The sequence below is a fragment of the Pseudonocardia aurantiaca genome (genome assembly GCF_039526725.1).
GTDB classification, from domain to species: Bacteria; Actinomycetota; Actinomycetes; order Mycobacteriales; family Pseudonocardiaceae; genus Pseudonocardia; species Pseudonocardia aurantiaca.
On the sequence record NZ_BAAAJG010000030.1, the window covers coordinates 1 to 43,711 of the forward strand.

Below are 43,711 nucleotides of genomic sequence, written 5' to 3' on the forward strand. Positions count from 1 at the left end.
ACGTCACATGATCATTCTCCCGTGCCCCTGCCCGACATCAGCCGGCGACACGCGAAAGACACCAGCCACCTAGCGTTCCTCGGCGTGCACCCGGACCGGCAGGGCGGTGGCCTCGGCGGGCGCCTGCTCGCCGAGCGCCTCGCCCGCGCCGACGCCGACGGCCTCCCCGCGTACCTCGAGGCCTCTTCGGCGCGGAGCGTGCCCCTCTACGAACGACACGGGTTCCGCCTGCTCGGCGACCCCGTCTCCCTTCCCGACGGCCCATCGGTCCAGCCGATGTGGCGTGAACCATCCACCTCACGAGGAGAACAGCGATGACCCCGATGACCCCCACCGTCCCGTCCGTCCACCGTGATGTCGTCGCCGGGAGCGCAGCCGACTTCATGCTCGTGCGCCGCGTCGTGGCGGCCGGTTCGCAGGTCGAGATCGGCCGGGCGCTCGCGGAGGAGGCGCGGGCGGCGTACGGCTGGGCTCCCGTGCCCGCCGATCGGACGCTCGCCCGCGCCAGGAGGCGGTGGTTCGAGCGGAACTGGCCACAGCACCACGCGCGGCTGCAGGGGGCAGCGCAGGCCTGCGGCGTCGACTTCGAGGCCGACGCGTTCCACCTGGACGGCCTGACGGGCGTGCCGGACGGTTCGGCGTGCTCGGCCGCCTACTGCCCGCCGCGACAGACCGCGGAGGGCCACGCGCTCCTCGGGCGCAACTACGACTTCTTCACCACGAGCCAGGCCGCGCTCTTCGCCATGATGAGCGGCCGGCAGGTGAAGGACTCGGCGCCGCCGATGGCGTCACGCCCGTACGTGCTGGAGAGCGCGCCGGACGACGGGCCGGCCACGACGCTGCTCACGATGAGCGAGCTCGACTCGGCCATGGAGGGGGTGAACGAGCACGGGCTCGCCGTCGCGCTGCTCGTGGCCGACGGCGAGAACGTGAAGCCGCCGGTCGACGCCGGGCCGCAGGTCGGACTCGCGAGCACCCAGCTCCCGCGGTTCCTGCTCGACACCTGCGCGTCCGTCGAGGAGGCGAAGGCAGCACTCCTCGACGCGAAGCAGTACGACCTCGGCGCCGCGCTGCACTACCTGGTCGGCGACGCGACCGGCGCCGCGTTCGTGTGGGAGCACGGCGCCGGGGGCGACGAGCACGTCACCGAGTCGGACGGCGCGCTCTGCGTGACCAACCACCTGCTGCACCGCCACCGCGACGTGGCCGCACTTCCGGAGGACAACCCGGAGACGATGCTCTCCTACGGGCGCTACCGCAGCCTCCATGCGAGCACCGGCGGCGCGATGTCGGCCGACCGGTTGCGGGAGTCCCTCGACGAGATCCGCTTCGACGCGGCGACCAGTGACCCGTACCCCGTGCGCACCCTCTGGCGCACCGTTTTCGATCTGCAGGAACGCATGATGTCGGCGCACTTCTACCTTGGTGACGGCGAGGACGGGCCGCGCTACAGCGAGGAGATGGTGTTCAGCGCGGCCCGCTGAGCTTATTGCCGTCCTCGGGAGCCGCGTACCGTGGCCGCCATCCGTCGACCCCCGAGGAGATCGCATGTCGCGTGTGGCCGCCATCGACTGCGGGACGAACTCCATCCGCCTGCTCGTCGCAGATGTGACGACTGGCTCCGACGGGGCTCCCGTGCTCCGGGACGTCCACCGCGAGACCAGGATCGTGCGGCTGGGCCAGGGCGTCGACGCCACCGGAATGCTCGCCCCGGAGGCCCTGGAACGCACGCGGGCCGCGCTCGTCGACTACGCGGCGGTGATCCGCCGCAAGGGCGCCGAGCGGGTGCGGATGGTCGCCACCAGCGCCATGCGCGACGCCCGCAACCGCGAGGAGTTCTTCGCCATGGTCCGCGAGACCCTCGGCGTCGACGCGGAGGTCATCTCCGGCGACGAGGAGGCGGCACTGGCGTTCACCGGCGCGGTCGGCGACCTCGACCCGGACGACGGCCCGTTCGTCGTGACGGACGTCGGCGGTGGCTCCACCGAGCTGGTCGTGGGCACGCTCGAGGGCGCCGAGGCGATCGTCAGGGCCGCCCGTTCGGTCGACGTGGGCAGCGTCCGCATCACCGAGCGCTGCCTCCTGAGCGACCCGCCCACGCCTGAGGAGGTGGCGCAGGCCTGTGAGGTGGCAGTCGGCATCCTCGACGAGGCGTTCGACGCCGTGCCGGTGGAGGGTGTGCGCACCTGGGTGGGGGTGGCCGGCACCATCACGACGCTCGCGGCGGTGGCGCTGGGGCTGCCCGAGTACGACCCGGAGGCGGTGCACCTGTCCCGGATCTCCCGCGAGCGCCTGCATGAGGTGGCCGAGGAGCTGCTGGGCATGTCCCGCGAGGAGCGCGCGGCGCACAAGGCCATCGATCCCGGCCGCATCGACGTGATCGGCGGCGGTGCCCTCATCGTCGATCTGCTCGCCCGCGAGCTGCACGATCGTGCGGGTGTCACCGAACTCGTGGTGAGCGAGCACGACATCCTGGATGGGATCGCGCGCTCGATCGCGTGACATGCGCTCTCAGAGGCCTGCAGCCATCGACGCGAGGTGCCGGTGCATCCCCCGGTAGGCCTGCACGGGCGGCAGCAGGTTCTTCGCGACCTTGACCACCGCCGTGAAGTTGGGGTCCACCATGTTCGCGATCGGCGACTGGCTGATCTGCGTCAAAAGCTGGTAGGCGTCCATCGTGCTCAGGCCAAGGAGCTCGCGCAGCCAGCCGACCATGTCGACCTGGCCCGCGCGCCACGCATCGTCGAGCGGCCTGCCGGAACCGACCGTCATGATGTGCGTGTCGTCCTCGATCCGCGGCCAGGCGGGCGCCCCGCCCTTGATCAGCTCCACGATCACCGTCACGTTCATCGCGGCCTCGACGGCCACGCCGCAGCTCTCGCCCTCGCCCTGCCGGGCGTGCCCGTCGCCGACGGAGAAGAGCGCGCCCTCGACGTTCACCCCGAGATAGCAGGTGGCTCCGGTGCGCATCTCCGGTGTGTCCATGTTGCCGCCGAAGGTGTCCGGGACGGCGGTGGAACGCACCTCGCCCCGGGCGGGTGCCACGCCGACGGTGCCGAGCATCGGGTCCAGCGGGAGCGGGAGCCGCAGGTCCGAGTCGTGCGCGGTGAACGTGGCGGTGCGGGCCGCCGCGTCGATCTCATACACCCACGTCAGCTCGGGGAGCGGTTCCTGCAGCGTGGCCGTCCGGTCGGTCCCGGTCAGGCCGCCGAACAGCGGGAGGGTGGTGGAGACGCCCCAGTCCCTGGCCGGCTCGATCGACACGAAGTGCAGCGCCAGCGTGTCGCCCGGTTCCGCGCCGTCGACGTAGAACGGGCCGGTCTGCGGGTTCGTGTACCGGATGTCGATCAGCGCACTGGCCCGATCCTCGGTGCGCCGGAGGCGGCCCGCGAACGCGTCATCGGTCCACAGCTTCAGCACCGACCCCGGCCGGACCTTCCGGATCGGTGCCGTCCCGCCGAAGTTCCACCCGTACTCCTCGAAGCTCGGCGTGAACGCGATGACGTCCATGGTCCTCCCTGGTCTCTCCGCCGCCCGGACGGGCGGGCAGCCTTCGAACGTCCGTCATGCCTCGATGCGCGCGTAGTGAGGTGCGAACTCCAGCAACTCCTCCAGCGACCGGGCGAGCCGCAGCAGCCGGGCGTCCGTTCCGCGGCGCGCGACCAGCTGGACCCCGAGGGGCAGACCGTGCTCGCCCAGCCGCACGGGCAGGCAGACCGCCGGAGTGCCGGCGAGGCTCCACCGGGTGCAGAAGCGCGGGTCACCGTTGTCTCCAGCGGGCGGGGCCGCGCCCGTCGCGGGAGCGGTGAGGACGGCGTCGACGCCCCCGAGCGCGGCGTCCAGCGCGGGCAGCAGCTCCGCCCGGCGCGCCAGCGCCCGCTGGTAGGCCTCGGTCGTGACGGTTCCGGCGTGGTCGAGGAGGTCGCGGACCTTCTCGCCGAGCAGGTCCGGCCGGCAGATGCCCAGTTTCGCGATGCCCGCCGCGCCCTCGAACTCGGAGATCGTGCGGTGCAGCGCGAGTCCCTCCTCGCCGCACAGCGGGGTGGTCAGCTCGTGCACGTCGGCACCCGCGCCGGCGAGCAGGTCGGCGGTGTCGTCGACGGCCGACCGCATCTCCGCGCTCGTCAGCGGCCAGTCCTGCGTGCGCACCACCGCAATCCGCAGGCCTGCGGGGTCGAGTGGCGCGGGGTCGCCGGCGAAGCCGAGGCGGCCCCCGGCCATCACGTCCGCCGCGGTGCCGGCCAGCTCGACCGTGCGGGCGAAGGCACCAGCAGTGTCGAAGCTCGGCGCGAACAGCCACAGCCCGTCGGTGGGGATCGTGCCGAACGTGGGCTTGACCCCGACCACCCCGCAGTAGGCGGCGGGCCGGATCACCGAGCCGTTGGTCTGCGTGCCGATCGCCAGCGCCACCTGGCCCGCTCCGACCGCCGCCGCGGACCCGATGGACGAGCCACCCGGGCTGTATCCGTCGTGCCAGGGGTTGCGGGTCGTGCTCGCGCCGAAGTAGGCGAACTCGCTCGTCACGGTCTTCCCGACGACAACGGCACGCCACTGCTGGAGCGCGGTGACCGCCGCGGCGGTGCAGACCGCCTGTCGGGGCGGCAGTGCGGCCGTGCCGAGCCCGGTCGGCAGGCCGGCGACGTCGAACAGGTCCTTGACGCCCAGGGTGAGCGCGTCCGGCCGCTCGTCCGCAGGCCCTGGGGAGGTGCCGACGCAGGCGAAGGCCCGGGCGCGCCGATCGGTCTCCGAAACGCATTCCAGCCGCTCTGCGACGGTCGGTGCCATATCACTCACCGGAGAGGGCGAGGAAGCGCCAGCGGAGGATGATGCGTTCCACCCGCCCGATCGCCGCCAGGAGCGCGAGCGAGAGCAGCCCGACCACGATGAGATTCGCCAGCACGGTGGGCACGTCGTAGAGGCTCCCCGCGATCAGGATCGCGTGACCGAGACCTGAGTCGGACGAGATGAACTCACCGATGATCGACCCGATCAGTGCGAGTCCCGCAGTCAGCCGCAGGCCACCGCAGATGTTCGTGACTGATGACGGCAGCACCAGCAACCGGAAGATCCGGTGGGTCGGCGCTCCCATCGACCGGAGCATCCTGATCTGCAGCGGATCGGTCCCGCGGGCCCCGTCGAAGGCCAGCACCAGCGCGGTCACCACCACCGAGGCCGCCGACATCACGACCTTCGACGAGACTCCCGTGCCCGCCCAGACGATGATGATCGGGGCCAGCGCCGCGATCGGGGTGGCTCCGAGGAACGCGATCGCGGGGCGCAGCATCTGCTCCACCAGCCGGGAGTACCACAACCCGACGCCGACCGTGGCGCCGATGACGTTGCCGATCACGAAGCCGGCCAGCGCCTCGAGCGCCGTGGTGATCGCGTCGCGGACCATCGAGCCGGATGCGACCCCCCTGGCGATGGTCCGCCAGATCATCTCCGGGCTCCCGTAGAGCAGGGAGCTGACCGACCCCGCGTCCACCGCGAGCTGCCATGCGGTGAGCGCGCCGGCCAGCAGCACGAGGTCAAGCACGATCGCCAGGGCGAGCGAACGGTGCCGCCGCCCGGCGGCGTCCTCCCGGCGCGCCCCGCGCGTCCCCAGTGGCTGGACCGCCGGGGCCGCGGGCCGCGAGAGCTCCTGCTCCGTCGTCATGACTCGATCTCCTGCCAGATCGTGCGCACCAGATGCCCGAAACCCTCCGCTTCGCGGACCTCGACCGGGGCTAGACCGGTGGCGGCGAACGGGATGTCGTGCACCGCCGCGATGCGCCCCGGCCGCCCGGACATGACGAGCACGACGTCCGACACCGCGACGGCCTCGTCGATGTCGTGCGTGACCATCACCGCGGTGCCGCCCGAGCAGCGGAACACCTGCAGGAGCTCACCCTCGAGCTTGAGTTTGGTCTGGTAGTCCAGGGCGGAGAACGGCTCGTCGAGCAGCAGTAGAGCGGGTTCGGTGCTCATCGTCCGGGCGAACGCGGCGCGCTGCCGCATGCCGCCGGAGAGCTGGCACGGGTAGAAGGACCCGAAGCGCTGCAGCCCGTAGACCGGGAGCAGGTCCGCGGCCTTGGCACGGGCCACCCTGCGCGGCTCGCCCTGCGCTTCCAGGCCGAGGGCGACATTCTGTGTGACCGTGCGCCAGTCCAGCAGGAGGTCGCGCTGGAACATGTACCCGACGCGCTGCCCGCCGTCGCGGATCGTGTTGTGGACTGTGCCGGTCGCCGGCCTGCCCAGCCCCGAGATCAGGTTCAGCAGCGTGGACTTCCCGCATCCGCTCGGCCCGACGATCGACACGAAGGCGCCTTCCGGCACCTCGAAGGAGACGTCCTCCACCGCTGTGTAGTCGCCGAACCGCACGCTCACGCCGTGGAGGGCGACGGCCGGGCTCGTCGTCGTGGTGCTCACGGGCGGACGCTCACCGCCCCTGCACGCTCGACGCGGCCTGTTGCGCGAACGAGTTGTCGACGATCTGGTTGAACGGCACGTCGCAGGAGCAGTTGCCGAGCTGGCGGCCCATCGTCATCAGCGCGTTCCAGCCCGTCTCGGACACCGCCGTGGTGCTGGCGGGGATGTGGTTGTCGATCTGGCGCTGGATGGCGGCGTCGACCACGTCCGGCGGCAGGTTCGGGAACTCCTGGCGGGCCACCGCCTTGGCGTCGTCCGGGTGCTGGTACACGTGCTGAGCACCCATCTCCAACGCGGTGACCATCTTCTGCGCCACCTGAGGGTTGGCCTTCACATAGCTCCCGAGGGTTTGCAGCCCCGTGTTCGTGAACTCGCCGATCGCGTCGGCCCAGCTGTAGACCACGTGCGCACCGCTCTGGTTGACGGCCATGTCGACGTTGGGCTCGTACGCGACCGCCACGTCGGCTTGGCCCGCAAGGACCGGCCCGATCTCGGTGCCGGGCGACACGGTGCTGATCTTCACGTCGGTCGTGGGGTCGAGCCCGGCCTGCTTGAGGCTGTTGGTGAGCACGCTGTGATTGGTGTTCGGCGGCGGTGAAGTGACGAAGGTGAGGCCTTTGAACTGCGCGGGATCGGTGAACGGAGTGCTGACGTTCTTCGATACCGCGAAGTACTGGGCGCGTGATACCAGTTCCGCCAGAACGACGCCGTCGCCGCCCTTTTCCCGGGAAATTTCCGCCAGAGTTGCGTCGCCGAGCGCGAACTGGGCAGATCCTCCCAGAACGGCAGCGAACGCCTGGGAGTCACCCCCCGCGGCCGACAGGTTCAGCGTGATCCCCTGCTGCTGGAAGTACCCCTCGTGCTGGGCGACGTACAGGTCGATGTAGCCGAGGTTGTGCACCGCTTCGGCGAGGTTGACCGTGGTCGTGCCGTCGGCCGAGGTCCCGGCCGGAGCCGGGCCGGATCCGCAGCCGGCCAGTGCGAGCGCCGGGATGAGCGCCGCTGCGGTCAGCCACACACGGCGGGCCGTGCCGCGGCGTGCGGCATCCGACATCCTCCACGAAGACAACGATTCCTCCTGGGCGTTGACAAAGGAGATCCGGCGGTTCTGCATCGTTGGCCGCCGCCGGGATTCGGAGTCGATCCTGCGCACCAGGGGTTACGCGTGTCCATGGATTGTCGTGTTAAGGTCGTGTGACCGACTTGTTTCCGAGCGGCATTTTCCTGCGTGTCTTCTGGCCGCCGACATCGCCGTGAGATGTAGGTCTCAGACAGCCGTGCAGCCGATTAGTTCGCAAAACGGTGAAATGAGAACAACCCGCACCTGCGGGTGCACGTCGCAGCTGATCGCGCGCTCGATCGGGTGAACTGCGGCCTCCCGGACAGGCAAGATCATTTTTGCAGTGTCGTGTGTGGCACTATCGCTGACCGGGCAAAACAGGGGCGAGCAAGGCCCGGCCGAGGAGACGCGTGACAGGGGACGGGCCGGCGGAGGGCGCTGGCAGGGACGACAGGCGAGCCGCGGACCTACCGCCGGGTGTGGACCTGGGCCGGCCGTCGATCGCTCGCGTTTACGACTACTTCCTCGGGGGCAAGGAGCATTTCGAGATCGACCGGATGGCGGTCGCGGCGGCGTACGAGGTCATCCCGGAGCTGAGCCGGCTCGCCCACGACAACCGCAACCATCTCCGTCGCGCCATCCGCTTCCTCGTGGCCGACGCCGGCGTCCGGCAGTTCCTGGACCTCGGCTCCGGCCTGCCCACCGTCGGCAACGTCCACGACATCGCCCGCAACGTCGACCCGGCCGTGCGCGTCGTCTACGTCGACAACGACCCGCTCGTGCTGGCCCATGGACGCGCGCTGCTCAGCGACGACACGACCACCTTGGTCCTCCTGGCCGACGTGCGGGACACGGAGGCGATCTTCGACGGCCCGGAGATCCGCGGGTTCGTCGACTTCGACAAGCCGTTCGCCGTGATCGCGACGAGCATCCTGCACCAGTTCGACGACCACGAGGCCTACGCGGTGGCGGACCGGATCAAGGCCCGGCTCACGCTCGGGTCGTACGTGGTCATCAGCAACTTCCTCGACGACGACGAGCCGCGCGCGAACGCGGCCGACCGCGCCTTCCTCGCAGGCGGTCTCGGCACCGGCCGCTTCCGCAGGTGGTCGGAGCAGCGGGAGTTCTTCGAGGGCCTGGAGATGGTCGAGCCGGGCTTCGTCTACGCCAACGACTGGCGCCCCGACGAGTACACGCCCACCGACAGCCCGGTACACACGCTCTACGCCGCCGGGGTCGCCCGGAAGCCGGTCTGACGCCCCGCGGCATGACACCCCGCGGCGCAGAGCGAGGTCAGCCGCCGTCCGCCGTCACGAACGCCGACAGGTCGGCCGACTGCGCGATCCGCGACGGCTCGTGCACGTACATCATGTGCCCGGCCTCGTAGTACTTGACCTCGATCCGGTTGCGCAGCTCGGCCGGGATCGGCAGCTGGGCGAGCACCTGCTCGGCCGCGAAGTACGGCGTGGCGCCGTCGTGGTAGCCGCAGGCGACGTGCACCCGCAAATGCGGGTTGGCCCGCATCGCGGCCGACAGCTTGCCGACGACGGACACCGCGCGGCCCTCGAACTCTCTGTACGACCACGGTTGCACGCGCCCGGTCAGCACCTCGTACGCGAGGTCGCTCTCGTAGTTCAGCACGGTGCGGACGTGCGAGTTGAACGCCGCCGTGTACGGGCCGGTGATCGCAGCGATCGAGGGGTCGTAGCTGATCGCCTCGCCGCCGCCGTCGTCCTCCCAGCCGGTGAACCGCCCGTCGATCCGCCCGACGGTGCGGCCGGTGTCGCGCAGCAGCTCCCGGAAGAACCGCTGGTGCTCGATGCGCAGCCGCACCCGGCGCACGTACGCCTCGTCCAGCCCGCTCAGCTGCGCCAGCCGGGAGGCGACGCGGTCGCGGTCGGCGTCCGGGAGCCGGTTGCCGCGCGCGAGGGCCCAGGAGTACTCGCCCGCCGCGAACTCTTCGGCATCGGCGAGGACGTCCGGGAGCGACCGGCCCTCGTGCCTGCCGTGGTGGTGGGCGATCGCGGCGTACGTGGGCAGGAAGAGCGGGTAGGGCCGGTCGTTGCCCTCGGTGAAGCGGATCGTGCCCATGTCCAGCACGCTGGAGATCAGCATCAAGCCGTTGAGGAACATCCCGTGGCGGTTCTGCAGGTGCTCCGCGAGCGCGGCGGCCCGCAGCGTGCCGTACGACTCGCCCGCGAGGAACTTCGGCGACAGCCAGCGCTCATTGCGTGTGACCCACAGCCGGATCACCTCGCCGATCGTCTCCACGTCGGGCCCGTAGCCGTGGAAGTCGGCGGGCTTCCCGCCGGTCACCGCCCGCGAGTAGCCCGTGGAGACGGGGTCGATGAACACCAGGTCGGAGTCCTTGAGCAGCGTCTCTGCGTTGTCGGTCAGCCCCACGGCGGCGGCGTGAGGGCGCCCGCGTCGCCCATCACCACGCGGCGCGGGCCGAGCAGCCCGAGGTGCAGCCAGACGCTCGAGGATCCCGGGCCGCCGTTGAACGCGATCGTGACGGGACGCGTGGCCGGGTCGGCGCCGTCGAGCGTGTACGCGACGAGGAACACTTCGGCGTGCGGCTCGTGGCCGTCGAACTTGCCGTCGGTGTGCTTCTCGGTGCGGAGCACGACCCGCCCGGCGTTCGCCGTGTAGGCGAGCTCGCCGGACGGCGTGCGTAGCGTGTGGGTCGTGGTGACCAGGTCGTCGGTCGGAGCGGGTTTCTCCGCGTCGGGGGGAGCGTCGTCATCGGCCACGTTCGCAACACTAAGTGATCTCGACGCGGCCCTCGTCGACTGCCGGTCCTGCTCCCGTCTCGTGGCCTGGCGGGAGCGGGTCGCTCGGGAGAAGCGCGCGGCGTTCCGGAACGAGGAGTACTGGGGCCGGCCGGTGCCGGGGCTCGGCCCGGTGGACGCGCCGCTGCTGATCGTGGGGCTCGCGCCGGCCGCCCACGGCGCGAACCGGACGGGTCGCATGTTCACCGGCGACCGCTCCGGGGATGTGCTCTTCGCGGCCATGCACGCCGTCGGGCTGGCGAACCAGCCGGTCGCATTGCACGCGGGGGACGGGCTGGAGCTGATCGGCGCTCGGATCACCGCGCCTGTGCGCTGCGCACCGCCGGACAACAAACCCACCCCGGCCGAGCGCGACACGTGCGGTGGCTGGCTGAGGGCCGAGCTCGCCCTGCTTCGACCGCGCGCGGTCGTGGTGCTCGGCGCGTTCGGTTGGCAGGCGCTGCTCCCCGCGCTGGCCCACGCGGGCTGGACGGTTCCCCGGCCGCGTCCCCGTTTCGGTCACGGCGTGCACGTCGAGCTGGCGGGCGAACGGGGACCCCTGCACCTGTTCGGCTGCTACCACGTCAGCCAGCAGAACACCTTCACCGGCCGCCTGACGCCGGCGATGCTGGAGGACGTGCTCGCCCGCGCGGCGTACGAGGCCGGAATCACCCCCAGGAGGTAGTGGGGGTCACGCCTGCGCGGGAGTTCATCGGCGGTTGAAGTGGGAACATGAAGGCATGGCGCGAAACACCCGAATCGTCGTGGTCGGCGGCGGTTATGTCGGCATGTACACCGCCCTGCGCTTGCAGAAGAAGCTGCGGCGTGGCGAGGCCGAGGTCACCGTGATCGACCCGCAGTCGCACATGACCTACCAGCCGTTCCTCCCGGAGGCCGCGGCCGGTTCCATCGAACCCCGGCATGTGGTGGTGCCGCTGCGGAAGGTGCTCCGCAACTGCCACCACCTCACAGGGCGCGTCACGAAGATCGAGCACGCCTCCCGCGAGATCACCGTCGAGCTGGCGGCGGGCCACGTCGGCACGCTCGGCTACGACGTGCTGATCGTGGCTCCCGGCTCGGTGGCGCGCGTGCTCCCCGTACCCGGCCTCGCTGAGCGCGGCATCGCGTTCAAGACCGTCGGCGAGGCCATCTACCTGCGCAACCACGTGCTCTCGCGGCTCGACGCCGCGTCCACCACGATCGACCCGGTGCTGCGGCGCCGCCTGCTCACGTTCCTGGTGGTCGGGGGCGGTTACGCCGGCATCGAGGCGCTCGCCGAGCTGCAGGACATGGCCCGCTACGCCACCCGCTACTACGAGCACGTCGAGCCCTCGGACCTGCACTGGGTGCTCGTCGAGGCCGCCGGGCGGATCATGCCCGAGGTCGGCCCGAAGATGGGGCTCTACACCGTCGAGCGGCTGATGGAGGCGGGCATCGAGATCTTCCTCGACACCCGCGTGAAGACGATGGAGGGCGGCCACGTCGTCCTCGACGACGGCACCGAGTTCGACACCGACACGATCGTCTGGACCGCCGGTGTGAAGCCGAACCCGATGCTCGACAACACCGACCTCCCGCGTGATGAGCGCGGCCGCATCGTCTGCACCGCCGAGCTGCAGGTCGTCGGGATGCCCGGCGTGTTCAGCGCGGGCGACTGCGCCTCGGTGCCGGACCTGTCGAAGGACGACCCGGAGGCCAAGACCAGCCCGTCGGCCCAGCACGCAGTGCGCCAGGCCAAGGTTCTCGGCGACAACATCGTCGCGTTCCTGCGCGGCCGGCAGCTCACGCCGTACAAGCACAGCTACGCCGGGTCGGTGGCGAGCCTTGGGCTCTACAAGGGCGTCGCGGAGATCTACGGCATCAAGCTCCGTGGTGTGGTCGCGTGGTTGATGCACCGCACCTACCACGTCAGCCGGATGCCCACGTGGAACCGCCGGATCCGGATCGTGATCGACTGGTCCACCGCACTGTTCTTCGGGCGCGAGGTCGTGGCCCTGGGCCAGATCAACGACCCGCACGCCGAGTTCAGCCGCGTGGTCGGCGGGCCGAGGCGGTCGGAGCAGAACGGCACCGATTCCGTACCGGTTGCCGAGCCCGTGCGCCGGGGCGCCTGACGGGGAGCTGCCCCGCTGCTCTACCTTCCCCGGGTGGTCGCGGAAGCGCAGGCGGAGCGTCGCGAGCAGCTCGTCGTCGCGGCGTTCCGGCGGGTGGCCGAGGTGGGGTTCGAGGGCCTGCGACTGCGGCAGGTGGCCGAGGACGTGGGCATCGACCACTCCACGCTGCACCACCACTTCGCCACGAAACAGGACCTGATCGGCGCGGTCGCCGAGTTCACCACCCGGCAGTTCTGGACCACGTCCCCGGCCGACCCCGACCCGGCCGCCGCACTCCGCGGGCACCTGAACGCCCTCCGCCGGATGATCGACGAGCAGCCCGACCTGTTCGCCGTCACCGCCGAGCTGGACCTGCGCGCCCGCCGCGACCCGGTTGTGGCCGCCGAGCTGGCGCGTCAGGAGTCGGGTTGGCGCACCGAGCTCACCCGGCTCCTCACGGCGGGCAACGCTTCAGGCGCGTGGGCCGTCGACGTCGCAGCGGGCGTGGAGCTGGTGATCGCGGCCGTGAAGGGTGTGCGGCTCACCCCCGCCGCGGCTGGGCCGGCCTTCGAGCAGCTGGAGTCCCTGCTGCTGGGTCGCTGACGTCACCCGGCGCGATCGGGCGTCCCACGGTGAGCGCGTCGCGCAGCGCGGGGTCGAGGCCGGCGAACGCGGGGTCGGCCTGGGCGCCGACGGCGTCGAGCACCTTGCTGAAGAAGCATCGCGCCGCAGCCGCCAGCACGACGTCGAGGATCTCCGGGTCCGACATACCCAGCTGCCGCAGGCCGTCGACGTCCGCCGCCGTGACCGATGTGGCGTCGTCGACGATCTTCTCCACCAGGTCCATCGCGGCGACCTCGGCCGCGTCCAGCCCCGCGTGATCATCGCCGGTGGCGATGCCGCGCACCGCGTCCGGCGGGAGGATGCGGCCGGCGAGGATCTCGCCGTGGGCGAGCATGCAGTAGCTCGACCGCAGTCGACGGGCCGCGGCGACGGTGACGAGCTCGTAGGCGCGTTCGTCCATGCTCTGCCTGATCGCGCTGCTGAGCTGCTGCCACGCCGCGTAGACGGCGGGCCGGTGCGCAAAGGCCCTCGTGTAGTTCGCGACGTACCCGAGCCGTTCCCGGTCGGCGTCGTACATCTGCGCGACCGGGCCGCTCGCGGTCGCCTCGGGGATCGACTCGATGAACATGCTGGTCCAACCTGTCGGCTGTGGGAGTGCTGATTGAACCGGATCGGAGGCCCGCTGGTCATGCCCGGACTGCCGACACCGGACTCGATGATCCGTAGGCTGTCCGGGCGCCCTCGTAGCCCAACCGGCAGAGGCAGGCCCCTTAAAAGGGTCCCAGTGTGGGTTCGAATCCCACCGAGGGCACCATCTGCTGATCTGCAGAATCGCCCCCTGACCAGCAGGTTTGCTGGGCGATCTTGTGGTGTCCGGTGGTGTGCGGTTGGGGCCGGTGTTTGGCGGGTGGCTGCGCTGAATACCCGCTGAAGTTAGGCGGGCGGTTCTCCGGCCCCGAGCGCCGTGGCGATCCGCTGCAGCGCCACGGCCTCCTGTCCCGCGATGCACTTCGCGTAGATCTGGAGCAGCGCGGGTCAGACCCTCGTCGTTGCGGCAGGTGCGCGGACTCGCCCGCGCTCGGCTCCGGACGTTCCTCGATGCGGGCAGCGGTGGATCTCCTCACGGAGTCTTCGTGAGTTCGCCGCTTACCTGCCACTCCCCATGCCACGGGAGTAACAGCCGTCAGAGTGAAAAAGATTGACTGAGTTTGAGCTGCCGCAGCTAATTATTCGCGTTATCCAGCTTTCGGTTGCGATACGCGGACTGTTTACACGCGTCAGAACAGTACTTCCGCCGGCGACCGTTCCCTGTCCCGCTCCCAAGGATGCACGGGCAATATCCACACGTCGGCGGGCGCCAGTCCGGCAGGATGCCGGGATCTGACCAACTGTCATGGATCGGGCAATACGCCAACGACGGTAACTGTGTTACCTTCGCGTCCGCTGGCCCGAAAGCTGAAAGAAGCCGCTGCCGGAGTTCCCGCACGTCAGGAAGGAGGTCCTCCGCGACGAGCCCCTCCGCATCAAGCGCCGCGTTCATCTTCGTCGTCATGGCATCGAGCAGCTGAATTACGCGCCCACGCGTGACGCCAAACACCTCGCCGATCTCATGGTAGGTCCTGGGTTGCCTGTCCTGGACCCCATACCGCAGGAGAAAGAGTGACTGCTCCCGCTTGCTGAAGCTGTTGACCAGCACCGACACGACTCGGTTGAGCGCATCCTCCGACATGCCCGAACGGGCTGTCGGGTCGCGGAACACATGCCGCCGCCCGCTCACACCGACTCCTCCTCCGCCCCGGGCTCGGCCAGGGCCTGTGGCTCGCCAACCACGTTGATCCCCGGCCACGGGAAGCGCACCCGGCGCGCGTAGGGCAGTTGCTCAACGAGCCGGCGGAAGACAGCCACTGACTCCTTCCACACGGTTGGGACATCCTCCGGCTTGGCCTGGCACAGCGCAACGATCACGACGGCCGCGAAGGCTGCCACCAGGAAGAAGAACGGTGATAGCAGCAGGAGCACAGTCGACGGGGACACGGACCGACCTCCGGGCATGACGAGCACCCCCGTCGCAGCGAGGCGGCGGAGGTGCATTGGGTGAGGGAACAAAAAAGCCCCCAGCCGAGCGGCTGAGGGCTTGAATGGACACACGACTGTCCGAACTCAACCACCCTAGCATGATCGGGACACGAGGCCAAATGCAGGTGTTTCCACAGGTCAGAGGCTCGGTGCGGAACTGTCAGGGGTTTCGTAACAGGCACGCATCGGGGGCGGGTGCGGCTCCCCTAGCGTTTAGAGGGCGATGTCCTTCAACTGTCGATCCATCTCCCCGTGCTAGTCGACGTAGGCACTCAGTCAGTCGTGAGCGGCTTCGCGCTCTCGGCCTGAGACTCGTCCGTAGTCTGTCGCAGGTTCAGGGCCTCATCGGCGCCGGTGGACTCGGCTGGGCGCGGTTGGGGGCCACGTTCGGGCAGGCGCACCGCGGCCGTGAGGCGGTCAACGGGCCGGCACCAGCGCGGCACCACGACCGGGCCGGGCCCGAGCAGGGCGCCCGACGCGTGCAGGCGGGCTAGGGTGCCATCCAACATCCGCAGCCGCCGCGGTGTCGGGTCGGTGGTGCACAACTCCCACAGCCCGGGGCGGTGCGGGCGCTGGGGAACGCCGACGATCAACACCCGGAACGCGGCGCCGTTGACCTCCTCTCGGGTGCTCCAGCGCGCGAGACGCGCCAGGTCGTACAGCTCGCGGCCAAAAGCACGGGCGGCGGCGCGGCGGGTGATCCACCGCCGCGCCGGGCCGAGGTCGTCAGCGGCGCGGGCCAGCTCGCCGAGCAGTTCGATGTCACCAGGGAGCCCATCCTCGGAGAGCTTGCGGACGCGCGGGAATGGACGCCACGGCTGCTGTCCACGGCTGGCGTCGATCGTCAGTCTGACGTGGCCGAGCAACGGGGCGATGATGCGCATGATCGTGTGACGCGCGTCCTCGCGGGTCTTGGCGCGTGCCTGCCGGACGCTGACTGCGCGGGCGACGATGAACGACGCGATCGTAGCGATGGTGGCCGACGTGGCGGCAGTGGCGAGGTTGACGTCGCCCAGGATCCTCACACGCGTGAGGATGGCGGACCGACTTCCGGTGTTTGCGCCGGGGCTTCTCCACGCAACCTTCCTCGGGGCGCAGCCACCTCCCAACCGTCGCATCTGCAGAACGCACGTGCTCGCTGCCGGGGCATCACGCATCGCGACCTGGGTTGCAGGCTGCGGCGTGCCGTCCTGATCGCGCGGTCGCCGACCTTGAAAGCGAGAGACGTTCGCGCGGGCTCGTGCCAAATGAGTGTCCAGAGCTGCCTCAGGGGCGTGATAGATGCGCTCCGCCGCTGGTCAGGGCATGTACGCCCCCTAGGGCGGCGCTCCACTGTAAATCCGGTGCCTCATGCCGTTCCGTTGCCGCATTTGCCTCTAGGTCCATCAAGAGCGCCGCCTCCGACGGCGCGCGGGCCGGGCGGCTACGGATCTTGCGGCCGACGTTCCTCGTTTACTCGTACACGGGGAAGGCACAGCTCGAGACGAGCGTTGTCTAGGAACTCCCAACGAAGCGTTCTATACTCAGTTTTCCATTCGCCGATCGTTTTGTCTGGATGGGTTCGGCCGGTTGGTGTCCCGCCACCGCGAACATGCCTCCAGATCTTCTCGGCATCTTGCATCGTGTGCCTGTCGACAGTCAGGCGCAGAGTATCGAGGGCAACTTGGCCTTCGGATGAAGAGATCGAACGTAATAGCTGTCGCCGTTGATCGGCATCGGCCTGATCTCGATAAGCGGTGCTTACGCCCTCGTAAACTTTGTGGACCGCGCCGAGAAACGTCGCGCATGCCTGCCGTTTCAGGCCCGCGGCGCGCTCTGACCGCTCGCGCATGTATGCAGCACGTTGAGTGAGAAATGTGACAACTGCGCCGATTATCGTACCGATTAGTGTTCCAGCTACGCCAATTATCGCCGCATCCACGCCGCAACGTTAGCGCAACAGGATGATCATCCCTCGTCCTACATCGTCCACGTCGTGCCGGCCGCATCAAGGGCGGTTACGCCGTCGCTGCGCGATGCCTGCGGCTCCCTTGACCCGACCGACACGACGAGGAACGCGGCATGGAGGAGGGAGCCGGAGGGGAGTAGGCACCTGGGGCGAGCGGACTGGCTGGATCGGCGGGGGAGCGTCAAGGTGGCGTTGACAGTGGATCGCCGGAGGCCAGACCGACCGCCCGCGTGCCAAATACGCGCCAAAGTTCGAGGCAGCGTGATCTTGGAGGACACGTAGCGGCAGGTCAGAGGCATGATCACGGCGGGAGAGCGGCTCCCCTTAAAAGGGTCCCAGTGTGGGTTCGAATCGTCGCCCTGCCGGGCGAGGCGGGGCCTTGTCAGCTGGCGAACTTCTCGATGGCAGCTGGGGTGACGGGGGTGAAGAAGTTGACGAGGTTGCCGTCGGGGTCGCGGAACAAGAGCGCGCGGTTGCCCCAGGGCATCGTGGTGGGTTCGTTGACGAATTCCTCCACGAAGCCGGTCAGGTTCTGGTGCACGGTGTCCACGTCGTCGACAAGGAACTCGATGATGACGCTGCGGTTGTCGGCCGGGTGGGCGGAGCCAGGCGCGAACAGAGGGACGGTGCGGGTGCTGGCGATCGCGAGGGTGGCGGAGGCGGTCCTGAGCTCAGCGAAGTCCTCGTTGGCCCAGCTCGCCCGCTCTGCGGTGGCGCGCTCGTAGAAGTCGACGAGGCGGGCGACGTCGCCGGTGATGATGCGGATCGAGACGAAGTCCATGGGTTCTCTCCTGGTCGGTTGGTGCTTGTGACCGCACGCTACGAGGTATACCGGGCAGAACCCGCCCGGTATCTGCGGAAGACTTCTGGGTATGTCCCGACCCATTGCTCGCGTGCTCACCCTGCTGGAGCTCCTGCAGTCGGGAGGTATCCGGACTGTGGCCGAACTTGCCGACCGGCTCGACGTGGACGAGCGCACGGTGCGGCGGTACGTCGACCACCTCATCGACCTCGACGTGCCCGTCGAGTCGGTGCGCGGCCGCTACGGCGGCTACCGGCTCGCCTCCGGATACCGCATGCCTCCGCTCATGCTGAGCGACGACGAAGCGCTCGCCGTGCTGCTCGGCCTGGTCGCAGGCCGCCGAGCCGGCTTGATGACGGCCACGGGCACGGCGAGCGAGACGGCAGCGGCGAAGATCCGGCGGGTGCTGCCCGAGCGGCTCGGCCGCAGACTCGACGCCGTGCTCGGCTCCATCGCCTTCACAGCTCCAGCCGGTGAGCCAACCGCCCCGGAGACCGCAGTCCTGCTCTCGATCGCCGACGCGGTGCGCCACCACCGGCCGGTCTCGATCCGGCACACCGCCGCCGACGGCCGGCACAGCGAACGCACGCTGCACCCGTACGGGCTCGTCGCCCACTCGGGCAGGTGGTACGTGACGGGTGCCGATCCCGCGATCGGCGAAGGCCGGACGTTCCGGCTGGATCGCATCGCCAGTGCGAGGACCCTGCCCGGCTCGTTCGAGCCGCCGGACGGACTCGACCCGGCGGACCGATTCCTGACGGGGCTCGCCACCACTCCGTACCGGCACGAGGTGACTCTGCGGGTCCAGGGGACTGCCGAGCAGATCCGCACCCGGCTTCCCGCCAGCATCGCGATCGTGGCGGAGTCGCCGTCGGCGAGCAGCGCAGACTCGGACACCAGGCACTGGTCCCGCGTCGAACTGCGGGCGGAACGGCTCGACTGGCTGCCCGCCGTGCTCGCGTCGCTGGACCTGCCGTTCGTCATCGAGCGACCGGACGAGCTCCGTGACCTCGTTGTGGCACTCGCCAGCCGGCTCACGCATTCGGCCCGACGAAGTTCACCCCGCGTAGGCCCAGGACTCGGTAGGTAGCGGCAAGGCCCCGTCTCGGTCAGCCCCGAACCCCTGCAGCAGTGATTCAGCCGGTCTGCCAGCAGCTGTCGCTTGAACAAGTGCATGACGGCTGTGACAGGCGTCGACGTCGCTGAAACGGCTTCGGGGCCGGCCTAGCCGGGCCGCGGGACGGTGGCCGGGCTGCCGGGCAGGACGCGGTCGAGCTGGCTGCGTGAGGTGATGCCGAGCTTGGCGAACACCTTGCGCAAGTGGTACTGGACGGTGTGTGCGCTGATGAAGAGGCGGGTGCCGATCTCCGGGTTCGACAGTCCGTCGCGGGCCAGCCGGGCGATCTGAGCCTCTTGGGCAGTAAGTTCCCCACGCCCGGCGGCCGGGGTGCGTTTGTGGGCGGTCTCGCCGGTGGCCCGCAGTTCGCGCCTGGCCCGCTCGGCGAACGCGCCTACGCCCATTGCCTCGAGCATGCCGTGGGCCGTGCGCAGTTGCTCGCGTGCCTCGCTGCGGCGGCGCTCCCGGCGCAGCCATTCCCCGTACAGCAGATGGGCGCGGGCGAGATCGACGCGGAGCCGGGTCTTGCCGAAGCGGGCGATCGACTCGCGGTAGAGACGCTCGGCTGCGTCGCCCTGGCTCATCAGCGCGTGCGACCGCGCCTCGGCCCCCAGCGCCCAATCGGTGCCGCCGGCACTGGTCATCTCGTTGAGCCGGCGGTAGGCCCTGGTCACGGTCTCGGTCATCCCGCAGCGTGCGGCGGCCTCGATCAGCTCGACCAACGACCAGCACAGCGCGGCAGGCTCCTTGTCGTAGGCGGTGGCACGCCGGCCCGCGGCCGCGGCCTTCTCGTAATGGCCGAGGCCGTTGTTGACCACGGCGTTCGCCCACTCGGCGAAGGTGATCCCGATTCCCTCCCCGCGCCTGGTCACGTCCTCGATGGTGGCGTCGACCAGGACAGCCGCCCCGGCCTCGTCGCCCCGCAACGCGGCCAGGCCCAGTGCGCCGTAGGGCGCGAGGCGGCTCCCGGTTGCTTCCTTGACCGCCTGCAGCTCGTCGGTCAGCGACGCCGCCGCGGTCAGGTCACCTGCGAACAGCAGCATGTACGTGCGCGCGGTGAGAGCCAGCGGAAGTTCACCGAGCGCACCGGTCTCTCGCGCGCGCTGGACGTATCGGGCGGAGAGCACGTCCCAACGATCGTCGTCCCAGGTGCGAATGGCCGTGATGCACGCCAGAAACATCCGGCGCAGCTCCTCTTCGACGGACATTCCGGCACCGAACTGGGCCAGGGCGCTGCGCAGTATCGGGACTCCCGCCGCATATCCCACATGAAGGCCCGCTGCCGTGCCATCGAGAAGGAGATCGGGGGCGCGCGGGGCGCGCCGCGGAGGCGGTGCCGCGCTGGCTGCGCGGGCCACCTCCATGACGTCATCGCCGGGGCCCGCCAGGCGTCCGGCGAAGATCGCGGCAAGCAGCGCGTCCAGGTAGGTCGCGCGGGAAAGATCAGCGTCGATGGGCTCGAGTCGCCTGGCTGCCTTCAGCAGCAGGGCCGCAGCATCACTGCCCCGGCTGGTGTTGAACGCGAGCCGGGCCCGCATCACGTCGACGCTTGCCTGCTGGACGTCGCTGAGCGGCCCGGATTCGGCCATGGCCAGCAGGTCCCGCGCCACGTCGAAGACGCCCGCCTGGATCTTCGCCTGCGCGGCGGCCAGCGCCCGCCCGGCCCGTTGCTCTGGGTCGAGCGTCAGCGTCGCGGCTTGCTTCAGGAATGCGGCTGCCGCGGCCAGACCGCCGCGCGCCTGTGCCCGCCCGGCCGAGCGTTCGAGCTCGGCGGCGATGTCCTTGTCCGGCCCTGGCGAGGCCTGTGCCCGGTGCCATGCACGCCGGTCGGGATCGAGCCGCTGATCGGTGACCTCGGCCAAGGCCCGGTGAGCCTCCTGTCTGTCCTGAACCGGCGCCGACCGGTAGGCCGCCGAGCGGGCCAGCGGATGCCGGAACCGCACTCGAGTGCCGAACTCCGCCAGGCCGGCGTCGGCCGCGGGTGCCGCTGCGTCGGCGCCGATCCCGAACCGCCCGACGGCTCGCCACACAAGCGCCGGGTCGCCGGTCGGGTCGGCCGCGGCAAGCAACAGCAGCCGCTGGGTCTGGTGCGGAAGCGCGCTGACTCGCCGCCGAAAGCTCTCCTCGATGCTGCCCTCGAGTGGTACCGCGCCGGGGAGTCCGAACCCGCCGGCCAGCTCCGCCAAGGTCAAGCCCTTCGGTAGCTCCAGCAGCGCCAAAGGGTTACCCCGCGTCTCGGCGACGATCTGGTCCCGGACGCGCCCATCGATCGGCCCGGTCAGCACCGAATCCAGCAGCGCCCGCGCATCGGCCTCTCGGAGACCGCGGACCACCAGATCCGGCAACCCCGCCAGGTCGCCACTCGGAACCCGGGCCGCGAAGACCAAGCCGACCGATTCCGCCCCCAGACGGCGGGCAGCGAAGGCGAGGCCCTGCGCCGAGGCGTGGTCGAGCCACTGCTCGTCATCGACCAGGCATACCAGCGGCTGCTGCTCGGCGACGTGGGACAGCAGGCTCAGCACGGCCAGTCCGATCAGGAAGCGGTCCGGCGCCTGCCCGGCACTCATGCCGAACGCCGTCCGCAGTGCATCACGCTGCGGCAGCGGCAGGGCCTCCAGCCGATCCAGCATCGGCGCACACAACTGATGCAGCCCGGCGAACGCCAGCTGCATCTCCGACTGGACGCCGGCGGCGCGCATCACCGTGCAGCCCGGCGCGTGCCCGGTCAGGTACTCCAGCAGCGCCGTCTTGCCCACGCCTGGCTCACCATGCAGCACCAAAGCCTGGCTTTCACCGGCGCGGACAGCGTCGACCAGCCGGTCGAGCGCCACGCACTCGGTGTGGCGACCGGCCAGCTCCGGGCTGCACCGCCACATCGGTGAGCTTCCGGACAGCTGCACGTCACCCACGTTATCCCTCTGGCCAGCGCACTACCCATGACGGCAAGCCACCAGGGGATACGACCACGGCGCGGCCGGCCGGAAGCTCCACCCCAGCGCCTGAAGCCCTTCAGCCGAAGGGCAACAGGGCGACTGTCCGTCACCGTTACGCCGCCAATGCACCCGCGGCCACACACCTACCCGCGCGAGAGCCCGCGGCTTCCTGGAAGGAACACCCTGATGACCGGACCCCTGCACGACCAGACCGTGCTGGTCATCGGACGGGGCAGCGGGTTGGCTCGCGCCGTCACCCTCGCCGCCCGTGACGCCGGAGCGCGCGTCATCGCCGCCGGCCGCAACCAGGAGACCCTGGCCGCCGCCTACGCCGGCGAGCCCTGCATCACCACCGAACGCGTCGACCTCACCGACGAGACCTCCATCGCTGCTCTCGGCGAACGGCTCAGCGTGGTCGACCACGTGGTGTCCACGGCGTCGGCGCGCGCCCGCGGCCGAGTCGCCGACCTGGAGCGGGACGCGATCCGGCGGTCGTTCGACACCAAGGTGATCGGCCCGCTCATGCTGGCCAAGCACCTGGCACCTCGGATGCCGGCCGACGGATCGATCGTGATCTTCTCCGGTGTCGCCGCCTCGAAGATCGCGGTCGGGACCCTGGGTGTTGCCATCACCAACGGCGCCGCCGACGTGCTGGCCCGCTCCCTGGCCCTGGAACTGGCCCCGATCCGGGTCAACGCCGTCTCCCCCGGCGTGATCGACACCGGCGCCTGGGACGGCTTCGGCGAGCAGGGCAAGGCGGACTACTTCGCCGACATCAGCGCCCGCAACCCCGCCCGGCGGATCGGGACCGTCGACGACATCGCGAACGGGGTCATGTTCGCCCTGACCAGCACCTTCCTCACCGGCCAGACCTTGCACATCGACGGCGGCGAGCCACTCACCTGACACCTCCGGACCCGCGCCGCGATCCGGTCCGGGCCTCACCAGAAAGGACAAGAACGATGGGTCTGTCCTGGCAGCAAGGACCACTCGCCCCCGGCGCGATCGGCCGGTTCCTCGTCCCCGATCCGCTGCCCGAACGGCTGTTGTTCGCCGAGCCGCTGCGCCGCCGCATGCGCGTCCGGTTCGGCGGCGTCTGGGTGGCCGACAGCGAGGAGGTCGTGCTGCTGCACGAGCCCGGCCGCTACCCGGTGGCCTACTTTCCGCTCGGTGACATCACCGATGGCGTGCTTCAACCCAGCGAGCGCACCACGCAGCACGCGGATCTGGGGGCGACAACCTGGTACACGGTCCAGGCCGGCGGGCAGAGCAGATCACGCGCCGCATGGCAGCACACGGAACTCGCTGCCCACGCGAGCGACCTGAAAGACCGGGTCGCGTTCGCGTGGAGAGCCATGGACGCCTTCTACGAAGAGGACGAGCGCATCGTCGGTCACGCCGCCGACAGCTACCACCGCATCGACATCCGCCAAACCAGCCGTCACCTCATCGTTCGCCACGACGGCCGTGTCATCGCCGACACCAACCGTCCTCTCGCCCTGTACGAGTCCGGCTTCGCGCCCCGCTGGTACGTCCCGCGCGCCGACGTCGACGAGTCCGCGCTCACCCCGAAACCGGGCCAGACGTTCTGCCCGTACAAGGGTCTGGCCAGCTACTACGACATCGCCGACGCCCACGGCGCGGCTTGGTCCTACCTCGACGCCTGGCCCGAGGTCGGACGCGTTTCCGGCCTGGTCTCGTTCGAGCCGGACAAGATCGAGGTGTACCTCGACGGCGCCCGACTACGACTCGAGCCCGGCCAGTCCGTGATCCCGCACGGCGCCGACCGCGACCTCACCACCGACGAGGTGGTCAACGGGCGGCAGCGATGACCATTCCACCCGCACCCACAGCGACGGCCGTGGAAGGACTCGGCCAGATGCCGGTGGTGCTATCGGTGAACGTCGGCATGCCGCGCGACGTGTCCTGGCAGGGCAAGACCGTCTACACCGGGGTGTGGAAGCAGCCGGTGGACGGCCCGGCGATGGTCCGGCGGCTCAACATCGACGGGGACGGCCAGGGCGACACCAACGGCCATGGCGGCGAGCAGCGGGCCGTGCTCGTCTACCAGATCCAGTCCTACCGGTACTGGCAGGAACACTTCGGACGGGACGACTTCAGCTTCGGCCAGTTCGGAGAGAACCTGACCGTTGACGGCCTGCCTGACGACGAGGTTTGTATCGGGGACCGGTATCGAATCGGCGAGGCCGAGTTCGAGGTCACGCAGCCTCGGGTCACCTGCTACCGGGTCGGCCTGCGCCTCGGCAAGCCTGACCTGCCCGCGCTGCTGGTCGGCCACCACCGTCCTGGCTTCTACATGCGCGTCCTCACCGAGGGACGGATCCAGGCCGGCGACCGGGTCGTCAGGACCAGGCGCGGTCCCGGCGCGCTGAGCGTGGCCGACACCGACGCGCTGCTCTACCTCCCCGGCCGCGACCCCGCCAAGCTGCGCCTCGCCGCGCAGATTGCCGCCCTGAGCCCCGGCTGGCAGGAATCATTCCGCGAGTTGCTGATCACCGACGGCGCCGACCCTGTCGCCGCGCCGCCCACGCATACCGGACCGGCCTGGGCGGGGTTCCGGGCGCTCCGCGTGACCCAGGTGGTTCCGGAGAGCACGAACGTGTCCTCTGTCTACCTCACCGCCACCGACGGGGCCCAACTCCCGGCCGCACAGGCCGGGCAGTACCTGACGCTGCGGATCCTCGGTGCCGGTCATCCCGCTCCGGTGCGCAACTACTCCTTGTCGTCCCCGCCCGATGCCGGCATGTACCGGATCAGCGTCAAGCACGAGCTACACGGCACCGCCAGCAGCTACCTGACCACCAGCCTGCGCCCGGGTGCGATCCTGGAGGCGGCCGCACCCCGCGGCGCCTTCGTCCTCGACGCCCGCACCGGGCCCGTTCTCCTCATCTCCGCCGGCATCGGCCTCACCCCGGTGCTGTCGATGCTGCACGAACTCGCGGCCGCAGGCAGCGAACGCGACGTCTGGTGGATCCATGGCGCCCGCGGACCGCGTGAACATCCGCTGGCCGCCGAAACGCATGCGCTGCTCGCTACCCTGCCGCACGCCCACGACCACGTCTTCTACAGCGCAGCGACACCCCGTGAACGTCACCGTGCGCACGCTGCGGCCGGGCGCCTCACCAAGGACAAGCTGATCGAGCTGGCCGTTCCGGCCACCGCGACTGCCTATGTCTGCGGGCCGGCCTCGTTCATGGCCGACATGCAACACGCCCTCACCGCACTCGGAATCGACCCCACCCGGGTCCACACCGAGCTGTTCGGGGCAATGCCCGCAATCACCCCCGGGCTCACCGACAAGACCCGCCGGCCATCACATCAGCCGCTTGGACCTGCCGGAACCGGGCCGCTGGTGACCTTCGCGCGCAGCGGCATCTCCGCACCGTTCGCCACCAGCCGCCGCAGCGTGCTCGAACTCGCCGACGCCTGCGACATCCCGGCGCGGTGGAGCTGCCGGTCCGGTGTATGCCACACCTGCACCACACCCCTGCTCTCCGGTGACGTCACGTACTCCCCGTCCCCACTGGAGCCCCCCGCAGACGGAGAGGTGCTCATATGCTGCGCCCAGCCCCGCACCGCCATCGTGGTGGACTTGTAAGGCCAGGGGAACTCAATGACAACACACCCCAGACCCCACGCACGCCCGATGCACGGCACGGCGACGAGATTCGCCGGTGATGGCAAGCCACGGTCCGGGCGGCACGCCGGGCAGGCAGCTGGGTCGGTCGCATTTCGCCACGTCGCCGCCCGGTGCCCCGGGCCAAAGTCCGGGGTCGAAAGCGCCGATATCACCGAACTTCCGACAAGGGGTCGCTAGCGTTGGCCATCGTGACGGAGTGCCAGGTCATCGTGCGACCAGCCACGCTTGAGGACGAACCCGTCGTCTACCAGCTGGCGGCGAACATGGCCACCAGCTTTGCCGTGGAACGCCGCGCCTTCCGAAACAGCTTCGTCAGCCTGATCGAGGCAGACGAGGCGTTCGTATTTGTCGCCGACGTCGGAGGACGAGTCGGCGGATACCTCCTCGGCTTCACCCACTTGACGTTCTACGCCAACGGCCCGGTGGCCTGGGTCGAGGAGATCGCCGTTCAGCCGCAGCTGCGACGACAGCGTCTTGGTGCACTACTGATGGCGGAGTTTGAGAGCCAGGCCACCGCGGCAGGCGCGGCGCTCATCGCACTCGCGACACGACGAGCCGCGAGCTTCTACGACGCGATCGGATACGAACCGAGCGCGACCTACTTCCGCAAGAAACTGTGAAGCCGTGGACTCCGCCCGATACCCGGCACCGCTCGGAGATCGAGGGGAGGTGGGCGCTGCGCACTCATCGGTGGTCCAGGCACCCGTCGGGGGTTCCCCGGGAGCCGGGAAAGCGGGACAGTCGTTTCCTCACGCAACCGAGGCAGGGCGCGGGGAGGCCGCAATGAGCACGACGGATGTCGGCAGCAACGACGCGAGCGGGACCGCGAGCGTCGAGACCGTCGACATGAAGCTCGAGGTGGTTGTCATCCCGGTGTCCGATGTCGACCGCGCGACGGAGTTCTACGGGCGCCTCGGGTGGAGACAGGACGTGACGCCGCCTGGCGTCGTCCAATTCACGCCGCACGGCTCCGCGTGCTCGGTCCAGTTCGGCGCGAACCTCACGTCAGCCGCGCCGGGTTCGGCCAGGGAGTACTTGATCGTCTCCGATATCGAGGCGGCCCGGGACGCGCTGGCCGCCGCCGGGATCGAGGTGAGCGAGGTCTTCCACCTCGGTCCGGACGGCCCGGTCAGCGGTCTGGATCCGGAGCGCCGCAGCTACTTCTCCCGTGCCTCGTTCAGCGACCCGGACGGCAACAGCTGGCTGCTGCAGGAGATCACGACCCGGCTTCCCGGGCGCATCGAGGCCGCCGAGACGTCGTTCGGCTCGGCAAGCGACCTGGCGGGTGCGATGCGTCGCGCGGAGGCCGCCCACGGCGAGCACGAGAAGCGCACCGGGAAGGCTGACCCGAACTGGCCCGACTGGTACGCGGAGTACATGGTGAGCGAGCAGTCAGGTGCGGAACCGCCCAAGTGAGGGCAGGCGGCGGGGTGGTTCGGCCGAGCACCTGGGCGTGCCGGCCGGACCCGCGATCCTGGCCCAGACCGGTGTCCTGGAGCGCCTCGCCTGATCGTGCCACCCACGAGATCGACGTCATGGGGGATCCCGCGGCCGTGAACCCCGCTCACGTCGATCTCGCCGGGTTCGAGGAGCGCCATGAACAACTCGGCCCTACTGCGCCGCTCGCTACGGGCGGAGTTGTGCAGGACTCCTGGGCGTCCGTGATCGCGTATCTGCTCGGCAGCCGGCGCCGGGCTGATAGCGTCGAATCTCCAGCACGGACGGACCGACCGAGGAGGTGAGCACCATTTCCGCTTGTTCAGGCCGGTGCTCCCTCGCCGCGCCGTCCGCCTGAGACGGTCCGCCCCGGGAGCGCCCGAAGGCATCTCGAAGGGCTTCCTATGTCGGCTTTCCTGTCATCGCAACCCGGCTCCGCCATCGTCACGACGCTCCGGGCCGCCGGCTGCGTCTTCGCGGAGGACGAGGCGCAGTTGCTCGTCGCCAGTGCCTGCACACCGGAGGAGCTCGCCGTCATGGTCGAGCGGCGGGTCGCCGGTGAACCGCTCGAACACGTTCTCGGCTGGGCCGAGTTCTGCGGGTTGCGCATCGCGGTCGACCCCGGGGTCTTCGTCCCCCGCCGCCGTACCGCGCTCCTCGTCGAGCAGGCCGCTCGGCTCGCCCGGAGGGGCTCGGTGGTCCTCGACCTGTGCTGCGGCTCGGGTGCCGTCGGGGTCGCGATCGCGGCTGCCGTCGACGGGGTCGAGCTGCACGCCGCCGAGCTGGAACCCGCGGCGGCGCGGTGCGCGGCGCGAAACGTCGGGGCGGTCGGCGGGCACGTCCACCAGGGTGACCTCTACGGCGCGCTGCCCGCTGCGCTGCGCGGGCGCGTCGACGTGCTCGTCGTGAACGCGCCGTACGTGCCCACCGAGGCGATCGCGCTGATGCCGCCCGAGGCCCGCGACCACGAGCCGCGGATCGCCCTCGACGGCGGCGCGGACGGGCTTGACGTGCAGCGGCGCGTCGCGGCAGGGGCAGGGGAATGGCTGGCGCCCGGCGGGCACCTGCTGATCGAGACGAGCCGGCGGCAGGCTCCGCTCACCGAGGCTGACTTCGCTTGCAACGGACTTGACCCGCGCACGGTCGGCTCGGCCGAGCTGGACGCGACCGTCGTCATCGGCGCGATGACGGGCCGGCCGCAGGGGGAGTGAGGCCATGCATTGGCAGAGCACGTGTGCGGATGCACGCGGCGTGGTCGCTCAGGACGCGCGGCTGCGCCTGATCCGCTCCGTCTCCTTGCCGATCTCGTAGAGGCGGCAGGGCCAGACCGGTGCGGCCGTGGTGGGGAACCGGCATCCGCGGCAGTGTCCGGTGGCGTCGGCCGTGTGCTCAACCAGGATCCGGCGCAGCGCGGTGGCCGAGCAGGAGACCGCGAGTATCTCGGCGATGCTGTGAATCTGGTCGGACGGCTCCTGCGCCATGGGGACGCCTCCTGTCAGGTCGCGTGCCAGCCGGTCAAGCCGTTCCTCACGTGCGACTGGAGCGGGTTGCGTTCCCATTGCCTGACATCCCCCTCGGTTCGCCCCACCGTGTCGCGCAGCGGCGTCGAACCCTGTGCCTGAGCCTCCGTCATGGTCCACTGGCGCCGCGGGTCGTTGCCGAGCCGGTGGCTGCCGCGGCGGAATCGGGCCCGTAGCCCATCGACGAGACGGGACGAGGCTCCCGTGACGTCCACCCTGTGCACACCGTCGGCGTCACCGGACGCGAGCGCTGCAAACAGTGTTGAGACGTGCACGGAGAGGAGTGTGCCGGTGGTCCCTTGCAGATGCAAGTCGGTCGTGCACGTGCACGCGTGCCGTACGAAATGCACGTGCATCTGCACGTGGCGTCGCGCGAGCGCTCCGGATTGAACGAATTCATCTCACTCGATCGAGCGGTTGACGTGCGCAGATCTCCCTGCTGTGTCCATTGCTGGATGGCATGTCGTGCCGTACAGGCGGCGGATGCATCCGTACGAGACATTTGCAATTGCATCTGCAACTGGTACTTTTTTGCCATGGACGGTGCGCCCACCCAGTGGATGGGGGAGTTCGACATGCATCATGAGGACCGCAACGGGCTGTCAGCGGCACTGCTTCCTGGCGCCGTCTGGCGGAAGAGCAGCTTCAGCGGTCACCAGGGCAACTGCGTCGAGGTGGCTGAACTGGAGAGCGGCGAGGTGGCCGTGCGCAACTCCCGCTTCCCGACCGGACCCGCACTCGTCTTCACCCCGGCCGAGTGGACGGCGTTCGTCGGTGGGGTCGAGCAGGGCGAGTTCCCGGCCTGACCCACGATCAAGAGCTGAGCGCCCGGCCGCCGCATCGGCCGGGCGCTCTCTTCTGTGGGGGCGAATAGTGGCCCGCCTGGGTAGTGGGCGCGAGGTTCAGAGATCGCCCGCGGTGACGTCTGCCAGCACCTTGGACATCAGCTGGCGGGACTGGTCGGGAGTCTCCGCGTCGACTGCGAGCCGGTCGAGCGCCCGCCCGTAGAGCTCGATGTCGTCGAGGCTGTCGAGGTAGATCGCGCCGCCGAGGTGCTCGATGTAGACGACGTCCGGCAGCTCGGGCTCGGCGAACCGCAGGATCGTGAACGACCCCTCGGCTGCGTAGCCGCTCAGGTGCTTCGGCACGACCTGGATGGTGATGTTGGGCCGGCGCGAGGCCTCGAGCAGGTGCTCGATCTGCTCGCGGAGCACCCGCCGCCCGCCGAGGGGCCTGCGGAGCACCGACTCGTCGATCACGACCCACAGCTTCGTCGGGTTGACACCCGTGAGGATGCTCTGGCGCTGCATCCGCAGGTGGATCCGCCGCTCAGTGTCCGGCGGCGCGAAGTCGGGGCGGCCGCGGGTGGCGATGGAGCGGGCGTAGGCCTCAGTCTGCAGCAGGCCCGGCACGAACTGGAGCTCGTAGGCCTGGATGCGGGAGGCGGACTCCTCCAGCCCGACGAAGTCCTGGAACCAGTTGGGCATCACGTCGCTGTAGCGGCGCCACCAGCCTGGCTGGTTGGCCTGCCGCACCATCTCCAGGAACGTCTCGCGCTCCCCGCCATCGGTGATGCCGTACATCGTGAGAAGGTCGGCGACATCGCGCTCCTTGAACGCGACGCGGCCGAGCTCGAGGCGGGACACCTTGGAATCCGACGAGCGGATCGCGTAGCCGGCGTCGGCGCGGGAAATGTTCGCCCGCTCCCGCAGCCGCCGCAGGGCGGTGCCGAGCACAATGCGCCGGGCAGTGGAACCCCGCGCGAACGCGCTTCCCTGAGGGTCCGGCGTGGATTGGCTGCTCGTGGCCATCGGCTCCTCCCCGTGTGGGCTTCCGACCCGTCGTACCGGCCGGTGTGCTCACAGCAGTAGAAGGGCACCGGCGTCTGCCGAGCCTGAACCGTACACGCCGGGGGCCCGCGTGTGAGAGGTTGTGGCTACGACTTCAACCGGATCGTTTGCTGCCCTAGACTTCGGCGCTCGTCGCGAAGCTCGCTTTGAAGATCAACGGGGTTGGGGGATGAGTATGCCGGCTGCCGAGACTGCCGCTTCCGAAGAGGTCGTCCCGTCCTATATCGATGTGTCGAAGGCGAGCGTCGCGAGGGTGTACAACGCTTTCCTGAACGGCAAGGACAACTACGAGATCGACCGGGAGGTCCTGCGCCGGATCCAGCAGGTCGCCCCGGAGGCAACGCAGCTCGGTTGGGACAACCGTGAGTTCCTGATCCGCGCAACCCGATTCATTGCGAGCCAGACCGGGATCACGCAATACCTGGACTGCGGCGCCGGCCTGCCGACGGCCGAGAACACCCACGAGGTCGTGCAGCGGATCGAACCGGACGCCCGTGTGATCTACGTCGACAACGACCCGGTGGTGCTGGCCCACGGCCGGGCTCTGCTGGAGGAGAACGACCGCACCCACCTGGTCGATGCGGACATCTTCCGGCCGCGGCAGGTGCTGGAGAACGAGGTGGTGCGGAAGTACCTCGACTTCACCGAGCCGATGGCGCTGTACCAGTGCGGCACGATGCACCACTACACCGGCGATCGCTACGCCGAGATCATGCAGGAGTACATCGACGCGCTGCCGTCCGGCTCGTATGTCGCGCTGAGCCATTTCTACGACCCGGAGAGCGACGAATTCAGCGCTCTGGCGAGAAGGCTCGAAGAGGTGTTCCTGCACAGCACGATGGGCAGCGGGTCGTTCCGCACGCGAGAGCAGATCGAGAGCATGCTGCCCGGCCTCGAGATCGTTTCGCCAGGATTGGTGCTTTGTGCCGAATGGTGGCCGGACGGGCCGCGGGTCAAGCCGCTGGCGCCGATCCAGAGATGCATCGTTGGTGCCGTGGGTCGGAAACCCTGAGCGCGGGACGGGGATTTGGCGACGATCACCCTTTCGGGCCAGTCGCGTTGACGCCGCGTGACCACATCCACTCCATTCGAGGGGTGGGGTTCCGCGGCGTCGGCGCCTGCCGCTGAAACGAACGGTCAGCGCGCGGCCCCGAGACGCGCGTGGAGCTCGGCGTCGTCGGCGACGAACCACAGATGGCGGCCGCGGTTGGCCTCGTCGACGAACGCGCGGAACGCCGAGCTGTGCTCCATGTGTTCGGAGATGTCGCCCACGATCGCGAGCTGCATCCCGTAGCCGGTGAACTTCTGCACGATTTCGCCCGCGACGCCGGTGGCGAGGGTGAAGAAGCCCGGGGTTAGCCGCTCGACCGGAAGCACGATCAGCGCCACGTCCTGCCCGTAGGTCTCGCCGATGACGTCCACGGCGTCCTGGTAACCCTGCAGCACCGGACCGTCCGGCGCGCAGACGAGTGCGCGCAGATGGCGCAGGGTGGTGACGTGGTCGGTCATGGCGGCTCCTCGTGATCGACCCCAGTGTCGTCCACCGGTTTCGGGCGATCAGGTAGTTTTCCGACCGTCTTCCGTTGCGCGGCAATCCGACTGGTCCATCCCTCCCGACCTGGATGGACTGCGCCGCACGCGTGACTCCCGCGCTCTCTGGAGGTCCCGATGCCCGCCACGGCGACGGTTCTGCTCGTCCACGGTGCATGGCACGGGCCATGGATGTGGGGTGCTCTCCTCCGCGAGATGCCGGACGTGGACGTGCGCACCGTCGCGCTCCCGTCGGCTGGGCGTGACCCCGCCGCACTCGGCGACCTGCATGCCGACGCGGCGGCGATCCGTTCCGCCGTGGCCGCGATCCACGGGCCGGTCGTGGTGTGTGCCCACTCCTACGGCGGCGTGCCGACCACGGAAGGCGTCGCAGACCTGCCGAACGTGGTGGGGATCGTCTACCTCTGTGCGTTCCAGCTCGACATCGGCGAGTCGCTGGCAAGCGCCGCAGGCGGGACCCTGCCCGACTGGTGGGACGTGCACGCGGCCGAGGGCTACGTCGACGCGCAGCGGCCGCTGGAGGTCTTCTACAGCGACGTGGACGAGGCGGTCGCCCGCGACGCGATCATGCGGCTCGGCCACCAGTCGCTCGTGGCGTTCGGCCAGCAGGTGAGCAAGGCCGCGTGGCGGACGATCCCCAGCACGTACATCGTGTGCGAGCACGACAGGGCGGTGCCGGTGGAGGCTCAGGAGGCCATGGCGCGACGCGCGACGCGCGTGTTGCGCATGCCCGCCTCGCACTCGCCGTTCCTGTCGCGGCCCGCGCAGCTGGCGGGGATCCTGCGTGCCGAGCTGGCGGCGTCGAGGCAGCTCGCCGGCTAGTGATCCTCTAGGAGGATCCCTAGAGCAGGCCCAGGCTCTCGACGGCGACGAAGGCGCCGACGAGCCCGAGCAGCACGCCGAACGCCCTGGTGAGCAGGGTGCTCGACAGCCGGTCGGAGATGGACTTCCCCGCGAGCGTACCGAGCACGGCCGCGAGGGCGAACGGAAGCACAACCGGCCAGTCGAGCCCCGCGAGCCCGGCCCTGGACGCGAGCGCCGCCACGGCGTTGACGGAGAGGATCACCAGCGACGTGCCGATGGCGGCGACCATCGGCAGCCGAAGCACGAGGACCAGCGCGGGCACCACGAGGAAGCCGCCGCCGACGCCCAGGAAGCCGGTCAGGAAGCCCACCGCGGCGCCGCACCCGACCACCCGGACGGCCGTGCCGGTCCTGGGGCGGGTGAGTAGGGCTCCCGAACCTGCGGAAGAGGCGGTGGTGTCCTCGGCAGGTTCGGGGTCGCCGCCGCTCAACAGCATGGCCGCCGCGGCGACGAGGGTGACACCGGCGAACGCGAGCAGCACCACCGGCCCGGCGACGTGCTGGTTGAGAACACTGCCCAGGTAGGCAGCGGGGATGCCGGCGGCGCCGAACGCGAGGCCGATGCGCCAGGCGATCGTGCCGGCCCGGAGGCGGGCCAGCACTCCGACGACGGCCGTGCAGCCGACGATGACGACGCTGCTCGCGGTGGCGGCCTGCGCCGACTGACCGAGGAGATACACGAGCACGGGCACCGTCAGGACGCCGCCGCCCCCGCCGAACGCCCCCACGACGAGCCCGATGACGAGGCCGATCGCGGCCGTCCCCCACATGGTGAGCATCTCGGCTCGAAATGTACGGTCATTAGGAATGCGCAGCAAGTCGCCTGTGACGGTCGCGACCCGGGTGTGATCGGGAGATCAGACGGCAGATCAGAAGTGCACGGATGCGCCGTGCGCGGCCCTGCTGGCCGCCGCCGCACGCGCGATGGCCCTGCGGATCCGCTCGCGACGGGAGGCGCCCTGCGCATGCGGGTACGGCGGCTCGGCGCGAGAGGGCTCGAAGGCCTCGGGCTGCTTGGCAGGTTGGGGCTTGGCAGGTTGGGGCTCGGCAGGCCGGGGCTCGGCGGGGCGGGTGCCTGGGCTGGTCATGGTTTCCCTCGGGCCGGTGGGGCGGGCGGCAACGCGGCCCCGGCCTCGTATCAGGGAGAGGTCAGCGGGGCGGCGCGGCCCGGCGACAGCGGCGGTCATCGACCGAGAGCTGGTCCATCGCCAGCAGGCACACGCAGAATGCGTGCGCGGGCGAGGAGCAGGTGGTCACGGTGCCAGTGCAGCACGCGGGGCCGTGACGGCGCAACGACACGCGGAACTCACTGCGTCCTGGCGATATGGCGTCGCGCCAGACGACCGAGCGCGGCCGCCCCTGCCGTGACCGCCGTGAGCACGGGGGCGAAGAACAGCGCCCCGGCCACCCACATGTTCGCCCCGATCACGTCCGCCGTCGCGCTGTGGATGCAGAACAGCGCGAACGCGGGCAGCGTGACGCCGACCAGTGCCGTGAGCACCCCACGGGCGTAGCCGCCTGCCGCTGCGAGCACGGCGAGCCCGATGGCGGCCGACGTCCAGTGCTGGCTCGTGATCGGCGAGGCGTACGCGAACGGGTCGCCTGGCTCGGGCTCCACGCTCCAGTCGGGCGGGAACACGAGCCACCAGAGCGCCACCGTCGCGACGCCCAGCACGACGGCGAGGGCGACCGTCCGCAGCGGCCTCATCCGGCCTCCACGAAGGCGATGAGCGGCTCGACGCGCACGGGGGTGGCAAGGCTGTTCGCGATGAAGCACTCCCGGTGGGCCACGTCCACCAGGTGCCGGACGCGCTCCTCGCTCGGCCCCGTGACCAGCGTGATCCGCGGCCGGAGCACGATCTCGGCGAGCCGCACCGGCTTGTCCCCTTCGGGCATCGTGGCGGTGGCGTCGTCGCGGTAGTCGCGCACGTCGAGCCGGGCCCGGGCGGCCACGGCGAGGAACGACAGCAGCTGGCAGGACGCGGCGGCGAGCACCACGAGCTGCTCGGGGTTGAGCCGGCTGGGATCGCCGCCGAAGGCCGGGTCGGAGGTGAGCGTGAGCTCGGCCTCGGCGGGTGGGGCGGAGCCCCGGTGTGACCGGTCGTAGTGCTGGTAGCCGACGGCGGTGGACCCGGACCACGAGCACTGGGCCCGGTAGTGATGCACGCGCGGTTCGGTCATGTTCGGGACGGTAGCCGCTGCGGCGGCGCCGATGATCTCCTGGCGTTCGGGTCAGCGGGCCGGTGCGCCGCCGTCCTCCACGCTTGTCGGGTCGGCTTTGCGTCTGGGCGCCAGTGGGCCGCGGGAGCGGTGGCTCAGCCAGCGCCTGCCCGTCTGCAGGACGCGGCTGAGCGCGTTGGGTCCGCGCCTGGCCTCGATCAGGTCACCGATCCTGCCGAGGAGCCAGCTCACCAGGGGAGCGACCACCGCCAGGATCAGCCACATCCGGAACCGCGCGGACAGGAAGGCCCACATGCCCCAAGAGGGTAGGTGCGATCGCCGGATGCCGCACGACGCAGACGGGGCTTTCTACATCTTCGCCGCGGCGCTCTTGATCGCCTCACGGATGCGGAAGTAGGTGCCGCACCGGCAGACGTTCTCGATCTCGTCGATCTCGGCGTCGGTGGGGTTCTTGGTGCGCCGCAGCAGCGCCACTGCGGCCATGATCTGGCCGGGCTGGCAGTAGCCGCATTGGGCGACGTCCTGCTCCAGCCATGCCTCCTGCACCGGGTGCAGGTTGTCGCCGTCGGCCAGGCCCTCGATCGTCGTGACGTCGTGGCCTTCGAGGTCGGCGACCGGGGTGACGCAGGGGTTGAAGGCCTTGCCGTCGATGTGGCTGGTGCAGGCCTTGCACACGTCGATCCCGCAGCCGTACTTCGGCCCGGTGACGCCCAGCTTGTCCCGCAGCGCCCAGAGCGCGGGAAGGTCGGCAGGGGCGTCGACGGTGACCTCGCGCCCGTTGACCGTGAAGGTGTAGTTCGGCATGTCCGTCTCCTCTCGGTTCAGCGGGTCTCAGCGGGGGAAGGGGTCGAAATCGACCGGGAAGTGGATCGGGAAGCTGCGTGGCTTCTTCCCGGTCGCGCGCGCGTAGGCGTTCGCGATCGCTCCCGTCGCGGCGGGGAGACCCAGTTCGCCGGCCCCACCCGGTTCGCCGTCGCCGGGGAGGATGAAGATCTGCACGTCCGTGGGGCTGTCCTTCTGCCGCGCGTAGTGGAAGTGCGAGTAGCTGCCCTCGAGCGGGAGGCCCTTCTCGATGTGCAGGCCCGCCCGCAGCGTCACGGAGATCGCGTCGGTCAGTCCGCCGAGCAGCTGCGCCTTGAGCCCACGGGGGTTGATCGGCAGCCCGTAGTCGCCCGCGATCACGGCCTTCGTGACGCGCGGGTCCTCCGGGTCGGAGGCGTCGAGCTCGACCAGCACGGCGGTGCGCGACCCATACTCCTCGTGGAAGGCGATGCCCTGCGCGCACATGTCGTCCATCGAGCGGCCCCAGTCGCCCTCCTCGGCCACCTTGTCCAGCACGGCGCGCTGGGCATCGGACTTGAGGAAGGAGCGGCGGAACTCGTAGGGGTCCTGGTCCATCATCGCCGCGAGCTCGTCGACGACGATCTCCTCGGTGCCGCGGGAGCTGACCGAGTACACCGAGCGCCACGCCCCGGTGTGCATGTTGAGCGGCACCTCGTTGAGGATCTGCTCCACCACACCGAAGTTGTAGGGGCTCTTCACGGTGAGCAGGAAGACCGTCTGGGCGAAGCCGAAGTTGCCGCCGGGCAGCCCGGCCGAGGTCGCGGTGAGGATCTCGCCGAGTCCGTGCGTCCAGTCGGTCTCGACGAACGCGGTGTGGTGCTCCATCCGAAGCACCGTCCCCGCAGCGGCGGTCACCCGGTAGCGGTGGTGGGCCGCCGGGCGGGCCCTGCCGTGGCGCATGTCGTCGGTGCGCGTCCACATCAGCTTGATGACGCGGCCGGTGGCCTGCGAGATGCGTGCGGCCTCCAGCGGCCCGTCCCAGAAGAGCCTGCGCCCGAAGGACCCGCCGCTCTGCACGACGTGGCAGGTCACGCTCTTCTGCGGGAGCCCGAGCTCCTTCGCGATCTGCTGCTGCGCCACGATCGGCGACTTCATGCCCGCCCAGATGTCCGCGCCGTCGTCACGGACGTCCGCGACCGCCGAGTTCGTCTCCATCGGGGCGTGGGGGAGGAACGCCCAGTCGAACTCGAACTCGTGCTGGCCGGGCAGCGTCACCGGCGGGATGAACGGGATCGTCGCCTGGCGGAGCTCCTTGCGGATGTCCTCGTCCGACAGGTCGTCGATCGGGCCGGGACCCCAGGTGACGTCCAGGGCGTCCTTGGCGTCCAATGCCTGGCCGAACGTCTCCGCGACAACCGCGACGCCGGTCTTGATCACCGCGACGTCGAGGACGCCGGGCATGGCCCGCACCTTGTCGAGGTTGTTGACCTTCTTGACCGTGCCGTTGATCGTCGGCGGGCGCCGCACCATCGCCGGGGTGGCGCCCTTGATGTCGAGGTCGAGGGTGTACTTGAAGGAGCCCGTCACCATCTCGCGGGCGTCCACGCGCCGCTGTGACGTGCCGACCAGGGTGAACTCGGACGGCGACTTCGCGCGCACCACGAGGTCGGCCATCGGCAGCCGCGCGGCGAGCGCGGTGAGCTCGCCGTAGCCGAGGCTGCGCCCGTCGTCGGCGTGGACCCGGCCGCCCTCCGTACGCAGGCCGTCCGCGGGCAGTCCCCAGCGGTCGGCCGCAGCCCCCCGCAGTCGCGAGCGGGCCGCGGCGGCGGCGGCGCGCACCGGCCCGTACACCGAGCGGATCGAGTTGGAACCGCCCGTGAGCTGGTTGAACATCAGCTCCGGGCGGGCCGGCGCCAGTGGCATGTCGACGGCGTCGAGGGGGAGATCGAGCTCCTCGGCCACCAGCATCGCCACGGCCGTGGTGAGGCCCTGGCCCACCTCCATGCGCGGCAGCGCGACACGCACCCGGCCGTTCTCGAGGATCTCGACCGTGAACAAGAGGCCCTCGGTGGGGCGGCCCGCGAGGATCAGGACGTCGCCGAGGTCCTGGATGTCGGCAGGCTGGGGCAGGCTGGGCGTGGGGAACGCGGTGGCCTCGCCTGGGGCGAAGGCGTCGATGCCGAGTTTTGTCGCCACGGTGAGGGTCGAGCCCGCCACGAGGTAGGTCAGGAACTTCCGGCGCCCGACCAGTTGGTCGCGGAGCCTGGTCGGGGCCGCCTGGTGGCGTCCGCTGGCGGGCCGGTCGGTGGTGGGGGTGGCCATCCGGGCTCCTCCTCGGGGCACGTCTTCGTGCCCGTCATCCGGGTCAGGGATCGGTGGTTGCGCCTCTCGCGGACGCGCGATGACCCGGCTCGGGAAGATCCGTGTCACTTGCTACCAAAACGAGGACGGGGCGCACCGGAAACGTCGAAGATCGGCGGAATACGTGGGAGGGACGCTTTTCGCTCGTGTGGGTGAACGCCGGTACATTGCTGGCCGTGTGTGATCAAGTGGGGGTGCACTCTCCGCTCACGGGGCCGTCGGGCGCGACCGCGCGTTCACCCGGTTGCAGACCGAAGCGGCGTTGGAAGATGCCGGAATCGTGATCGACCCGCCGGTCGGTGGGGCTGCCGCAGCATGACCGGACCGCAGTAAAGTCGTCTTTACCGAACGGGGAACGCCCGAGCGCGCTCCTGCGTTGTACGGCATGGAGCACTACACGCTTCCGAGGAGGATCCAGGTGCGCACCAGCAGCAACCCGGCGTTCCGCAACCTGCCAGGAGGGCAGGGCGGCGGCTACGCCACGTTCGACCGCCAGGGTGGTGCGATGGGCGGAGCCGCCTACGCCGATGCCCAGGCGGCGCAGGTCGGCTACGGCCGGGCCGGCGGGGGCGAGCGGGCGCTCACCATCGACGACGTCGTCACGAAGACCGCGATCAGCGCGGGTTCCGCCCTCGTGGCCGGTGTACTCACAGCGGTCAGCGGGCTCACCTTCCTCGTGCTGCCGGCGTTCATCGTCGGCCTCGTCGTGTCGCTCGTGCTGATCTTCAAGCCGCACCTCGCGAAGGCCCCGCTCGTCCTGACGTACTCGATCGCGATGGGTGTCGTCCTCGGCGGCATCACCCAGGTGTTCGAGTCGATCTACCCGGGCATCGCGACGCAGGCGATCATCGGCACGGCGGGTGTCTTCGTCGGCATGCTGGTCGTCTACAAGACCGGCGCCGTGAAGGTCACCCCGCGGTTCACCAAGTGGCTGATGGGCGCGCTCATCGGCGTCACGGTGCTGATGCTCGCCAACCTCGTCGCCGGGCTGTTCGGAGCGAACCTCGGTCTGCGTGACGGCAGTTGGCTCGCCATCCTGTTCAGCATCGTCGTGATCGGTGTGGCGGCGTTCAGCCTGCTGCTCGACTTCGACCAGGCCGACCAGGCCATCCGCAGCGGTGCCCCGGCGCACTTCGCGTGGTACATCGCTTTCGGCCTCATGACCACCCTGGTCTGGCTGTACATCGAGATCCTGCGCCTGCTGAGCTACCTGCGCCAGGATTGATCGCTTGGCCCGCCGCGAGGTGAGCCGAACAGAAGCGGCCCGGCACCCTCCGTGGGTGCCGGGCCGCTGTCGTTCGCGGTAGGGGCTCAGGCCATCTCGGGAACCCGAAGGTGGGCCAGGGCCAGGTCGAACTCGGCCACGTCGAGGAACTCGATGCCCATGGTCTGGCTGGTCCGCTCGCGCATCGCCTCGCCCGGCTCGCGGCTACGGTCCATCGCCTCGCGGCTGTCGAACGTCATTGACGACACCGAGCGCCCGGAGTCGCGCTCCACGAGCAAGCTGGCGCTGCAGAACCCGTCGAGCTCCTCGCTGGCCGGCAGGACCGTCGACTTCCAGTAGTCGACCGCCCGGTCGAGCTCCTGCGGTTCCGTGCGCACCCAGGTGACTCGTACGCACGCTCCCGGCTCCGAGGTGTGGGCGCGGTGCAGAACGGCGATCTCCCACTCCTCGACCTGCGGGCGGTCGGCGCCCATCATCTCGGCCGCACGCTGCCGGGACGGCCCCAGCTGCTGGTCACTGGCCCGCATCGCGGCCTCGTCCCGCCAGGCGCTGGTGGTGATGGTGCGCCCCGTCGAGCGGTCCGCCAGCATCGACAGCCCGACGAAGCCGTCCAAGGCCTGGAGCATCGGCATGACCTCGTCGCGGACGAACCCGACCCCCGTGTCGATCGATCCCGGGTCCGCCATGATCGTAATGGAGCGTGCGTACACGGCCCACCGCCTTCCGGACGGGGCAGCGCCCCGGCGGCGCCGCCGGTCGCGCCACACCCTCCTCTCGACGGGGGCTGGTGGCAACGCCGGTACGCTCGCGCTCCTAGCTGAGGCGCTCGACCACCATCGCCATGCCCTGGCCACCGCCGACGCACATCGTCTCCAGGCCGATCGCCTTGTCGCGCGACCGCAGCCCGTTGAGCAGGGTGGCGGTGATGCGGGCACCGGTCATACCGAACGGGTGCCCGAGCGCGATCGCGCCGCCGTTGACGTTGAGCTTGTCGGGGTCGAACGGGTCGATGCCCAGGTCGCGCGCCGACGGCAGGACCTGCGCGGCGAACGCCTCGTTGATCTCGACCAGGTCGACGTCGTCGATCGTCATGCCGGCGCGGGCCAGCGCCTGCCGGGACGCCTCCACCGGGCCGAGCCCCATGATCTCCGGCGAGAGCCCGGAGACGCCGGTGGCGACCACCCGCGCGAGGGGCGTGATGCCAAGCTCGGCGGCCTTGGTGTCGGACATGACGACCAGCGCGGCCGCGCCGTCGTTCAGCGGGCAGCAGTTGCCTGCCGTGACCCGCCCGTCCGGCCGGAAGACCGGCTTGAGCTGGCTGACCGCCTCGTAGGTGACGCCTGCGCGCGGCCCGTCGTCCTTCTCGACGACCGTGCCGTCGGGGAGGGTCACCGGCGTGATCTCCCGGGCGAAGAACCCGTTGGCGATCGACTTCTCGGCGAGGTTCTGCGAGCGCACCCCGAAGTGGTCCATGTCCTCTCGCGTGACGCCCTTGAACCGCGCGAGGTTCTCGGCGGTCTGGCCCATCGGGATGTAGACGTCGGGGAGGTGCTCGTCCTCGCGCGGGTCGTTCCAGTCGTCGGCGCCATCCTCGGCGATGTGCCTGGTGCGGTCCTCCGCGTCGCCGAACACCGGGTTGTGGGTGTCGGGCCACGAGTCGGAGCTGCCGCGCTCGAACCGCGAGACGGTCTCGACGCCCGCGGAGATGAAGACGTCGCCCTCGCCGGCGCGGATGGCGTGCATGGCCATCCGGGTGGTCTGCAGCGACGACGAGCAGTAGCGCGTGACCGTGGTGCCCGGGAGCGTGTCGTAGCCGAGCAGCACCGCGACCACCCGGGCCATGTTGAAGCCCTGCTCCCCGCCGGGCAGGCCACAGCCGAGCATGAGGTCGTCGATGTCGGCTGGGTCGAGCTGCGGCACCTGGCCGAGCGCTGCCCGCACGACCTGAGTCGTCAGGTCGTCGGGACGGATGGACGCCAGGGACCCCTTGCGCGCGCGGCCGATCGGGGATCGGGCCGCCGCGACGATCACGGCTTCGGGCATCGTCATCTCTCCTCGGCGCTGGGTGGTTACCGGAGCGTACGTGTGAGTAACTCGGTGCGACCCCGGTCGGTTCATCCTGACCGGAGTTGTCAGGTTTCCCCGTCATCCTCAGGGCATGGCCACCTGGAAGGACATCGAGAACGCCGAACCGGGGTTCGCAGCCCGGGTCCGCGCGATCTTCGACGCACACAAGCACAAGACGATCGCCACGCTGCGGGCCGACGGGTCGCCGCGCATCTCCGGCATCGAGGCGGGGTTCGACGGCGGGGAGCTGACGTTCGGGTCGATGCCGCGCGCCCGCAAGGGCGACGACCTGCACCGCGACCCCCGGTTCGCGCTGCACAGCGCGAGCGTCGACCCGCCGGAGGGCGACGAGGCCGGCTGGCCGGGCGACGCGAAGGTCGCGGGCCGGGCGGTGCCGGCCGGGCCGGTGGACGGGATGCCCGGGGAGATGTTCCGGGCCGAGATCGACGAGGTGGTGGTCACCGGCCTCAACGCGGCGGCCACGGCGCTCGTCATCGAGACCTGGACGCCCGGGCGGGGGCTGCGGCGGGTCGAACGCTAGTAGCCCGGATCGGGGCTGTCGATTCCTGTCGTGCCCGTTCGTCATCATGCTGGTGGCACCCCGGCCACCGTGTGACCGTACGAGATGACGAGGAGCACGAGATGAAGTACATGCTGCTGATCTACGGGGCCCAGCCGTCCGAGCCGCAGTCGGAGGAGTCCATCCAGGCGGAGATGAACGAGTACTGGGCCTACGAGAAGGCCGTGGCCGACGCCGGGGTCAAGCTGGGCAGCGACGCCCTCCAGGGCACCGAGACGGCCACCACCGTGCAGGTCCGCGACGACGGCGAACGGGTGATCACCGACGGCCCGTTCGCCGAGACGCGCGAGATCCTGGGCGGCTACTACCTGCTCGACGTGCCCGACCTCGACGCCGCGCTGGAGTGGGCGGCCCGCTGCCCGGGCGCGCTCCACGGCAACAAGATCGAAGTGCGCCCGGTCCTGGAGTTCGAGGCGCCGTGACCACGGGGGCGGCCGGGTCCGTCCGCGCGGCCAGGGGGGATGCGACAGGCCGCGGCGGACGGACCCGGCCGCTCGCCACCATCGGGTCGACGGCGCGGTGAGCGCGGGGGCGGCTGGTTCGGTCGAGGCCGTCTTCCGGGAGGAACGCGGTCGGCTGCTCGCCGTGCTCGTCCGCCAGTTCGGAGATCTCGACCTAGCCGAAGAGGTAGCTTCCGAGGCCATCACGGCCGCGCTGGAGCACTGGCCCGTCGACGGGGTGCCGGGCAAGCCGGCCGCCTGGCTGCTCACCACTGCCCGCCGCAAGGCGGTCGACCGGCTGCGCCGCGACCGCGCCTACGCAGCGAGGCTCGCGCTGCTGCAGGCCGAGGCCGACCGCTTGGGGCCTGTCGTCGCCGAGGACAGCGACGACGTGCCCGACGAGCGGCTCCGGCTGTTCTTCACCTGCTGCCACCCGGCGTTGCCGCTCGAGGCGCAGACGGCCCTGACGCTGCGGTGCCTCGCCGGCCTGTCGACGCCCGAGGTGGCGCGGGCGTTCCTGGTGCCGCCGGCGACGATGGCGCAGCGCATCGTCCGTGCCAAACGCAAGATCCGGGGCGCCCGCATCCCGTTCCGGGTGCCGGAGGGGCCGGAGCTTCCCGACCGGCTCCCCGGCGTGCTCGGCGTCGTTTACCTGATCTTCACCGAGGGGTACGCCGCGAGCGCGGGTGACCGGCTGGTGCGGGGCGATCTGGCCGACGAGGCGATCCGGCTGGCGCGCATCCTGCACCGGCTGCTGCCCGGCGAGCGGGAGGTCGCGGGTCTGCTCGCCCTGCTGCTGCTCGTCGACGCCCGGCGCGAGGCCCGCACCGGCCCGGACGGGGAGTTGGTGCTGCTGGAGGCGCAGGACCGCTCGCTGTGGGACCAGGACCGGATCGTCGAGGGCCGCAGGCTCGTCGTCGAGGCGCTGAGCGGCCCGCGGCCTGGCCCGTACGGCCTGCAGGCCGCCATCGCGGCCCTGCACGACGAGGCCGCCGACGTCGCCACCACCGACTGGCCGCAGGTCGTCGCCCTCTACGACGTACTCGCGGAGGTGGCGCCGTCGCCATTGGTACGGCTCAACCGGGCCGTGGCCGTGGCGATGCGGGACGGCCCGGCAGCCGGGCTCGCGCATCTGGACGAGCTGGCCGCCGACGACCGCCTGCGCGGCTACCACCTCTTTCCGGCCGCACGAGCCGATCTGCTGCGCCGTCTGGGCCGGGCCGCCGACGCGGCGGTCGCCTACCGGGAGGCGCTGGAGCTGGTGGGCAACGAGCCGGAGCGCGCGTACCTGCGCAGGCGCCTGGCCGAGGTGGAAGGGACCTGAACGGGCCGGGTGCGGGGGGCCGGCTAGCTGGCTGTAGGTCTTGTCAAGTCGGTCGGTGCGCATGCTGACGGGCCTCGTGTTGAACGAGGCTGTGTC

The 43,711-nt window shown here is 70.3% G+C and carries 44 protein-coding genes, 1 tRNA gene and 1 pseudogene; 22 read left to right on the forward strand and 24 right to left on the reverse strand.

The features are described from left to right. Positions 1-84 precede the first annotated feature (84 nt). The 3 genes from ABD143_RS37800 to ABD143_RS37810 all read left to right on the forward strand — a co-directional run bounded on the left by ABD143_RS37800 (position 85) and on the right by ABD143_RS37810 (position 2,502). Positions 85-318, forward strand: a complete 234-nt coding sequence (locus tag ABD143_RS37800; protein WP_343988729.1) for a GNAT family N-acetyltransferase — start codon at positions 85-87, stop codon at positions 316-318. Next, the gene (locus ABD143_RS37805) at positions 315-1,484 is read left to right on the forward strand and encodes a C45 family autoproteolytic acyltransferase/hydrolase (protein WP_343988611.1); all 1,170 of its coding nucleotides are present in this window, start codon (positions 315-317) and stop codon (positions 1,482-1,484) included. The genes ABD143_RS37800 and ABD143_RS37805 overlap by 4 nt, the downstream gene beginning before the upstream one ends. A gap of 64 nt (positions 1,485-1,548) precedes the next feature. Further along, complete coding sequence (locus ABD143_RS37810) at positions 1,549-2,502, forward strand: Ppx/GppA phosphatase family protein (RefSeq protein WP_343988614.1); 954 nt, start codon at positions 1,549-1,551, stop codon at positions 2,500-2,502. 9 nt (positions 2,503-2,511) lie between these two features. Here the strand turns inward: ABD143_RS37810 and ABD143_RS37815 are convergent, their stop codons facing one another. Genes ABD143_RS37815 through ABD143_RS37835 form a run of 5 tightly spaced genes read right to left on the reverse strand, consistent with a single transcriptional unit; the run spans position 2,512 to position 7,309 of the window. Then, positions 2,512-3,510, reverse strand: a complete 999-nt coding sequence (locus ABD143_RS37815; RefSeq protein WP_343988617.1) for an acetamidase/formamidase family protein — start codon at positions 3,508-3,510, stop codon at positions 2,512-2,514. A gap of 54 nt (positions 3,511-3,564) precedes the next feature. Then, entirely contained in the window at positions 3,565-4,785 is a 1,221-nt protein-coding gene (locus tag ABD143_RS37820) for an amidase (RefSeq protein ID WP_343988620.1), read from the reverse strand. A 1-nt stretch (position 4,786) separates the two neighbouring features. Continuing rightward, positions 4,787-5,656: an ABC transporter permease gene (locus tag ABD143_RS37825; RefSeq protein WP_343988623.1), complete on the reverse strand. Its 870-nt coding sequence runs from the start codon at positions 5,654-5,656 to the stop codon at positions 4,787-4,789. Further along, the gene (locus ABD143_RS37830; protein WP_343988626.1) at positions 5,653-6,408 is read right to left on the reverse strand and encodes an ABC transporter ATP-binding protein; all 756 of its coding nucleotides are present in this window, start codon (positions 6,406-6,408) and stop codon (positions 5,653-5,655) included. Before ABD143_RS37830 ends, ABD143_RS37825 begins: the two co-directional genes overlap by 4 nt. A 10-nt stretch (positions 6,409-6,418) precedes the next feature. After that, positions 6,419-7,309, reverse strand: coding sequence for an ABC transporter substrate-binding protein (locus ABD143_RS37835; protein WP_343988629.1), 891 nt, complete (start codon positions 7,307-7,309; stop codon positions 6,419-6,421). Between the two features lie 569 nt (positions 7,310-7,878). Between ABD143_RS37835 and ABD143_RS37840 the strand changes: the two genes are divergently transcribed. Beyond that, on the forward strand, positions 7,879-8,724 hold the full coding sequence (locus tag ABD143_RS37840; RefSeq protein WP_343988632.1) for an SAM-dependent methyltransferase: 846 nt from the start codon (positions 7,879-7,881) through the stop codon (positions 8,722-8,724). A 37-nt stretch (positions 8,725-8,761) separates the two neighbouring features. Here the strand turns inward: ABD143_RS37840 and ABD143_RS37845 are convergent. Then, positions 8,762-10,221, reverse strand: a pseudogene (locus ABD143_RS37845) (S10 family peptidase). Positions 10,222-10,282: 61 nt separating this feature from the next. On the opposite strand from ABD143_RS37845, the gene ABD143_RS37850 reads away from it, so the two are divergent. Genes ABD143_RS37850 through ABD143_RS37860 form a run of 3 tightly spaced genes read left to right on the forward strand, consistent with a single transcriptional unit; the run spans position 10,283 to position 12,935 of the window. Next, positions 10,283-10,924: a uracil-DNA glycosylase gene (locus ABD143_RS37850; protein ID WP_343988635.1), complete on the forward strand. Its 642-nt coding sequence runs from the start codon at positions 10,283-10,285 to the stop codon at positions 10,922-10,924. Between the two features lie 55 nt (positions 10,925-10,979). Then, positions 10,980-12,353 carry an NAD(P)/FAD-dependent oxidoreductase gene (locus tag ABD143_RS37855; RefSeq protein WP_343988638.1) on the forward strand — a complete coding sequence of 458 codons (1,374 nt, stop codon included), beginning with the start codon at positions 10,980-10,982 and terminating at the stop codon, positions 12,351-12,353. Between the two features lie 33 nt (positions 12,354-12,386). Further along, entirely contained in the window at positions 12,387-12,935 is a 549-nt protein-coding gene (locus tag ABD143_RS37860) for a TetR/AcrR family transcriptional regulator (RefSeq protein ID WP_343988641.1), read from the forward strand. Here the strand turns inward: ABD143_RS37860 and ABD143_RS37865 are convergent. Then, positions 12,874-13,524 (reverse strand): carboxymuconolactone decarboxylase family protein, encoded by a 651-nt coding sequence (locus ABD143_RS37865; RefSeq protein WP_343988643.1) that lies wholly within the window; start codon positions 13,522-13,524, stop codon positions 12,874-12,876. The two genes, ABD143_RS37860 and ABD143_RS37865, sit on opposite strands and share 62 nt — an antisense overlap. Positions 13,525-13,633: 109 nt before the next feature. Here ABD143_RS37865 and ABD143_RS37870 point away from each other — a divergent pair. Then, positions 13,634-13,710 (forward strand) — tRNA-Leu (locus ABD143_RS37870). A 408-nt stretch (positions 13,711-14,118) separates the two neighbouring features. On the opposite strand, the gene ABD143_RS37875 is transcribed toward ABD143_RS37870, so the two are convergent. The 4 genes from ABD143_RS37875 to ABD143_RS37890 all read right to left on the reverse strand — a co-directional run bounded on the left by ABD143_RS37875 (position 14,119) and on the right by ABD143_RS37890 (position 17,701). Next, the gene (locus ABD143_RS37875; protein ID WP_343988645.1) at positions 14,119-14,673 is read right to left on the reverse strand and encodes a sigma factor-like helix-turn-helix DNA-binding protein; all 555 of its coding nucleotides are present in this window, start codon (positions 14,671-14,673) and stop codon (positions 14,119-14,121) included. Next, positions 14,670-14,930, reverse strand: coding sequence for a hypothetical protein (locus ABD143_RS37880; RefSeq protein ID WP_343988648.1), 261 nt, complete (start codon positions 14,928-14,930; stop codon positions 14,670-14,672). The genes ABD143_RS37875 and ABD143_RS37880 overlap by 4 nt, the downstream gene beginning before the upstream one ends. A gap of 314 nt (positions 14,931-15,244) precedes the next feature. Beyond that, a complete protein-coding gene (locus ABD143_RS37885; RefSeq protein WP_343988651.1) occupies positions 15,245-15,997 on the reverse strand; it encodes a hypothetical protein in 753 nt (250 codons plus the stop codon). A 1,305-nt stretch (positions 15,998-17,302) separates the two neighbouring features. Then, positions 17,303-17,701: a VOC family protein gene (locus ABD143_RS37890; RefSeq protein ID WP_343988654.1), complete on the reverse strand. Its 399-nt coding sequence runs from the start codon at positions 17,699-17,701 to the stop codon at positions 17,303-17,305. Positions 17,702-17,792: 91 nt separating this feature from the next. Here ABD143_RS37890 and ABD143_RS37895 point away from each other — a divergent pair, with 91 nt between their 5' ends. Next, complete coding sequence (locus ABD143_RS37895; RefSeq protein ID WP_343988658.1) at positions 17,793-18,812, forward strand: helix-turn-helix transcriptional regulator; 1,020 nt, start codon at positions 17,793-17,795, stop codon at positions 18,810-18,812. Positions 18,813-18,946: 134 nt separating this feature from the next. On the opposite strand, the gene ABD143_RS37900 is transcribed toward ABD143_RS37895, so the two are convergent. Next, the gene (locus ABD143_RS37900) at positions 18,947-21,739 is read right to left on the reverse strand and encodes an ATP-binding protein (protein ID WP_343988661.1); all 2,793 of its coding nucleotides are present in this window, start codon (positions 21,737-21,739) and stop codon (positions 18,947-18,949) included. Positions 21,740-21,958: 219 nt separating this feature from the next. On the opposite strand from ABD143_RS37900, the gene ABD143_RS37905 reads away from it, so the two are divergent. The 6 genes from ABD143_RS37905 (at position 21,959) to ABD143_RS37930 (ending at position 28,081) form a co-directional block, all read left to right on the forward strand. Then, positions 21,959-22,678 (forward strand): SDR family oxidoreductase, encoded by a 720-nt coding sequence (locus ABD143_RS37905; protein WP_343988664.1) that lies wholly within the window; start codon positions 21,959-21,961, stop codon positions 22,676-22,678. A gap of 56 nt (positions 22,679-22,734) precedes the next feature. Next, positions 22,735-23,604: a DUF427 domain-containing protein gene (locus ABD143_RS37910; RefSeq protein ID WP_343988667.1), complete on the forward strand. Its 870-nt coding sequence runs from the start codon at positions 22,735-22,737 to the stop codon at positions 23,602-23,604. Between the two features lie 47 nt (positions 23,605-23,651). Beyond that, a complete protein-coding gene (locus ABD143_RS37915; RefSeq protein ID WP_343988670.1) occupies positions 23,652-25,391 on the forward strand; it encodes an MOSC domain-containing protein in 1,740 nt (579 codons plus the stop codon). Between the two features lie 230 nt (positions 25,392-25,621). Beyond that, entirely contained in the window at positions 25,622-26,053 is a 432-nt protein-coding gene (locus tag ABD143_RS37920) for a GNAT family N-acetyltransferase (RefSeq protein WP_343988673.1), read from the forward strand. A gap of 163 nt (positions 26,054-26,216) precedes the next feature. After that, on the forward strand, positions 26,217-26,849 hold the full coding sequence (locus ABD143_RS37925; protein ID WP_343988676.1) for a VOC family protein: 633 nt from the start codon (positions 26,217-26,219) through the stop codon (positions 26,847-26,849). Between the two features lie 425 nt (positions 26,850-27,274). Continuing rightward, complete coding sequence (locus ABD143_RS37930) at positions 27,275-28,081, forward strand: putative protein N(5)-glutamine methyltransferase (RefSeq protein WP_343988679.1); 807 nt, start codon at positions 27,275-27,277, stop codon at positions 28,079-28,081. 48 nt (positions 28,082-28,129) lie between these two features. Here ABD143_RS37930 and ABD143_RS37935 read toward each other — a convergent pair whose 3' ends face one another. Beyond that, the gene (locus ABD143_RS37935) at positions 28,130-28,351 is read right to left on the reverse strand and encodes a hypothetical protein (protein ID WP_343988682.1); all 222 of its coding nucleotides are present in this window, start codon (positions 28,349-28,351) and stop codon (positions 28,130-28,132) included. A 575-nt stretch (positions 28,352-28,926) separates the two neighbouring features. On the opposite strand from ABD143_RS37935, the gene ABD143_RS37940 reads away from it, so the two are divergent. Next, on the forward strand, positions 28,927-29,196 hold the full coding sequence (locus tag ABD143_RS37940) for a DUF397 domain-containing protein (protein WP_343988685.1): 270 nt from the start codon (positions 28,927-28,929) through the stop codon (positions 29,194-29,196). Between the two features lie 96 nt (positions 29,197-29,292). On the opposite strand, the gene ABD143_RS37945 is transcribed toward ABD143_RS37940, so the two are convergent. Continuing rightward, positions 29,293-30,201, reverse strand: coding sequence for a helix-turn-helix domain-containing protein (locus tag ABD143_RS37945; RefSeq protein ID WP_343988688.1), 909 nt, complete (start codon positions 30,199-30,201; stop codon positions 29,293-29,295). A 214-nt stretch (positions 30,202-30,415) separates the two neighbouring features. Between ABD143_RS37945 and ABD143_RS37950 the strand changes: the two genes are divergently transcribed. Further along, a complete protein-coding gene (locus ABD143_RS37950; protein WP_343988731.1) occupies positions 30,416-31,252 on the forward strand; it encodes an SAM-dependent methyltransferase in 837 nt (278 codons plus the stop codon). A 125-nt stretch (positions 31,253-31,377) separates the two neighbouring features. Here the strand turns inward: ABD143_RS37950 and ABD143_RS37955 are convergent, their stop codons facing one another. Beyond that, the gene (locus tag ABD143_RS37955) at positions 31,378-31,749 is read right to left on the reverse strand and encodes a DUF4180 domain-containing protein (RefSeq protein ID WP_343988691.1); all 372 of its coding nucleotides are present in this window, start codon (positions 31,747-31,749) and stop codon (positions 31,378-31,380) included. A gap of 159 nt (positions 31,750-31,908) precedes the next feature. Between ABD143_RS37955 and ABD143_RS37960 the strand changes: the two genes are divergently transcribed. Then, positions 31,909-32,613 (forward strand): alpha/beta hydrolase, encoded by a 705-nt coding sequence (locus tag ABD143_RS37960; RefSeq protein ID WP_343988693.1) that lies wholly within the window; start codon positions 31,909-31,911, stop codon positions 32,611-32,613. A 19-nt stretch (positions 32,614-32,632) separates the two neighbouring features. Here ABD143_RS37960 and ABD143_RS37965 read toward each other — a convergent pair whose 3' ends face one another. The 7 genes from ABD143_RS37965 to ABD143_RS37995 all read right to left on the reverse strand — a co-directional run bounded on the left by ABD143_RS37965 (position 32,633) and on the right by ABD143_RS37995 (position 37,940). Further along, positions 32,633-33,433 carry a sulfite exporter TauE/SafE family protein gene (locus tag ABD143_RS37965; protein WP_343988695.1) on the reverse strand — a complete coding sequence of 267 codons (801 nt, stop codon included), beginning with the start codon at positions 33,431-33,433 and terminating at the stop codon, positions 32,633-32,635. A 90-nt stretch (positions 33,434-33,523) separates the two neighbouring features. Beyond that, positions 33,524-33,742, reverse strand: a complete 219-nt coding sequence (locus ABD143_RS37970; RefSeq protein WP_343988697.1) for a hypothetical protein — start codon at positions 33,740-33,742, stop codon at positions 33,524-33,526. Between the two features lie 218 nt (positions 33,743-33,960). Beyond that, positions 33,961-34,362: a hypothetical protein gene (locus tag ABD143_RS37975; protein ID WP_343988700.1), complete on the reverse strand. Its 402-nt coding sequence runs from the start codon at positions 34,360-34,362 to the stop codon at positions 33,961-33,963. Next, positions 34,359-34,835 carry an OsmC family protein gene (locus tag ABD143_RS37980; RefSeq protein ID WP_343988703.1) on the reverse strand — a complete coding sequence of 159 codons (477 nt, stop codon included), beginning with the start codon at positions 34,833-34,835 and terminating at the stop codon, positions 34,359-34,361. Before ABD143_RS37980 ends, ABD143_RS37975 begins: the two co-directional genes overlap by 4 nt. Positions 34,836-34,886: 51 nt before the next feature. Then, the gene (locus ABD143_RS37985) at positions 34,887-35,129 is read right to left on the reverse strand and encodes a hypothetical protein (RefSeq protein ID WP_343988706.1); all 243 of its coding nucleotides are present in this window, start codon (positions 35,127-35,129) and stop codon (positions 34,887-34,889) included. 54 nt (positions 35,130-35,183) lie between these two features. Continuing rightward, a complete protein-coding gene (locus ABD143_RS37990) occupies positions 35,184-35,639 on the reverse strand; it encodes a (2Fe-2S)-binding protein (protein ID WP_343988709.1) in 456 nt (151 codons plus the stop codon). 27 nt (positions 35,640-35,666) lie between these two features. Continuing rightward, the gene (locus ABD143_RS37995; protein ID WP_343988711.1) at positions 35,667-37,940 is read right to left on the reverse strand and encodes a xanthine dehydrogenase family protein molybdopterin-binding subunit; all 2,274 of its coding nucleotides are present in this window, start codon (positions 37,938-37,940) and stop codon (positions 35,667-35,669) included. Between the two features lie 457 nt (positions 37,941-38,397). Here ABD143_RS37995 and ABD143_RS38000 point away from each other — a divergent pair, with 457 nt between their 5' ends. Further along, positions 38,398-39,204: a Bax inhibitor-1/YccA family protein gene (locus ABD143_RS38000; RefSeq protein ID WP_343988714.1), complete on the forward strand. Its 807-nt coding sequence runs from the start codon at positions 38,398-38,400 to the stop codon at positions 39,202-39,204. 86 nt (positions 39,205-39,290) lie between these two features. On the opposite strand, the gene ABD143_RS38005 is transcribed toward ABD143_RS38000, so the two are convergent. After that, positions 39,291-39,890, reverse strand: a complete 600-nt coding sequence (locus ABD143_RS38005) for a hypothetical protein (protein ID WP_343988717.1) — start codon at positions 39,888-39,890, stop codon at positions 39,291-39,293. Between the two features lie 127 nt (positions 39,891-40,017). Continuing rightward, on the reverse strand, positions 40,018-41,247 hold the full coding sequence (locus tag ABD143_RS38010; protein WP_343988734.1) for an acetyl-CoA C-acetyltransferase: 1,230 nt from the start codon (positions 41,245-41,247) through the stop codon (positions 40,018-40,020). Between the two features lie 115 nt (positions 41,248-41,362). Between ABD143_RS38010 and ABD143_RS38015 the strand changes: the two genes are divergently transcribed. From ABD143_RS38015 to ABD143_RS38025, 3 genes are all read left to right on the forward strand, one after another. Then, entirely contained in the window at positions 41,363-41,812 is a 450-nt protein-coding gene (locus ABD143_RS38015; RefSeq protein ID WP_343988720.1) for a pyridoxamine 5'-phosphate oxidase family protein, read from the forward strand. Between the two features lie 101 nt (positions 41,813-41,913). Next, on the forward strand, positions 41,914-42,273 hold the full coding sequence (locus ABD143_RS38020) for a YciI family protein (RefSeq protein ID WP_343988723.1): 360 nt from the start codon (positions 41,914-41,916) through the stop codon (positions 42,271-42,273). 97 nt (positions 42,274-42,370) lie between these two features. Then, a complete protein-coding gene (locus ABD143_RS38025) occupies positions 42,371-43,615 on the forward strand; it encodes an RNA polymerase sigma factor (protein WP_343988726.1) in 1,245 nt (414 codons plus the stop codon). The last annotated feature ends 96 nt before the right edge of the window (positions 43,616-43,711 follow it).

Excerpts from the sequence above, each read along its gene's own strand:
- ABD143_RS37805 (WP_343988611.1), top strand. The coding sequence starts at position 315 with ATGACCCCGATGACCCCCACCGTCCCGTCCGTCCACCGTGATGTCGTC.
- ABD143_RS37810 (WP_343988614.1), top strand. The coding sequence starts at position 1,549 with ATGTCGCGTGTGGCCGCCATCGACTGCGGGACGAACTCCATCCGCCTG.
- ABD143_RS37815 (WP_343988617.1), bottom strand. The coding sequence starts at position 3,510 with ATGGACGTCATCGCGTTCACGCCGAGCTTCGAGGAGTACGGGTGGAAC.
- ABD143_RS37820 (WP_343988620.1), bottom strand. The coding sequence starts at position 4,785 with ATGGCACCGACCGTCGCAGAGCGGCTGGAATGCGTTTCGGAGACCGAT.
- ABD143_RS37825 (WP_343988623.1), bottom strand. The coding sequence starts at position 5,656 with ATGACGACGGAGCAGGAGCTCTCGCGGCCCGCGGCCCCGGCGGTCCAG.
- ABD143_RS37855 (WP_343988638.1), top strand. The coding sequence starts at position 10,980 with ATGGCGCGAAACACCCGAATCGTCGTGGTCGGCGGCGGTTATGTCGGC.
- ABD143_RS37865 (WP_343988643.1), bottom strand. The coding sequence starts at position 13,524 with ATGTTCATCGAGTCGATCCCCGAGGCGACCGCGAGCGGCCCGGTCGCG.
- ABD143_RS37890 (WP_343988654.1), bottom strand. The coding sequence starts at position 17,701 with ATGGACTTCGTCTCGATCCGCATCATCACCGGCGACGTCGCCCGCCTC.
- ABD143_RS37895 (WP_343988658.1), top strand. The coding sequence starts at position 17,793 with ATGTCCCGACCCATTGCTCGCGTGCTCACCCTGCTGGAGCTCCTGCAG.
- ABD143_RS37905 (WP_343988664.1), top strand. The coding sequence starts at position 21,959 with ATGACCGGACCCCTGCACGACCAGACCGTGCTGGTCATCGGACGGGGC.
- ABD143_RS37910 (WP_343988667.1), top strand. The coding sequence starts at position 22,735 with ATGGGTCTGTCCTGGCAGCAAGGACCACTCGCCCCCGGCGCGATCGGC.
- ABD143_RS37915 (WP_343988670.1), top strand. The coding sequence starts at position 23,652 with ATGCCGGTGGTGCTATCGGTGAACGTCGGCATGCCGCGCGACGTGTCC.
- ABD143_RS37925 (WP_343988676.1), top strand. The coding sequence starts at position 26,217 with ATGAGCACGACGGATGTCGGCAGCAACGACGCGAGCGGGACCGCGAGC.
- ABD143_RS37930 (WP_343988679.1), top strand. The coding sequence starts at position 27,275 with ATGTCGGCTTTCCTGTCATCGCAACCCGGCTCCGCCATCGTCACGACG.
- ABD143_RS37935 (WP_343988682.1), bottom strand. The coding sequence starts at position 28,351 with ATGGCGCAGGAGCCGTCCGACCAGATTCACAGCATCGCCGAGATACTC.
- ABD143_RS37940 (WP_343988685.1), top strand. The coding sequence starts at position 28,927 with ATGGACGGTGCGCCCACCCAGTGGATGGGGGAGTTCGACATGCATCAT.
- ABD143_RS37945 (WP_343988688.1), bottom strand. The coding sequence starts at position 30,201 with ATGGCCACGAGCAGCCAATCCACGCCGGACCCTCAGGGAAGCGCGTTC.
- ABD143_RS37950 (WP_343988731.1), top strand. The coding sequence starts at position 30,416 with ATGCCGGCTGCCGAGACTGCCGCTTCCGAAGAGGTCGTCCCGTCCTAT.
- ABD143_RS37955 (WP_343988691.1), bottom strand. The coding sequence starts at position 31,749 with ATGACCGACCACGTCACCACCCTGCGCCATCTGCGCGCACTCGTCTGC.
- ABD143_RS37960 (WP_343988693.1), top strand. The coding sequence starts at position 31,909 with ATGCCCGCCACGGCGACGGTTCTGCTCGTCCACGGTGCATGGCACGGG.
- ABD143_RS37965 (WP_343988695.1), bottom strand. The coding sequence starts at position 33,433 with ATGCTCACCATGTGGGGGACGGCCGCGATCGGCCTCGTCATCGGGCTC.
- ABD143_RS37970 (WP_343988697.1), bottom strand. The coding sequence starts at position 33,742 with ATGACCAGCCCAGGCACCCGCCCCGCCGAGCCCCGGCCTGCCGAGCCC.
- ABD143_RS37975 (WP_343988700.1), bottom strand. The coding sequence starts at position 34,362 with ATGAGGCCGCTGCGGACGGTCGCCCTCGCCGTCGTGCTGGGCGTCGCG.
- ABD143_RS37980 (WP_343988703.1), bottom strand. The coding sequence starts at position 34,835 with ATGACCGAACCGCGCGTGCATCACTACCGGGCCCAGTGCTCGTGGTCC.
- ABD143_RS37985 (WP_343988706.1), bottom strand. The coding sequence starts at position 35,129 with ATGTGGGCCTTCCTGTCCGCGCGGTTCCGGATGTGGCTGATCCTGGCG.
- ABD143_RS37990 (WP_343988709.1), bottom strand. The coding sequence starts at position 35,639 with ATGCCGAACTACACCTTCACGGTCAACGGGCGCGAGGTCACCGTCGAC.
- ABD143_RS37995 (WP_343988711.1), bottom strand. The coding sequence starts at position 37,940 with ATGGCCACCCCCACCACCGACCGGCCCGCCAGCGGACGCCACCAGGCG.
- ABD143_RS38005 (WP_343988717.1), bottom strand. The coding sequence starts at position 39,890 with ATGGCGGACCCGGGATCGATCGACACGGGGGTCGGGTTCGTCCGCGAC.
- ABD143_RS38010 (WP_343988734.1), bottom strand. The coding sequence starts at position 41,247 with ATGCCCGAAGCCGTGATCGTCGCGGCGGCCCGATCCCCGATCGGCCGC.
- ABD143_RS38015 (WP_343988720.1), top strand. The coding sequence starts at position 41,363 with ATGGCCACCTGGAAGGACATCGAGAACGCCGAACCGGGGTTCGCAGCC.
- ABD143_RS38020 (WP_343988723.1), top strand. The coding sequence starts at position 41,914 with ATGAAGTACATGCTGCTGATCTACGGGGCCCAGCCGTCCGAGCCGCAG.